Below are 57671 nucleotides of genomic sequence, written 5' to 3'. Positions count from 1 at the left end.
CGGGCGAGCTGGCCCTGTTCGGCGAGGAGTGGGGTAAGTGGCGCGGAATGCTTATCGAAGGCTGCACGGTCATGGTCAAGGCACAGTTTGTGCAGCGCTTCCGCAACAGCGACATGATGGAGATGCGAATAACCGACATACAGTATCTGCAGACCGTAAAGGACACACAGATAGAGAAGATAACCATATCGCTCGAGGCTGACAAGCTGGACGACACCACCGTGTCTGACCTTGTTACGATAATAAAAGACGCGCCGGGCACCACGCAGCTGTTCTTCCAGGTGCGCGAGACGAGCAACAGCAAGCCCTTTGTGCTGCGCAGCCGCAAGGAGAAGATAGACATCAGCAAGGAACTGATATCCTTTATTAAAGGATGCGAGGCGCTCGACTATAAAATAAACTGACAAATATAATTGCCCGCCACGATGTGTGACAATTGGCCGCAAAGGCTCTGTCAGAGAAAATATGGCATAATGTTTGTTGGCAAAACAGTAGAAGACAAAACCTAATTATTAACATAATAAATTACAAAAGAAAGATGGAAAAAATTACAACAGAGAACTTTGAGAGTCTGAAGAATGGCGCACTGCCTTTAGTAGTTGATTTCTGGGCTACATGGTGTGGTCCTTGCCGTGCCATCGCACCTATCGTTGAGGAGCTGGCTAACGAGTACGAAGGCAAGATCGTTGTTGGTAAATGCGACGTAGAGGAGAACGACGACATCGCCATGGAGTTTGGCATCCGCAACATTCCTACAATACTGTTCATCAAGAACGGTGAGGTTGTAGACAAGTTTGTAGGTGCAACAACAAAGGCAAAATTGCAGGAGAAGTTTGAGTCTCTGCTGTAATAACACGCCTGAAGATATTTTTTAGTGCGGAGCGGCTTTAATGTTATTAATGCCGCTCCGCATTTTTTGTATGTCATAGCATGGCTGCGTGCATGGCACGGGCTGGGGGCGGCGCTTTGTGATTTTGTGTTTTTCTGAAAAAAAACAACCGCGGCATGCAGTATTTTCGTCCTTTTTATATCATATATAAAGGGCACCTGCGGCGCCCGACACGTAGATATGGAAACAGAAGAACTTGTCAGAAGATGTAAGGATGGTGACAGAGGTGCCTTGGCGCTTCTGTATCAGACCTATTCCGGCAGGTTGTTCAGGCTTTGCGCAGATATCGTTAAAGACAAAGACGTAGCCCAGGACCTGCTCCACGACGGCTTCATCATAATATTCTCGTCGATAGGCTCGCTGCGCAGTCCTGCCCGCCTTGAGGCATGGATGAGCAGGGTGATGGCCAATCTTGCCGTGAAATATCTCAACGACAGAAAGAACCGGCCTGTGGCCGGAGCTGTGGCAGACGTGCCGGTTGAGACTGAAGAAGGGCAAGGCGGGTGCGACATTCCGTTTGATGAGCTTATGCGCATGATCGACATGCTGCCCGAGGGCTACCGCAACGTGTTCCGCCTGTCGGTGCTCGAAGGCCTGTCGCACGACGAGATAGCCCGTATGCTAGGCATCAGGCCGCGCACGTCGTCATCACAGTTGCTCAGGGCACGTGTCAGTTTGCAGAAGATGATAACTGCCTACAGAGCCCGCCTCGTTCTGCTTTTGGCTGCAGTGGCCGTTTCAGTAGTGACGTTATTGCTCCGGCAGCCGTTCAGACGGACAACCGGAGTTGACGTGGCGTCTGTCGGCACAGCCCGTCACGCAGCCGGTGGCAGCTGCGCAGACCCCGTGGCAGATATGCATGCCGCACCGTCGGCAGACGGAAATGTCGTGCGGAGGCTCCATGCCGAAGACTCTCTTGGCGCAGGGCTTTGTCTGTCTTGTCCTGCCGACACCTTGCGTGCTGATGCCCTTGCCGAAAGTGTTGACGCCCTGTGCCGCATTGCCGGCAGCGGATCGGCCGTAGCCGTTGAGCCGTCGCTTGTCATGGCAGATGTGGCTCCTGCCGACACTTCATGTGTTAATGTCACAACAAAGAGCCATGACGGCTGGCTGCTCGGATTCAGTTCGATGATGGAAAGGGCGTCGGACGTGATAATGCCGCGCATAATCGAGGTTATAGAACATGCTGTAGGCTCGGGCACGAGGGTGGAGATTGAAACCTGGGAGCAGCTCGTACATTATCTCACTTATGATGTCGGCGAGAGTCTTGATCCGATAGAGCGCGACGTTCTTCTGCGCATAGCGCTTATGAACAGCGGCAAGATTGTTACGCACAAGAACTATGAAAAGCCGCTGCAGCTGGGGCTCAACTTCAACCGGCGTCTGTCTGACAGATGGAGCCTTGACATGGGACTGCGCGTTACACGGCACACCACCAACATGCTTACAGGCAGTTCTGACACGACAAACATCAGCGAGCGTCAGCGCATATTTTATGTAGGCATGCCCGTAAATGCCACTTACACGTTTGTGCGGCGCGGCCGTATGTCTGCCTATCTGACTGCCGGCATGGCTATAGATGTCCCGTTCAGCGCAAAGTCAGACAAGCTTTACAACATCGACGGTAAGACTGAGTTCAGCAGGTCTGTTAGCCTTGGCTTCACCGGACTGCAGTGGTCTGTGGGTGCTGGCGTCGGCATGGCTTATGAGATTGCACCGCATCTCGAACTGTTCTTCAGTCCGCGTATAACGTGGTATATCCCTAACGGCAGCAAGGCCGAAACCCAGTGGACCGGCAAGCCCCTGCAGATATCCCTGCCTTTCGGTATCCGCATCAGTTACTAAGCGCTGTCGGCTTTGAATAAAAAGTTTTTTTTAAAAAACTCGTCACTCATCACATTTCTGCGTAACACGCTGACAAACAATGCATTATGGTGTGACGAGTTGAAATCTCAACTCGTCACATCCGTTACATCTAGTCATATGAATATGTCGTTGTCCTTATTCCGGTTGACTTCAGACTGGCAATTTCCTGATTAAAGTTGACTCTGATAAGACTTATTACTGCCGTCTGTTGACTTAAATACCCAAGTTTTCATCATATACAGCCCTGTAGGGACACACCCCAGGTGTGTCCAGCTAATGCATTACATAAAAATCCTCCACATGATATAATTAAATATAAATACCTGTTATATTGATAGTTACATTAAAACTTAAACGAATCCTTGGGACAGCGATGAATCCATATTATTCATCAAAATGATGTTACAGACTATAAAATTTTACATGTAATCGGGCTGCGGACGCACCTGGGGTACGTCCCTACGTTTACTATCAACAAGACTAATGACTTTAACTCCTGGCTCACCCCTGTGAGCGATAACTCCTTTAACTACTATAACTCCTAAAAAGAATCTACTTTAACTTCTAAATAATACTCCAAAAAGCCCCATGTGACGAGTTGAAATCTCAACTCGTCACACCATAAAGCCTTGATATTCATGAGATTAAGCGGCATTGTGACGAGTGATGAGTTTTTATTAAAAACTTTTTCCGTTATGCGGTGGGCGATGTAGACGGTATATTCAGGTGTGTTCTTTTAATGTAAAAGCATACCTTTCGCATTGTCGTTTGCCGCATATTGGAGCCTGAAAGGTGCCCTTTTGCATTGCGAAAGGCCGTCTTTTGCAGTGCTTTTAAATCCAAACTTGTTATTATGATTCGGCCGGATTGCCGTTTGTCTTTATAAAATCGGGAAATGCGTGCAGTATTTTCTGCCGTTAGCACTCATTATGATTAGAACAAAAAGACAGAAAATATGCAGGCAAGACATTTGGACAGGCGCCGCTACTTCATGGAAGAGGCGGCAACGACAGAAAAATATTTTATACCATATCTCAGCCGTTTTATAGCTACGAGTGGGGTTAGAGTGCTTGAGGTGGGATGCGGCGAGGGCGGCAATCTGCTGCCGTTTGCGCGCAGGGCGTGCCGTGTTACGGGTGTGGATATGTCGGAACTGAGAATCAGACAGGCGCAGACTTACTTCAGGGAAGAAGGGGCCGCGGCTGAGCTGGTGTGCTGCGACATACTTGACTACGACTGCCGTGGCCGCAGCTTCGACCTTATCATAATGCACGACGTGGTGGAGCATGTGCCCGACAAGGCCGCACTGCTGTCAAAGCTCAGCAGCATGCTGGCTCCGCATGGTGTGGTGTTCGTAGCCTTTCCGCCGTGGCAGATGCCTTTCGGCGGCCATCAGCAGATAGCCCGCAGCCGGTTGCTGTCGCGCATGCCGTTTGTCCATCTCCTGCCACGTGCCGTTTATGGGCACGTGCTCAGGCTCTTTGGCGAAGACGACTTCACCGTAGGCGAGCTGATGTCAATAAGGCAGACGCGCTGCACGGTAGAGGCTTTCGGCCGTATTGCTGTGCGGGCGGGATATGCCGTGGCCGACATGCGGCTGTGGATGATAAATCCTCATTATGAAACCAAGTTTGGCCTCAGGCCGCTGGTGCTGCCCTCGCCGCTGCGCATGCTGCCGTATGTCAGAAACTTTCTTTCCTCGTCGTGCTTCTATGTGCTGCGCCGCAGCTGACGCCGCTGCCGGCGTTAGGGGCTGGTTCAGAACGTGGTGCCTTTGAAAATGTTGCTCCGCTCAGGCTTCCACAACATTCCGCTCAGCGTCAGCTTGTTTGAGTTGAAGTTGGGCTGTATGCTGACGGTAGCCTTGTTGGCATCCTTCCATAGCGAAATGAACAGCTGCGCAGATATGCCTTTGCCCGATACGTTCAGCCTTACGTAGGTGTTGCCCTTCTTGTCGGAGCTTACCTTATAGCCCGTAACGATGCCCTCGAGCGTTATTCCGCCAAGGCCGTTGAAGCCCGACACCGGCACGTTGAACGCCACCTGCACGATGGCATTGCTGCCACTGACTGCCACAAAGTTGGTGCTTGCGGTTACGTGTGCCGTATATCCGCGCTTAAACTCCACTTTGTCGGCCTCTATCGTAAACGCTGTGTCGTTTATTGCCTGCACGGCTTCGGCGTTCAGGGCACTGTCTATGCGTGCCTCCATCAGTTTTCTCTCCTTCTTGCTGAGCTTCCTGTCCTGTGTCCCGTTTTGTGCCATGGCTGCATACGCTGCTGCCACGAACATTATGAATGTTATTATTGTTCTCATGACGTATAAGTTTTTTTAGTTTGTCTTTTATTATAATAATCCGTAAAACCACGAAAACGTGCATTGCGGCAGGTGAAAAATAACTAATAATGACGAACGGATATTATCCGGATGTATGTTTGTCTGTTACCGTCATTTCTTTGTGTCACAGTCAGTATTTCTTTCTGTTTCCATGCCGTAAATGCAGGCTGTAGCTTTTATTGTTTTCCAAATATACAGAATTATTTCAGAATAAAATGTTAGTTTTGTGTAGTTTTTTGGCCGTAGCTGCGTCTAACGGTTAAAAGTAACTTAATTATTCGGATAAGATAATGGAAACAACGGAGAAACAATTTGCGCAGATTGTGCGGGAAAACCGCAGCACGATATACACAGTGTGCTATATGTTCTCGAAAGATGCCGACGAGGTGAGCGACCTGTTTCAGGAGGTGCTCATCAACCTATGGAAGGGTTTTGCGGCCTTTGAGGGCAAGAGCGACATAAGGACATGGATCTATCGCGTGAGCCTTAACACGTGTATTTCGGTCGACCGTAAGAAGAAAAGGCACAAGACCGTGCCGCTGTCGATGAGCATCAACCTGTTTGAAGACAACGATGCCGACACGCGCCAGGTGCAGTTGCTGTATAAAAGAATTAACCGCCTCGGACCTTTCGACAAGGCTCTGGTGCTGCTTTGGCTCGAAAACTTGAGCTACGACGAGATTGGGGCGGTGATGGGTATATCGGCAAAGAATGTTTCGGTTAAGCTCGTAAGGATAAGAGAGTTGCTCAAAAAAATGTCAAACGATTAAAAAAAGGATTCTGTTATGGAGAATATTATAGACAACAACGGACTTGAGGAAATGAAGGCGCAGATGGCCATCCTGAAAAACAAGATAGAAGGGCAGACCATGCTTAACGAGCGCCTGATGAGGCGGGCAATGAACGACCGCATGTCGCTGGTAAGACGTATGGTGGTTTTGGATGTGGTTATGGTGATAGTGTGCATTGCAGCTATGTATGCTTTCATGGAACTGTTTGGCTTGTCGCTGCTGTTCTTTGTGGTGAGCGTTGTGCTGTTTAGCTGGTGCCTGGTGTCCTCTGCCTATATCAACAGGATAAAGGAGAGCGAACTGCTTGAGGGCGACTTGCTGAAAACAGGCGAAAAGCTGGTAAGGATGAAGCGTCAGCGTGTGCGTCTGATGATGATTAACCTTCCGCTTGGTTTGGCATGGGCTGCATGGTACGGCTATGAGATGATTAGTTTAGAGACAGCAAGGGGCGGCAGTCCGCGGAGCATGATTGTAGGTCTGTGTGTAGGCTTTGTCGTAGGAATAATCCTCGGACTGATGATGCTCCGCAAGATGCAGCAGGCTAACGACATAGTGATACGGCAGATTAAGGAGATGAAGGATTTATAGAAAATATTTTTGTGTGGTTGATAATATAACAGAATCCGGTGAAAGGCATTAATAATGTTTGCCTTTCACCGGATTTCGTTATGTTGCGAAATGCTTTATTCTGGTTGTTTTTTCAGAACTTAACCACGCGACTGCCGTCTTCCTGTTCCTCGATAGTTACCTTTGTGGCGTTTTCGGGCAGCAGGTCTTCTATCAGTTCGGGCCATTCTATGAAGCAGATGCTGTTGTTGTAGAAGTATTCTTCATATCCCATGTCATACACCTCTTCAATTTTCTTTATTCGGTAGAAGTCGAAGTGATAGATTGTGTCGCCGGTTGTCTCTGACGTGTATTCGTTGACGATGGCGAAGGTGGGCGACGTTATGACGTCTTCAACCCCCATACACTCGCATACGGCCTTGATGAATGTTGTCTTGCCGGCGCCCATCTTGCCGTAAAAGGCAAATACGTTGCTGCGTCCCATGTTGTCGACAAACTGTTTTGCCGCATGCTTGATGTTTTCAATGTTTTCAATTCTTATCTCCATATTGTTGGTGTTTTTACGTTTCGTTATATTGTCTTTTCACCTTGTTCCCTTGCTTATCTTCCTGTCCGGCTGCCTGGTTTATCGCTTGCGCGCCTTCAGGGTTATCAGCGGCACAATCATCTCTTCGAGGGAGATGCCGCCATGCTGGAACGTATCTTTATAGTAAGACACGTAGTAGTTGTAGTTGTTGGGATAGGCAAAGAACGAGTTGCCCGTGGCAAACACGTATGATGTGCTAAGGTTGGGGGCGGGCAGCTGTGCCTTGTGCGGCTCCTTTATTACGAACACTTCCTTTGCGTTGTAGTTGAGATTCTTGCCCAACTTGTATCTCAGGTTGGTGTTTGTGTTGCGGTCGCCTATGATTTTCACCGGCTTAGATGCCCTTATGCTGCCGTGGTCGGTGGTTATCACGACGGTGTAGTTGCTCTGCGACAGCAACTTAAACAGATCTGCCAATACCGAATGGCGAAACCAGCTTAGCGTTATGCTGCGGTAGGCCGACTCGTCGTTGGCAAGCTCGCGCACCATTTTCGACTCTGTGCGGGCGTGGCTCAGCATGTCGATAAAGTTGATTACCACCACGTTGAGGTCGTTTGCCTCAAGTTGGTTGAACTTCTGTAGAAACTTGTCGGCGCCTGCCGAGTCGTTTATTTTATGGTAAGAGAACGTGTCGCGGCGGCGGAACCTTTCTATCTGTGTTCTTATCAGCGGCTCTTCGTTGAGGTTCTTGCCTTCTTCTTCGTCTTCGTCGACCCACAGCTCGGGAAACATCTGCGCTATCTGCACGGGCATCAGTCCGCTGAATATCGCGTTGCGGGCATATTGTGTCGCGGTTGGCAGAATGCTCATATAGGTCTGTTCGTCGATGTCGAACATGTCGCCTATCTCCTGCGAGAGCATGCGCCACTGGTCGAGGCGGAAGTTGTCGATGACAATCATGAACACCTTTTCGCCGTTGTCGAGCATGGGGAATATCTTTTTCTTGAATATGTCCATGCTCATCAGCGGTCTGTCTTCGTTGTCGGCCTGAGTGTTCTTTGGCGCCTGTCTCATCTGGCTGAGCCTTAGCGTGCCGCGGCTTGCTGAAGATGCGCCTGCCTGTTGTGGCGCCACCCAGTTCATATAGTTGGCTTTTATATATTTTGCGAAGCCGTTGTTGGCCTCTTCTTTCTGCATGTTGAGCATTTCGGTCATGCTGCTGTCGGTGCTGCTGAGCTCCAGTTCCCAATGGACAAGGCGCTTATAGACGTTCATCCAGTCGTTGTATGTCTTGCAGTCGCTTATCTGCAGGGCTATGTCCTGGAAGCTTTGCTGATATCCGCTCTGTGTTATTTCGGTTACAATCTCCTTGCGGTGAATGTTCTTTTTGAGCGTAAGGAGTATCTGGCTCGGGTTGACCGGCTTTATCAGATAGTCGGCAATCTTTGAGCCTATGGCCTGGTCCATGATGTTTTCCTCCTCGCTCTTGGTTACCATAACCACCGGCGTGGCGGGCGATATTTCTTTGATGCTCTGCAGGGTCTCCAGTCCGCTCAGGCCGGGCATCATCTCGTCGAGCAGAATAAGGTCGAAAGTCTTCTGCCGGCACTGGTCTATGGCGTCGGTGCCGTTGGTGACTGTAACCACTTCGTAACCTTTCTTCTCGAGAAAAATGATATGTGCGCGTAGCAGTTCTATCTCGTCGTCAACCCAAAGTAATAATCCGTTGCTCATGTTACTCCTTTCTTTTTGTTATGCTGCCCTTGTCAGGCAGACTGTCGCAGTGTCCTTTTCATGACAGATGTTGCAGCAGTGTTGCGGCAGTTCGGGCATTGCATCAGAAACCGTCGAGGTCGTAATATTCGTCCTCAAGGTCGTATCCGTTCTGCTTGTTGTTGCTGTCGTTGCCGTTATTGTTGTTAGTGCTGTTGTTAGCATTGCTGTTTCCGGTGCCGGTGTCGTCGCCAAAGTCGAATATAAGCTCGTCGGTATCGTTGGCTGCCGGCTCCTCTTTCTGCGGAACGGCAGGCACAGGCTGCTTAGTCTGTTGCGGCTGTTCGGGCTGCTGTTGCGGCTCGACGTCGTCTGTCATAACGTCTGTCTGTGCGTTGCCTTGCTGTGTCTGGCTTCCGGCAGCGTTGCCGTTGGCATTCGTGTCGTAGACATCTGTGCTTATTTTAAATCCCTGTGAGTCTTGCGTAGCAGGCTGTTCAGTCTGCGGCTCAGGCTCAATCATGAAGCTGTTGTTGTCGGTCTGAGTAGTGCCCTGCTGCGCATTGCCGTTGTTTGTGGCATTGTTCTGCTGCATGTCGGGTATCACAATGCCGCCGTCGTCAGCGTTGCCGCCGGCTTTTTCTTCCTCAACAGGTATAGCTATCGTGTTGTCGTCCTGAGTGCCTGTTGCAGGCGTGTTCTCAGGTTCAACGGGGATGGATATTCCGCTGTCGGCCTCTCCTGTTGCAGGCTGATCATCGTTGATGTATAGACCTTCTTCTATTACGCCGCCGTTATACAGTCCGTCGGTCTCTCCGCCTTCGCCGTTGTCCGGCTTTTCAAACTCTATGGTAGAAGGCTCCGTGAGCAGTCTGACTGTGCTTATGCGCAGCGGAACGAAGTGCTGCTCGTAGAAATTGTCGTAGTCGTTGTAGCTGTATTGCGTTCCGAGCAGTTCGATGTTGCTGTCGCTGATGATTATGGCGCGCCCTTTCTGTGCAAGCTTCATCACCTGCTGGTTCTTGTAGAGCTGGCGTGCATACTGCAGAGCCTCGTCGTAGTTTCTGAATCCGCTCACCATCATGCGGTGCATGCCGTTGAGTTCATCGATGACGATATCGAAGTTGCGCACGATGAAGTTGGAGAAGTTGAAGCGCGCAAGCTCGAAGAGCAGCTTGTTCTCGTTGAGCGAGTCGGGCGAATAGACCATCATGAACGTGAAGTCGGTGTTGCGTTCGGCTATAAACTTACGCGCGGCGATGGAGTCGCTGTCGCTCAGCACCACCGAGCGGTGCTCCCACACGTCGCCGATGTCGAACTTTCCGCCACGCAGCTGTCGTCCGGCCTTCACTCCGTTGATAATCATTCCGGCCATGGGGCTTACGTCGCTTTGCGGATACTTGCTAACCACCTCCTGCATGTCTGTGAGGCAGCCGTTGCTGTCGCCGCTGTTGAGCTTGCTCAGTCCGCCGATGAATATAAACTTATCGCGGTTGGCTCCAAGCGGGAATCGTTTTGCCGACAGCGACGTGTTGGCGCTCACCTCCTCGTATTTGCCAGCCTTGAAGGCGTTGTATGTGGCAGCATAGAGCGAGTCTTCTATATGTTCGCCGAACTTGGCGTTCTCTTCAAAATAGGGGTCAGACAGCAGAATGGTCCACTGGCTCTTGGGGTAGCTCCGCTTCAGTTTGTCGAGGAATATGTTTGCTTGCGTCTTGTCCTGCCGTCGCGAGTAGAGCAGATAGAGATGATAGAAAGCCTCGTCCATGTTCTCAAAGTCGGGATAACTGTCTGTAAGACGCCGCAGGGTCTTCTCGCTCAGAGTCAGATTGTCGAGCTTGTCCTTGAATATTATGCCGGCATGGAATAGTCCGTCTTCAATGATCTTGTTGCTTTCGGCCACCTGCTCCTCCGTGAACGGTATCTGCTTGAGATAATATTCGCGCTTGTGCGGATTGTTCTGCGCGCTGTCCATCACGTTTTCGAGCGAGTCGGCAGCAGCCTCTGCCGCCGCGATGGAGTCTCTCATCTCGTCGGTCATTTCGGCAGGATTGTTGTCGAGTGACACGACAGTCTTGTTGACACGCTGCCAGTCGTCCACATTCTCACGCCGTCCCCACATCTTCTGGAACGTAGCCTTACCCTGGCTGACGGCCGTTGGGTTATAGAAGTACCATTTGCCCGACTTGTCGGTGGCGTTGTTGGTCATGTTGTTGGTGTTGTTCATGTTGCCCATTCCGCCCTGCTGCGCCATCTGCTGCTGTGCGTCAAGCTCAGCCTGTGCGTCGCGTTCTTCCTTCTCTTTCTTCTTCAGAGCCTCTATCACGCGGTCGATGGCCTCGTTTCTTTCTTTCTCAGGCATCTTTGCCAGAGCCTGGAGCGAGTCTTGCAGGTGTACGGCGTCGGTGTATGGCACGAGTTCGTCCAGCACCTTAGAGCGTTCCGACAGCTGTTCGTAGTCGTCGCGCTCCTTGTCGAGCAGTCCTATTGCCTCGCCATAGCATCTGCCTGCGTTGCTGTAGTCCTCCTTGTCCCAGTAAATGTCGCCGAGAGTAAGCAGCAGCACGCCTTTCTCAATGCCGTTGCGTGTCGACTTGGTGTTGCCCTTCTCGTAGGCGGCAATGGCGTTGGCGGTGTCTTTCTGCAGCATGTATATGTTGCCGATGGCATAATAAACCTGATCGAGATAGTCTTTGTTGTTGTCTGATGCCGCCATGCGCTTCAGGCGCCTTATCATCTTTTTCGACTGTGTGCCGGCCATAACCTCGCTCATTGCGATGCGGGCGTTGAACTCAAGCTCGTAAGGCGGGTTGAGCCTTATCACGCGCTTAAAAGCCTTGTAGGCGTTTTCCTTGTGTCCGAGTTCAGCCTCGAGCTGTCCCATCAGATACCACTGACGGGCGCGCTGCTTGCGCCTCATCTCGTGCTTTATCACCTTGCGCAGGTAGGGTATTGCCTCGGCATACCGTCCGGTGTGTATATAATAGTCGGCATAGGTGTAGTCCCATTCCTTCACGGCGCGCCAGTGGAGCGAGTCGCGCTTGATTTTTGTTATCACGTCTTCGGCATCATAAATCCAGCCTTCTTCGATATAGCATTTTGCGAGCCATGCCCTTGCTCGGCCGTAGATGGCGGGCTGGGTGGAGTAGAGACGGCTCATGTAGGCAAATGTAGACGCAGCCTCGTCGAACGAGCCTTTCATAAACTGAGAGCGTCCCATCAGCATCCACGCCTTCCACAAGAAGGGGTTATACTCCTTGCGGTTAAGCCACTCGATGTCTTTTTCCGTCTTCTTGCGGCTTTTGGTCCATTGAGGCCTTTTCTTTATGCTGTGCAGCTTTATCGCCTTCTGGCTTTTCTCTATAGCACGGTCGAAGTTGCTCTTGCCCAGCTCGCGGCTGTCCTTGTTGCCGACGGTGTAGAGCGGTATCATCTCGGTGAAGTTGTCCTTGTTGCCGTTCTCTTTCTCGAGCGAGCCGTCGATATATGCCAGCGTGCCGTTGTAGTAGGTGTTGTAGCGCGCGTTGAACGAATGCCACCAGCGGCTCTGCGCAGTGTTTTTCTCCGTAGAGCATCCGGCCGTAATGAGCAGTGCTATCAAGGCGGCTAAGGGAATTATATGTCTTGTCTTAATTGTCTTCATAACGTGGCGGCACAAGTGAGCATGCCATGTTTATATAACTTATCGGGAGCGATTTTATTGTCTGCCGCGGCAAAAGAGTCAGCCCTCCATCAGCATTATTGCCTCATCTTTTATCTGGTCGGGCATGCTGATGCCTCTCAGGATGAGACTTGCCGTCCAGTCTTTTACCTCGGAGGGGCGCATGGTGTAGAGCACTTCGGCAAACTGTGCCGCCTCTTCGTCGGTGTAGGAGTCTGACTTCCTGCCCTTGTAGGCGTCGAGCTCTTCGTCGTCGAAATATTCTATTTCCTTCACGGCCTGCTCCATAACGCAGTCGTGCATGCACGACGCACCTGCCTGTGCGCACGCTGACTCGTTTGCGCATGCAGTGCCGCCTTCAGGCTGTTCGGCTTTTGGCAGACGGCGGCGCACAGCCTTGAGCAGAATGAAGAGCAGCGCCATGGCTGCCAGGCAGATAACGAGCAGGCCCATATTAGGCTCCGGCCTCCTCGCCGATGGCGAATCCGGCCCTCGTAAGGTCGAGCCAGAAGTTAGGGTAGGACTTGCTGACCACCTGCGGGTCGTTTATTCTAAGTCCGGGGATTTTTATTGCGGCAGGCGCAAATGCCATTGCCATGCGGTGGTCTTCGTATGTATTGATGGCTGCGCCGGGTTCGGGCTCGCATCGCGTGCCGTCCCATCTCAGCTCGCCAGGACTGGTTTCCTCAATGACATATCCCAGCTTGCGCATCTCTGTCTTCAGCGCCTCTATGCGGTCGGTCTCCTTTATACGGAGCGATGAAAGCCCCGTGAAACAGAACGGCCTGTTCATCATGCAGCAGCAAACAACGAACGTCTGCACCATGTCGGGCTGGTTGATGAAGTCGTAGTCGAGCCTGTCTGAAGCCATGCTTATGCGTTTCAGCGTAACCGTGGTGGGCACTCCGGGCTCGCGTGTCTCAAAAATAGTCTTTATGCCGAGCATGCTGAAGAGATACTTTACGGCAGAGTCGCCTTGGCGCGAGCCGTCTGTAAGTCCGGTGAGCTTAATCTCTGACTCCTCGTTGCCGTTGATGGCGAGCATCTCATACCAGTAAGACGCTGCGCTCCAGTCGTTTTCTATGAAGTAGGGGCGTGGGCTGTAGGGCTTCGGCTCCACCTTTATCGTGTCGCTGCCCAGCCATTCTGCCTCTGCTCCGAAGTCGATCATTGTGCACAGTGTCAGGTCTATGTACGGACGGGAGATAATGTCGCCGGTAAGCTTCAGCTCAAGTCCTTTCTCCATTACCGGTGCAACCATCAGCAGCGCCGATATATATTGAGAGCTTACGTCGCCCGGAATTTCTATGCTTCCGCCCTCAAGCTTTTTGCCATTGATGCGCAGCGGAGGATATCCCTCGTTGCCTTCGTAGCTGATGTCTGCACCGAGATATCTCAGCGCCTCCACCAGTACCTTTATCGGCCGCTGCTTCATGCGCTCCGTGCCGGTCAGCAGGTGTGTGCCCGGTGTTACGGCCAGATATGCCGTCATGAAGCGCATGGCTGTTCCGGCAGCCTTTATGTCTATGGTGTCGGGCATGTCGCGCAGTGCGTCTAATATAACTTCAGTGTCGTCACAGTCCGACAGGTTGTCGGGCATTATGCCGTTCCCGGCCAGCGCGTTTATTATAAGTGCGCGGTTGCTTATGCTCTTCGAGGCCGGCAGGTCTATTGTGGCGTTGATTGTTTCAGGTGCGTTAAGAATATATTGCATTGTCAGAAAAATCTGTAATTTGTTGTTTTCTTGTTGCGTCATGGCAGAATTGGCATAGCCATGTCCGCCCTTGCGTCCACACGGACGTAAGGATATCAATGCAAAGGTAATGTATGTTGCACACAATACAAAATAAAAAGGAATAAAAAATCTTATTTTATATGCCGTTTCGCAGCAGTATTTGTGCCGTTTATGTTAAGGATTATTCAAAGTTGAATTTGTGTTAAATGTCGGACTTTATTGTTAAATCTTTACTTCATGAAATGCCGGTTTTTCATTTCTGATTGCCATTTGACCGGATTTTATGTAAAAAGTACGTGTTTTATGCAAATGTCTGTAAATCAGATGTTTATATCTTTTGTGCGGCTGCTGACTGTCTGAACCACTGCGTTTTGTGGCCTTTCGTTGTGCAAAAGGCCATGTTTTGCAGGCTGAAAGACCGTGTTTTATACTGCAAAAGGGCGAGTTCTGCTGTGCGGATGGTTGAGTTATGTCATGAAAATCAATGAAAAACGGCTGGTTGTTGCGGCAATATGGCATGTATTCTTGCTGTTTTATGCCGTTTCGTGGCGTGTTTTCGGTTATGTCTTTTGTAGAATGTCTGTTGAAGGTGTGTTAATGCAAGAGACTCAACCGTTAAACTTTGTTTCTTCTGAAGGCGTGCCGTCTCTGTTTTGGCATATTGTTTTGTAGCTGATGCCTGACAGCGTCTGTTGCTTGAAAGCATCGGCTTTTATCATTGGCTGAGATTATTTCATTATGTTGCTTGTTAGTGTATGCTGCCAGTGCATTCAGCTGTCCAATGACGCCTTCGGGCGCTTCAAAATGTGTGTATTTAATAAATATTTGCGTTGAAGGTGCAAAAAAACGCCTAAAAGTTTGCAGATGTCATAATAAGTGTGTACTTTTGCACCCGCAAATAAGGACGGGATGTAGCGCAGTTGGTTAGCGCACGCGTCTGGGGGGCGTGAGGTCGCTGGTTCGAGTCCAGTCATCCCGACATAAATTGGGCTAATATGTTGTCAAGGCAGCATGTTAGCCCAAATTTGTTTTATGCGGCAATGCATGGCCGGAGCGGCATGCGGGCATGTGCCTTTGCCGTCCTGTATATTGGAAGAAACGCAAAAGAGCGACACGCCGATAAGGCTGTCGCTCTTTTGAAACTTATTTATGATTCCGCGTTATTTCACCGAATTAATCCATGTAGCAATGTCATTGAGCACCTCAGGCGATATGGTTTCTTCTATGTTTGCATATTCGTTCACGCTTCCCGTCGTGCAGTGCTGAAACAGGTGGTTGAGTCCGTTGTATGTCTTCACCATGTTCTTCTTGTTCTTCGGCAGCAGTTTCTCTATGCTCCCGATGTTTGTCGAGGCAATAACCTGCGTGTCGCTGTTGCCGTTGATGGCCATCACGGGGCATTTCGCCTTGGCTATCGACGGGCGAGGGTCGAAGGCTATGAAGTAGTTAAGCCACGGATTGTTCATTTCTATAATCTTTGCCATGTTGTTTTTGGCAGGTTCGGGCAGACTTATTCCTGCCTTGCCGACAATCTCGTCCACCGTAGCCTTGGCGTCGCCGGTTGTCTTTTTGCTGATGATGAAGTCGTATACGCCTCTCAGTGCCTTTGCGTAGTCGCTGCACATTTTGTCGGTATATCCGCTCATCTTCAGCAGCACGAGGTTCTGTTCCATCAGTATGCTGTCGCCCCTTACGCCCGTTCCAGCCATGCTCACTATGAAGTCGGCCTTGCCTTCGGCAGCTGCCATGAAGGCTATGCTGCCTCCTTCGCTGTGTCCGAGCACTCCCGTCTTGCCGAAATTCTTTGTTCCGCGTACATATTCGATGGCTGCCAGTGCGTCTTTCATGAAGTTTTCTGTTGTTGCGTTAGCCGCGTCGCCCTTCGACTTGCCCATGCCGCGGTCGTCATATCGCAGCGATGCTATGCCGTTGCGTGCCAGAAAGTCGGCTATGACGAGGAAAGGCTTGTGCTCAAATATTTCCTCATTGCGGTCTTGCAGTCCGCTTCCGGTAACCATTACCACAACAGGCACCGTGCCCTTCTTCATCTTCTCGTATCCCGTGGGGTAGGTCAGCGTGCCGCTGAGCGTGGCGTTGTCTTCCGTGTTGCTGAATGTCACTTCCTCTGTCTTATACGGATAAGGCTCCTTTGGCGTCTGTGGCCTGTTGCGCTCCACCTTTCCTTGCTTCATTTCCAGCGGAAACGACATGCCGCTCTGGCTGAACGTGCCTTTCAGCATGCCGTCTTTCTCTTCGCCTTCAAAGGCGGCCATTATTGCCGGTATGCTTATTTTCACCTTTGTTCCTTCGCTTACGGCTATTTCGGCCGGTATGCCTTTCACGTTCTGGTCAGGACTGTCCATCGTGCACGACAGCTTGTTGTCCTTGTCTTTTTCTATGTTGAACACGATGTTCAGCGTGGCCTGTCCCACGTTCAGCTTGCCGGTCCAGCTGCCGTCAAGTTTCTGTGCTGCGGCGCTCAGCGTTGCCAGCAGCGCGACGATAAGGGTAAATATGGTCTTCATCATTTCTGTAATTTGTTGATTATAATATTTTTCATTATGTGTTTTTCCGTCCGTTCACGGTGCATGGATGCCTTAGTTGTGCAATGTCAGGCGCAACGGGCTTCGCAAAGTTAGCAAATTTTTGGTTAAAGTCAAAGTTTAGAAATATAAAATGCGTGCAGATAAAATAAAAATCCACGGCATTTTTTATCTCTGCCGTGGATTCCCTTAAATAGAAATTGAACCAAGTATTATGTCTTTTTGCTTTTTTATCGTGTTACGATAGCCTGAAGTATGGCCTTTCTCATTTGCTCCTCGTTGTTCGGGCTGTCGCAAATGGTGTAAGTCAGTTTGTCGTCTACGTAAACTCCCATCAGATAAAGGTCGATCATGTGCAGTTCTGATGCCTGGCTGTACTGATATCCTCCGAATGACGGACCGTAGAACTTGAGTGTTACCTTGTGAGTCTCACCGTTGTACTGGAGTGCCGGATATGTTATGTCATACGGATAAGTGAGATAATAAGCCACGTTGCCGCTTACGTTAGACAGGATGAACTTAGCCTTGAGAGACTGCATGTTAGCGTTTTCAATGGCCTGCTTCAGGGCGTCGTTTTCCTTAATCTCCTTAGCAAGTATTCTTCCGGGGATGCCGTTGATAACCAGAGTAGAGTCGCCTTTGTAGAAACTTGCGGTGATGCCGGTTATAGAGTCAACCTTGTTTTCGTTGTTCTTGTCTGTTATTGTATCGTTGAAGAAGTAGATTTTGTTCTGAGTCTGCCATGTCGAGCCGCCGTAATAGTTGCCGCTCATCTGTTGCAGCCATGTCTTGTATGTCTCGGGATCGATGCCTCCGTCGTCGTCAGTGCCAAGACATGATGTAAGTGAAACTGCCATTGTGCAGCACATAAGTAATGCGAACAATCTTGATAAATTTTTCATTTCAGTTAATTTTTGTTTTTTAATATTTATGATTTTTTACTTCATAAATAACACAGCGATGCAAACCTTGCATCGCCTGTTGTTAAAAAAGTTTAAGATAATGCTCTCTGCGATTATTTCTTGGCTATTTATATATGTTTTCCCTCGCTATGCAGGAGATTCATAAATTCCTCTCTTGTCTTGGCCTGGTTGAATGCGCCTGAGAAGTCGCTTGTGGTTGTTATGGCGTTCTGCTTCTCAACGCCTCTCATCTGCATGCACATGTGCTTAGCCTCTACAACCACCATCACGCCCAGCGGCTTCAGCGTTTCCTGTATGCAGTCTTTTATCTGCAGCGTCATTCTCTCCTGCACCTGCAGCCTGTGGCTGAATATGTCTACCACACGGGCTATCTTGCTCAGGCCGGTGATGTATCCGTTGGGGATGTATGCCACGTGCACTTTGCCGTAGAACGGCAGCATGTGGTGCTCACAGAGCGAGAAGAAGTCGATGTCCTTCACGATAACCATCTGGTTGTATTTCTCTTCAAACAGGGCGTCAAGCAGCACCTTGTGGGCATCTTGCGTATAGCCTCTGGTGAGTATCTGCATGGCCTTTGCCACGCGCATGGGTGTTTTCAGCAGACCTTCGCGCGAAGGATCTTCGCCAAGAAGCTCTAGAATACTTTTGTAATGTGATGCCAGGTCGTCGAGACCTTCACGGAATTCTGTTTCAGGATTCATTATCTTATATGTGTTTTTTTATAATAAATGGTTTGCCGGCATAATCTGTTTTCATGCCGTGCTGATTATGTTGTCTTTCAGTTATGCCGCATATCTGATGTCGGCGTGGCCCGGTGTCAATATCCTACAGTGATTTTTCCTTTCACTATGCATGCCTGTCTGTAGCCCATGCTCTTTATCTCTTTCAGCACGCTGTTTGCCTCGTCGTAGGTTCTGAAGTTGCCTACGCGGCATATCCATCGCGGAGAATAGAAGTGGACGTAAACCGGAAGGTCCGGAAATCTCATCTTTATTGCACTTCCGATGCTCTCAGCCTTCTGGCGGTCGGCCCTTGAGTTGCCTCCCGAATAAGCCTGAACGCGGTAGCCTGTGATTCTTCTGCTGTTGCGCATCACTTTCTTGGCCGTGTTCACTGCAGGTGCGTCTGTCGACGGGCTTGTGCTTCCTGATGCATAGTGCTGTTCCTTTAGAGGTTCTTCAACGGTATCTCTCTTTTCCTGAGCCTTATGTTGCGATTGTTTGTGCTCTGTAGCGGCTGTAGCGTTGTTGCTTTTTTCGTTGGTGGCCGTTGTCGGAGCCGACTTAATCAGCTTGGCGTTGTTTACCAATTCGTCGATGTCTTTGCTCTGACTCACGGTCACGGTTCCCTGTCCGGCCTTGTCTGTTCTTAGGTCATTGAGGAATGATTGCGCCTCAGTGTTGAGGCTGAAGCCCAATGTCAGTGATAATAAAACGGCGAATTGTTTCATTCTTTTTTCGGATTATGAGTTTTATAAGGTTAAATAAGTAAACGGGATTTGGCCGCGGCAGGTCGTTAATGCCTTGCCCTTGGCCATCCCGTTTAATGTTTCAGATTATTTCCATGCGTCGATGATACCCATGAAGTCAGCAGCCTTCAGTGAGGCGCCGCCGATGAGTCCGCCGTCGATGTCAGGTTTAGCGAACAGCTCAGGAGCGTTGCTTGCCTTGCAGCTTCCGCCGTAGAGGATAGATGTTTCTTCAGCAACTTCGTTACCATACTTCTCTGCTACGATGCTGCGGATGTAAGCGTGGATCTCTTCAGCCTGCTCAGCTGTGGCTGTCTTGCCTGTGCCGATAGCCCAGATAGGCTCGTATGCTATAACGATGTTCTTGAACTCTTCAGCTGTGAGGTTGAATACGCTGCCTTCGAGCTCAGCCTTAACAACTTCGTTCTGCTTGCCTGCTTCTCTCTCCTCGAGGCTCTCGCCGATGCAGAAGATTACTTTCAGGCCGTTCTTCAGTGCGAGCAGCACCTTCTCTTTCAGTATTTCAGGAGTTTCTCCGTAGTATCCGCGGCGCTCTGAGTGGCCGAGAATAACATACTGAGCACCGGTGCTCTTTACCATTTCAGCAGAAACTTCGCCTGTGTAAGCGCCCTTCTCTTTGTCTGCGCAGTTTTCAGCGCCGAGAGCTATCACGTCCTGATTGAGGAACTGTGCTATGCTTGCCAGGTGGATGAACGGTGTGCAGATGATTACGCCGCAGTTTGGCTTGTTGCTGTTAAGAGTCTCGTTAAGTTCTTTTGCCAGGGCGATACCGTCCTGCAAGTTCATGTTCATTTTCCAGTTACCTGCTACAATTTTCTTTCTCATTTTTCTTTCTTTTAAAAAGTTGATATATTCTGTTTGAATGTTCTTTCTCTTTTAGCCACTGCGTGAACTTCCATGTGCGGTCGGCAAAGGTAAGTAACAGCAGCGGAAGTATGTACCACAGCAGTATTTTTGATATCTTGCCCGTCACGGAGTCTTCGGGCAAGTGTCCGTATTCTGTCGTCTCCAGCTTGCCCGTCTGATAGCTTAGCTGCGGCAGGTCGTTGTGGCTCCATTTGCCTATCACCACTCCGTCTTTCAGCAGCAGCAGTCCGGGGTTGCTTCTTATCACGGTCTTCAGCGTGGTCTCGTCGGTGAGATAGAACGGATATTCGGCTCCCGTTATATCGCGCCAGTGCTGTATGCCCTCGTCGGTGCTTGCCGTCAGTCCGTAGAACGGATAGCCGTGGCTCTGGCAGTATTCGTATATCTGGTCGATCTCGCCGAAGTTAGAGTCGTCGGCATATTCGAGATGTGGCGATATAAGCAGGAATGTGTAGCCGCGGGGGGTGGGCACGCGGGGGGGAANNNNGCCGCGGCGGCTGAGCACGCTGTCGGTAAGGTCTTCGCTTCCGTCGGTGGTCTGTATGAAGAAGTCGTGTATAGGCGGCACATATCCCTCGGATATCTGCACGGTCTTGCTGTCGATGAAGGTCCATGTAGAGTCGGGATAGTTCTCGAGCGTAAACTCCTTGCGCTGTCCGTTCTTCTCAAGTATGAACGTTGTCTCAAACTCCGGACCCTTTGCCCCCTCGGGTATCTCCATGCCTTTCTTTATGTCGGCGCCTATGTGATAGGGGCGGAAGTCGAACTGCGGCAGGGTGTAGAGGCTCCTGGTGCTCGAGAACAGGATGAAGATAATGGTGTAGGTTATCACTATCCACTGGTTGGTGCGGCTGATGAAGCGGGGCATCATCAGCGGCTTTACGCACAGCACGATGGCTGCCGCCAGCAGAACAACGTTCTTATAGAAAGTCTCCCAGTTGGTAAGGATGACGGCGTCGCCGAAACATCCGCAGTCTTTTATCGGGTTGGCAACGGCGAGCCACAGCGTCAGCGGAGTCATTATGGCCATGAACAGCAGCACGAGCCTCGACATGAGGCGGCGGTGTATGGCAAAAAGAATGAACACGCCGAGGCAGAACTCAAGTCCGCCAAGCAGCACCGATGCGCCAAGCGTGAGATAGTCGGGCACATACTGGCTCAGCTGCACCACGTTGAGATAGTCCTGCAGCTTGTATTGTGTGCCTAATGGGTCTATAGCCTTGACATATCCCGAAAAGATAAACGTCAGCGATATTACAAGGCGGCAGACGTTGACCAATATTCCCGTTATGGCTTTTCTTGCGTGCATCGTCAATGTTTAAGAAAGTTTTATCAGCCCGAACACGGCATAGTTGATTATGTCCATGTAGTTGGCGTCTATTCCTTCAGACACCAGGGTGGCCCCGTGTATGTCTTCTATTTCCTTTACGCGTTGTATCTTTGTGAGTATAAAGTCGGTATAGCTGCTCACTCTCATAGAGCGCCACGCCTCGTCGTAGTCGTGATTTTTCCTTATCATCAGCTGCAGTGCCTCGTCGGCCTTCTTGTCGTATATGGACAGTGCTTCGTCGGCAGATATGTCGGGCGTGTCGGCAAAGCCCATCTCGAGCTGTATCAGACCAACTATACCATAGTTGATGAGCGCTATGAACTCAGGGCGTATGCCTTCGCCCACGAGCGACTCTTTCTTTATCTCGAGGCTGCGTATGCGCTTGGCCTTGATAAACAGCTGGTCGGTGAGCGACGAGGGGCGCAGTATGCGCCACGACGGGCCGTAGTCGTGAAGTTTCTTGGCAAACAGTGCGCGGCATTCTGCCATGGCGCTCCTGAATTGTTCTTCTGTTTTCTGATTGTCTTTTGACATATTTTCTGAATAATCGGGTGCAAAGTTACTAATTTTACACGATATACGGCCAATATAAAATATTAATTAATAAAAAAGGTGAGCCGGCGGCGTCATTCTTTCATTCTTTTGTTTATGTATTTTATCTTGGCACATTCCACGTCGAACACCGTTTTCAGCGAGTCGCGCTTAACCCTTGTCAGCGTCAGGTTTCTCAGCTGTTCTGCCGTGGCCATGCCCTTGCTCTTCAGGTCTTCCACGGTTTTCTTCATCTGCTCATACTCGCTTTCTATCTTCTGCAGCGCTCTGTCCGTGTTCTCCACGTTCAGCTGTGCGCGCTTAAGCTCTATCTCCTGATACAGGCGCAGTGCGGCTTTGCGCTCGTCTATCGCCTCGGGGCATTTCTTTCGTAGCGAGTCGATCGTGGCGAGAGCCTCCTTATACTGTCCCTTGCCGAATTGCTCGCGTGCGTTGTCGAGCAGCCCTTCGGCCTCTTTCTTCATGTCGTTGCCTGTGCATCCTGCCATTGCCGCCATCATGGCTATGGCTGCGCAGAGCGTTGTTATCTTGTTTGTTTTCATTTTCTGTTTTGTATTATCGGGTGCAAATATAGTGCAAGTCGGGCGAAATGCAAAATAAATGCCCGTTAAACGGCTTATTATTTGATGTTTACGTGCTATGGCCGGGGCATAGTGTTGTATGATATATTTATTTTCTTAGGCTTATTGCCGGCCGTATGTTTTGTGGCGTTTGTGTATTGTCTTTTATAGCCGTAGACAATCATAAAAAGTTTTTTATAAAAACTCGTCACTCGTCACAATGCCGTTTAATAGGCTGACTGACAGACGGTTAAAGTGTGATGAGTTGGACTCTTAACTCGTCACATGGGGCTTTTGGGCTGGATTTTTTAGGAGTTAAAGCAGATTCTTTTTGGGAGTTGGAGTAGTTAAAGGAGTTATCGCTCACAGGGGTGAGCAAGGAGTTAAAGTCATTAGTCTTGTTGATAGTAAACGTAGGGACGTACCCCAGGTGCGTCCGCAGCCCGATTACGTGTAAATTTTATAGCCGGCAATATCATCTTGATGAATAATGCGGATTTATTGCTGTCCCAAGGATTTACCGATGTTCTAATGTAACTATTTGTATAACAGATATTTATTCTTGATTATATGTTGCGGAGGATTTTTTCGATAATGCGTAATTTGGACACACCTAGGGTGTGTCCCTACAGGGGTGTGTATGGTAAAAATGTGCGTATTTACGTCAACCGACGGCAGTAATAAGATGAGCCGAAGTCAATCTAAATCATGAATTTGGCTGTTTGAAGTTAACCTGAATCAGGAAACATCAACATTTTTTTGCTGCAGATGACGGATGTGATGAGTTGAAAATTTAACTCGTCACACCATAACATGTTGCCTGTCAGCAGGTTAAACCCAAATGTGATGAGTGACGAGTTTTTTTAAAAAACTTTTTGCGTTGATGACAACAGACTGCGACTTTACAACAACCATATCCTTTTTATAATATCAGATGACACATATTGTATTGTAAAAGCATACCTTTTACGTTGCGAAAGGCCACCTTTTGCGTTCTGATATGCCACCTTTCGTGTTGCAAAAAGGCATCTTTCGTGTTGCTGTATGCGGTCTGGTGAATAGCTAAAATCCTCTTTTTGTGATAAACTCTCGTATAGGTCCTTCTGTGGCAGTTGTAACCTTTTTTACATGTTGATGATGTGCACTTTTATATTGTTCCTTGTTGTCCTTGTGTTGTATGGTCGTTGCTGTTATGAATAATAAAGAGCATGAAAACGGCTGTTGTGTCATTGTTTTTTTGTAATTTTGCAGCCGCTTAGAAATTTTTTGATTATGAAGTTACTGACAAACGCCGAATTGGCAAGCCTGCTTGATAAAGATATATTCCATAAGATTTCTTCTGCCGCCGATTCGCTTAACCTCGAATGTTATGTTGTCGGCGGATATGTCCGCGACCTGTTTCTTGAAAGACCGTCGAACGATATCGACGTGGTTGTGGTGGGCAGCGGCATACAGCTTGCCGACGCACTGAAAAAGGAACTTGGGCGCAAGGCAAAGCTGTCGGTGTTCCGCAATTTCGGTACGGCACAGGTGAAATACTGCGACCTTGAGGTGGAGTTTGTCGGCGCAAGAAAGGAAAGCTATACGCACGACTCGCGCAAGCCGGTGGTTGAAGACGGCACGCTGGAGGACGACCAGAACAGGCGCGACTTTACGATAAACGCTCTTGCCGTGTGTCTTAACGGACCGCGCTTCGGCGAGCTTGTAGACCCATTCGACGGAATTGCCGACATGGAAGACGGCATAATACGCACGCCGCTCGACCCCGATATAACTTTCTCTGACGACCCGCTGCGCATGTTGCGCTGCATAAGGTTTGCCACTCAGCTTAACTTCTTTATCGAAGAGGAGACGTTCGACGCCCTTGAGCGCAACGCCGACCGCATAGGCATAATCAGCGGAGAGCGCATTGCCGAGGAGCTCGACAAGATAATGATGACCAAGACGCCGAGCAAGGGCTTCGTTGACCTGCAGCGCTGCGGTCTGCTTCAGCGCATACTGCCCGAGCTGGCTGCCATGGATATGGTGGAGACAAGGCAGGGAAGGGCGCACAAAAACAACTTTTATCACACGCTTGAGGTGCTCGACAACGTGTGCAAGCACTCTGACAACCTGTGGCTGAGATGGGCTGCGCTGATGCACGACATAGGCAAGCCGAAGACCAAGCGATGGGACCAGAAGATAGGATGGACCTTCCATAACCATAATTATATAGGCGCAAAGATGGTGCCGGAGATATTCAGACGACTGAAACTGCCGCTCGACAGCAAGATGAAGTATGTGCAGAAGCTCGTAAACCTGCATATGCGGCCAATCGTCATTGCCGACGACGTGGTTACGGACAGTGCCGTAAGGCGACTGCTTAACGATGCCGGCGACGACATTGACGACCTGATGATGCTGTGCGAGGCCGACATAACGAGCAAGAACGAGGTGCGCAAGCGCCATTTCCTCGAGAATTTCCGCATTGTGCGCTCTAAGCTCCACGACCTTAAGGAAAAGGACTACAAGCGTCTGCTGCAGCCCTGCATCGACGGAACAGAGATAATGGAGATGTTCAACCTTAAGCCTTCGCGTGAGGTTGGCGAGCTGAAGAAGGTGCTGAAGGATGCCGTGCTTGACAACAAGGTGCCCAACGAGCGCGAACCGCTGATGCAGCTGCTTATGGAGAAGGCACGTGAGATGGGACTTTGTCAGGATAAGGCTTGACAAAGGCGCTGCCGTTTCCGGTAGACCGGCATTGCGCTTTGCCATGCAATGCCGGTGCTGAAGGTATCGGCTGAATGTAAATCTTTTTTATTTTTCGCAGACGTTTGGCGCCTCTACATCGCCAACGCCCGCGGCGCAAAGGTATTTCTGACAGAAAACAGCCTAAAAACGATGATTTTGTTAAGTGTCTGACGGGCAGCATTTTAATGTTTTATGCAGCATGAGTTTTCTTTTCCAAAAATGCAAAATGTGGCATCTTGCAGTGTAAAACCTATCCTTTTAGAGGTCAAAATGTCGCCTTTTGCGTTCTAATTTCACCCGTTTGTGTCTCCAAAACAGGCTGATTTTATATACGAAATCGCACTTGGTGTGAATTAATCTTAAATTATTGATCCTGAGAAGTTGTGTATTTTAACATATTTTTGTTATCTGTTTTCTGTTTCGTCAAAAACAAATGTCCTGATTTTTTACCGCTTTCTGTGCCGCGTGCCGGCAGCGCATTTTGTCCGAATAGCGCGATAATTATGTGGAAAGCGTTGCCATGCGCTGCGTTGCATGTATGGTTCGTTTTGTAATTATTTTTCGTTTTCAGACCTTGTGCGCCGCATTGCGTGCATAGCTTTAAATTTTGACGCGCACACTCCTCAAAATGTTTTTGTTAATGCTACTTACAGTGAATTAGAGTTAAAACACAATAATTATCATTTAACCTTAATGTAATATTCAATAATAATATGTACATTTGCATCTCGAAAACTACCGGTGTGAAAATAGTTTTCAAAATATGATATAAGCAAATTAGAAATAATAGTATAAAAATTTTAGGAAAATAGGTATGAAAAGAAACAAATTTTTATTGCTTGCATTTGCTGTTGCCGCAATGTTAACATCGTGCGGGGGCAAGCAGGGAGGAAAAATGGGCGACAATGAGTTCGCTGTGAGGACAATAGAGACGCAGACCGCGAATCTCCAGTCTTCTTATCCTGCATCTATCAAGGGCGTCCAGGACGTGGAGATCCGCCCGAAAATTTCAGGATTCATAACAAAACTTTGCGTAAGAGAGGGACAGACCGTTAAGCGCGGTCAGCTGCTGTTCGTGATTGATAACGTAACTTACGCCGCAGCTGTGCGCCAGGCTAAGGCTGCCGTTAACTCAGCCAAGGCTCAGCTCAACACAGCAACTCTTACATACGAGAATAGCCAGAAGTTGTTTAAGAACAACGTAATCGGTTCTTACGAACTGCAGTCTGCCAAGAACAGCTACGAGTCTGCTAAGGCAGCTCTTGCACAGGCTCAGGCCAACTATGTATCTGCAAAGCAGAATCTCGACTTCTGCTATGTTACAAGTCCGGCCAACGGTGTAGTAGGCGACCTGCCTTATAAAGTCGGTGCGCTTGTAAGCTCTTCTAATGCAGAGCCGCTTACAACAGTGTCTGACATTAACTCAATGCAGGTTTACTTCTCAATGACTGAGAAAGACCTCCTCGACATGACAAAGACAGCCGGCGGACTCCACGCTGCAATAAAGGATTATCCTCCTGTTAAGCTGCAGCTTGCCGACGGTACAGTATACGGACATGACGGACGTGTGGCTGCTGTCAGCGGAGTAATCGACCAGAGCACAGGTTCTGTATCTATTCGTGCCGACTTCCCCAACCCTGAGCATCTGCTCAAGAGCGGCGGTTCAGGAAGCATCGTCGTGCCTCATGCAAGCTCTTCTGCCATCGTTGTTCCACAGGAAGCTGTTGTACAGGTTCAGGACAGATACTTCGTTTATATCGTAGGAAAAGACAATAAGGTTAAGTATAGCGCCGTTACCGTAAACCCCAACAACGACGGTAAGAACTATATTATCGAAAGTGGTCTGAAGGCCGGCGACAAGATCGTTGTTAAGGGTGTTACCACCTTGAAGGACGGTATGCAGATAACACCGATAACAGAGGCTCAATATCAGGAGAAACTGAAGAAGACAAGCGAGATGGGTTCGCATCAGAACGACCTGAACAAACTGAAAGAAGACCTTACAAAGTAAATCAGGTCGCCGGGCTCTGCGGCGTATGCAGGCGTCAGAGTGAATGCTTATGACGCCACTTGCCCTCAGCCTTACAACCTCATAAACAAAAGTAAAACAGAAAAAACATGAGATTAGATAACTTTATAAAACGCCCGGTGCTGTCTACGGTTATCTCAATATTGACAGTCATCCTGGGTCTTATCGGATTGGTGTCGTTGCCTATAGAGCAATACCCTGACGTTGCGCCGCCTACGGTGCGTGTGAGCGCAAACTATACGGGTGCCAATGCCCAGACCGTGCTCAACTCGGTTATCGTGCCGCTTGAAGAGCAGATCAACGGTGTGGAAGGCATGACATATATGACATCAACGGCTTCGAACGAAGGTTCGGCCAACATTACGGTGTTCTTCAATCAGGGTATGAACGCCGACATGTGTCAGGTAAACGTGCAGAACCGTGTGTCTCAGGCATCAGCCCTGCTGCCGGCCGAAGTAACAAAGGCTGGTGTGACGGTTGAAAAACGACAGACCTCAACCGTGCTCCTTATGGCCATCAAGGGAGATGCTAGCAGATACGACGAGAAGTTCTTGCAGAACTATGCCGACATCAACATCATCCCTGCCATTAAGCGTGTAAGCGGTGTAGGTGGATGTGAAGTTATGGGTGCCAAGACCTATTCAATGCGTATTTGGCTCGACCCCGTCAAGATGAAGAACTACGGCCTTATGCCGTCTGACATACAGAATGTGTTGGCTGAGCAGAATATTGAGGCCGCACCAGGTAAGTTTGGTGAGCAGAGCGACAACCAGTATGAATACACAATACGTTATAAGGGACGTCTGCAGACTGCTACTGAATTTGAAAATATGATAATCTCGAGCGATGAAAACGGTAATACCATCCGTGTAAAGGATGTTGCACGAGTTGAGCTCGGAGGACTTTATTACAGTGTTACATCAAAGGTTAACGGTCAGCCGGCCGTCATGATGATGGTTACACAGACTGCGGGTTCGAATGCTACGCAGATTGTTAAGGATATCAAGAAAGTTATCGATGAGCAGAGAACTCTGCTGCCTCCGGGCGTTGAAATCGACTATATGCAGGACGTTACAGAGTTCCTCTACGCGTCTATGGGCGACCTCGTTCATACGCTGTTTGAGGCATTCGTGCTCGTGTTCATCGTGGTTTACATCTTCTTGCAGGACTTCCGCTCAACACTTATCCCGCTTATTGCGGTGCCTGTGTCACTGGTCGGTACGTTCTTCTTCCTGTATGTGTTCGGCTTCTCTCTCAACCTGCTTACGCTGTCTGCGTTAGTGCTTGCCATCGCGATTGTGGTCGACGACGCCATAGTGGTCGTCGAGGCCGTCCATGCTAAGCTCGACCTTGGATACAAGTCGGCACGCCAGGCCTCTATCGACGCGATGAACGAAATCTCAGGAGCCATTATTTCTATTACGCTTGTGATGTCGGCCGTGTTTATTCCTGTGTCGTTCATCGGCGGAACTTCAGGTACGTTCTACAATGAGTTCGGTATAACGATGGCTATCTCAATCGTTATTTCGGCTATCAACGCTCTTACGCTTTCACCGGCATTGTGTGCGATATTGCTGAAACCGAAGAACGAAGACGGCACTGTGCGCAAGATGTCAATGATTGACCGCTTCCACACTGCATTCAATGGCGCATACGGTAAGGTGCAGGACAAGTACACCAAGTGTGTCCGCAAGATTGTTGAAAAACCGTTTATCGCAATAATTGCTGTGCTCGTAGGTGTGGCTGCTCTGGTAGTTACTGCTATGAACACCAAGACAGGTCTTGTGCCTGACGAGGATACAGGTACAGTATTCTGTACAATATCAACGCCTCCTGGAACCAGTCTTGAGAAGACCAACCTCGTTATGGACCAGGTTGACTCGATGCTTGCAACTAACCCGGCTATTGAGAACCGTCTGCGTATTACAGGTTATAACTTTATTTCAGGTCAGGGTTCAAACCAGGGTACTTTCGTTATTAAGCTGAAGTCGTTTGAGGACCGTGACAAGGAAGAAGGATTCATGAAGTATTTCGACGTACACAGCATGGGTTCTAAGATGGTGCTCGGAATGATTTACAAGCAGACTGCTTCAATCAAGGGTGCACAGATTCTGGCCTTCCAGCCGCCTATGGTGCAGGGATTCTCTGCAACCAACGGTTTGACATTCTCTATGCTCGACCGTACCGGTGGTGACGTGAACGCATTCTTTAACATCACTCAGAAGTTCCTTGCAGAGCTTAATCAGCGTCCTGAGATCGGTACTGCCATGACTTCATACAACTCTCAGTATCCGCAGTATATGATTGATGTTAATGTTGCAAAATGTAAGCAGAGTGGCATCGACCCGAACACAGTGCTTACTGCAATGCAAGGATACTACGGAGGTATGTATTCTTCAAACTTCAACTCTTACGGTAAGCTTTATCGTGTAATGATCCAGGCAGACCCGAAGATGCGTGAGGACATCAAGAGTATGAACAATGTATATGTAAGAACTGCAAAGGGTATGGCTCCTATCAACGAGTTCGTAACAATGACCAAGGTTTACGGACCGCAGCTGATAGCCCGCTTCAACCTCTTTACATCTATTGACATCAACGCCACAGCAGCAGACGGCTACTCTTCAGGTGACGCTATCCGTGCCATTGACGAAGTGGCTAAGCAGACACTGCCAACAGGATTTGGTTACGAGTTCTCTGGTCTGACACGTTCAGAGCAGGAGTCTAGCAGCTCTACGATGATTATCTTCGCACTCTGTTTGACATTCGTTTACCTTATCTTGAGTGCACAGTATGAGAGCTATCTCGTTCCGCTGTCAGTAATTCTTTCTATTCCGTTCGGTATTGCCGGAGCGTTCGTCTTCACAGACCTGTTCGGAAAGAACAACGACATCTACATGCAGATCGCGTTGATTATGCTTATCGGACTTTTGGCCAAGAACGCCATCCTTATCGTGCAGTTCGCCCTTGAGCGCCGCCGCACCGGTATGGCATTGTCGTGGGCATCAGTTCTCGGTGCAAGCGCCCGTCTGCGTCCTATCTTGATGACCTCGTTGGCTATGATTATCGGTCTTGCTCCGTTGCTCATCCCGATTGGTGTAGGATACAACGGAAACATGACCCTTGGTGCAGCCGCTATCGGAGGTATGCTTATCGGTATGGTCTGCCAGCTTCTGGTTGTGCCTGCTCTGTTCTATATCTTCCAATATCTGCAGGAGAAGATCAGACCGCTCGAGTTTGAAGACGAGGTTACTTCTGTCGATACAGAGTTGTTACAGTACACACGTCCTGTTGAAATGCTGAAAAATGATGATAAAAATGAAAAAGAATAATATATTGATAATGATTTCTGCGGCTGCTCTTTTAAGCAGCTGCGGAATCTACAACAAGTATGAGCGCCCGGAAGTGAACACCACGGGACTTGTACGCGATGTAGCTTCTGCCACAGACACTCTGGCTGTAACAGACACCACAAGCTTCGGCAACCTGCCTTGGCGCAGCGTGTTCACTGATCCGCAGTTGCAGTCTATCATAGAGAAAGGTCTTGCCAATAACACCGACATGCTCAACGCCGCGTTGAATGTCAAGATGGTTGAGGCTCAGCTCACTGCTGCAAAGCTGGCTTTTGTGCCTTCGTTCACATTCTCACCGCAGGGAACCATCAGCTCGTGGGACGGAAGCAAGGCCACAAAGACCTACTCGCTGCCCATCAACGCAAGCTGGAGCATCGACCTGTTCGGCAATCTGCTCAACCAGAAGCGCAGCGCACAGATGGCACTGCTCGCCACAAAAGACTATCAGCTCGTCGTTAAGACAAATCTCATTGCTAACATAGCAAACATGTATTACACGCTGATGATGCTCGACAAGCAGCTTGAGATTGTCGACAACATGACCGGCCTTACAAAGGATACATGGGACATGATGAAGCTGCAGAAGGAGCTTGGCAACACTAAGGAGACAAGCGTGCAGAGTGCTGAGGCCAACTACTATTCAGTGCTTGCACAGGCTGCCGACCTGAAGCGCCAGATACGCGAGACCGAGAACTCGCTCTCGCTGCTGATAGGCCAGCAGGCGCAGACCATCGGTCGCGGCAAGCTCGACAACCAGTCGCTTCCTTCTGAGTTCAGCACGGGCATAGGCATACAGATGCTCAACAACCGTCCTGACGTGCATTATGCCGAGATGACTCTCGCACAGTGCTTCTACGACGTGCAGACAGCCCGCTCTAAGTTTTATCCTAACATAACTATAAGCGCCTCAGGAGCATTCACCAACAGCTCAGGTGCCGGCATCGTCAATCCCGGCAAGTGGCTGCTCAGCGCAGTCGGCAGTCTTGTTCAGCCGATATTCATGAACGGTCAGCTCGTGGCAGGTCTGAAGGTTGCCAAGGCTCAGCAGGAGCAGGCATACAACACATGGCAGAATGCCGTTCTGTCTGCCGGCAGCGAGGTAAGCAACGCCCTGGTGCTGTATAATTCTTCAGATGAGAAGAGCAAGCTGGAGCAGAAGCAGATAGAGAGCCTTACCAAGAACGTTGAATACACCAAAGACCTCTTTGCTATGGGCAACAGCACATACCTCGAGGTTATCAGCGCCCAGCAGTCACTGCTTAACGCGGAGCTGGCTAAGGTACAGGACGACTTCTATAAGATGCAGGCCGTTGTAAATCTTTATTACGCACTCGGCGGCGGCAGAGATTAAGTTTCTTAAGTCATTGCCGGCGCTGTGCCGATGCTGACAGCACGATGACATTGCGCCGGGATGATGACGGTTATAACATAAATTAGAATTGATAATATGATTAGTCCTAAAGCAGAAATAGATCCTAAAGCAAAAATCGGAAAGAATGTTACTATCTATCCGTTTGCTTATATAGAAGGCGATGTTGAGATCGGTGACGACTGCGTCATTTATCCTTACGTCAGCATAATGAACGGTACCCGCCTGGGACGCGGCAACAAGGTGTTCCAGAACACTGTGCTTGGAGCTGTTCCTCAAGACTTCAACTATAAGGGTGACCCTTCTCATCTTATTATCGGAAACGGCAACATCATACGCGAGAATGTCGTTATCAACCGTGCGACGTTCAGCGACGGCAAGACCGTGATAGGCAACAACAACTTCCTTATGGAAGGCGTTCACGTGTCTCACGACACAAAGATTGGCAACGGCTGCGTGTTCGGATATGGTACGAAGATTGCCGGCGACTGCGTCATAGAGGATGCTGTGATATTCTCTTCTGGCGTTATAGCCAATCCGGGAGCACGTGTGGGCAAGGCGTCTATGGTGCAGAGCGGATGCCGCTTCAGCAAGGATGTTCCTCCGTATATCGTGGCAAGCGATAATCCGGTGAAGTATGGTGGCGTCAATACCACTATCCTTAACAACCATGGCGTTTCAGAGAATGTGCAGAGCCATATCGCCAATGCATACCGTCTGGTGTTCCATGGTCAGACCAGTGTGTTTGATGCTGTATTGCAGATTAAGGAACAGGTACCTGATGGCGAAGAGATACGCCACATTATTGAGTTCATTAACGGAACAAAATTGGGTATAATCAGTAAATTATAATGATTTCTAAGTTTATATCATTTTAGGTTTATCATTCGTGGGACTGACCGTGAGGTTCGTCCCACTTTCTTTTTATCCCGAATCCTCAAGACAGATTTGGGTTTAAGCAGAATATATGCGGAGATGGATGATTTCTTTGCCCTGCTGCCGGTGGCGACAACATATCAGGCATATAGGCGAAAGGGCACATATTGCATTGCGAAAGACGGCAAAATGGAGACTAAAACACGGCCTATCGCACCATGAAAGGTATGCTTTTATGCAGGATGATGACAATAAAAAGTTTTTCTTAAAAACTCATCACTCGTCACAATGCCACATAAGTCCTTGACAGACAAATGTTTATAGCGTGACGAGTTGTAGTTTCAACTCGTCACATCCAGACTGAAGATGCCATTTTAGCCGAACTTAACATGGAGAATACCTGCTTGAAGTCAACCAAAATCAGGAAAAAATAATATTTTGTCCTTTATTGAGCATGATGTGATGAGTTGAAACTGCAACTCATCACGCCGTAACATCTTGTTTGTCAGTGTGTTATGGTCGTATGTGACGAGTGATGAGTTTTTTATGAAAATATTTATATAGCAAATTCCTTTTACCCTTTCTGATTTCGGTTGACTTCAAACAGACCTTTCACTGATTAAAGTTGACTCCGTTTAGATTTATGGCAGTTATTGTCTTGCTTGTTTTCTGTCTGTATGGCAAAAAGCCGTTATCGGCAGACATAGATGTTAAGTTCGGGGCATTTAGATGTATGCGTAGGGCGAGCAGGCAGATGCCGAAAGCCTGTATTATTTAATGCCGTAAGGCCTTTGTCAGAAACTTATCGCAGTGAAACAGGAGGCGGTGTATATAAAAAGCGCACTCCCTGTTGCTGTTATGTCAGGCAACAGGGAGTGCGTATTTTATGTTTCTTGTGCAAAAGATTATTTTCTCATAAATTCCTTTATGCTTTCCTCAGGAATACCGAAGTTAAAGTTGTCGGTAGTACCCAGCTTGGCAAAGTTTACGGCCACCAGATTGCCGTATTCGTCAATCACGGGGCTGCCGCTTGAGCCCTGCAGCGTAGGTATGCTGTAGAGCAGGCGCTGGCCGTCAGACAGCTGCGTAACCTTGCCGCTCGTCATCTGCACCTTTATGCCCTGCTTGGTGTTGGCAAGCACAAGTCCGGCGTTATATCCTATCATATACAGCTGCTGGTCTATCTTCAGCTTGTCGTCGTCGCTGCTTGAGAAGAGGGTTGCCAGCTTGTCGGTGAACGACCGCTCAGAGTCGTCGCCTTTCAGTTTAAATATATATGTATTTTCAGGCGTCTTCTTGTTCTTTAGCTGTATCAGCGCGAGGTCGATGTTCTCTTTGTCGGATGTACGTACCACCACGCACGGATTCTTTATTATGAAGTCGCTTTCGCTGGTTACGTATGTGTTGTTGTAGGCAATGCCCAGTTCCGATATAGTCCTTATCTTAATGCCCTCCGGGTCAATGTTGTCGTCGATGCCTTCGCGCGACTGCTTCAGTGCCGTAAACTGCTCGCTCAGTTCAGCCTGTTGCGCGTTTATCTGTGCCAGCCTTTCCTGGTCGGTGTGTATAAATCCGTAGAAGTCGAAGTAAGAGCAGCTGCTCTTCTGGCTCTCCAGCTGGTCATACTGCTGCGACAGTTCCGCCATCTGCTCAGTGAAAAACTGCTTCAGCGTCTTCATGAATCTTATCATGCTGCGGCGTGCCGTCACGGCGTCGATGTCGGGCTGTGCCACGTGGCGGTTGGTCATCAGCGTGCCCTCCTTGTCGATGAAGAATGCCGTACCCGTTATCATGTTGCGGTCTTTCTTGGCTTCCTCAGCGTCGGCCGTCAGTCCGGTTATGTCGCCGTCTTCGTCAAGGCCCTTGAAGTAAAGCGAGTTGCCGTTAGGAAGCTGCACCTCATAGTAAAACTCGTTTAACACCACTACCACACCCGAAGATGTCTCCTTGAACAGCTCTTCGGCAGATTTCTTGTTGCTGCATCCTGCAAATAATATCAGGATAAGGCTTAGCGTGAATAATTTTTTCATAATAAAGGCGTTTTCTTTTTCAACTTGTTTTGCCGCCTTTTGCAGCGGGCAGGAACGTATTTAAATGTTTTTTATGGTGAGCAAAGTTAACAAAAATGTCAGTATTTTAAAAATTATTATCAATAAAATTGTGCTACATGCCAAAACTTGTCCGGCTTAGCCATGTCAGTGTTTATCGTTGGTTTACACAAATGCTTTGTCTGCTTGGTTTTCCGCCAATATCATGCTTCCGCCAGAGCATCTGCCTTATTCATATTCCTTTATAACCAGATGCCTCGGCAGCGTTATCACCTTTAGCCGCTTGAACCACACTCTTGCCGAATTGTTGAAGTAGCGCGTTACGTGGCTGCTTATCATGTAGTATTTTAGTGCATATTCGTCCATGTGTTCGGCAAATGCAGCCTTTATTCTTGAGCATTTCTCGTTTATGGCGTTGTCCGTGGGATTCACCAGCCTGCTCACAGTCTCGTTTATCTTTTCTATGTCCAGGCTGCCGTTGGTCGTGGCCTTATACAGGCGCGTTATTTCCTCGCTGTGGTCGACGAGGTCTTTAAACTCAACACCTTCGGGATGATTAAGGAAGAACAGATAGAGAGCCTTGTGCACGGGCGTCATTATAACCTCTTTGCCGTAGTCTGTCAGTATGAAGTGGTAGTCGCTTGTAATTCTCAGCCGGCTCAGGCTCGTTTTGGCTGCCTCTATGCGCAGTTCTTCCAGCACAGGCACCGATATGGCACGCAGAAGCAGGTCTGTGCGTCCCATGCGTTGCAGTTCCATTACCATTTTCTTCACCTCATTAGCAATAGCCTGCGCTTTGTCGTTGTTTGTTTCCATGTCATTCACACTGCAAAAATACTTTAATATTTTTATTGTGTAATAATTTTTTTCGGCATTTTTATCTCTGCAAGCCTTGCGCTCTGCGGCGCCTTATATAAAAGATGATTATCTTTGCTGTCGCAAAACACAAGGCATATGGAAGAAAGAAAGTTTGGTACGATAGATTTTGGCGAACCTGTAGACCTGTCGCAGAACATCATCAAGGTTGTCGGCGTGGGCGGCGGTGGCTGCAATGCCGTTCAGAACATGTATGAAGAAGGCATCGACGGCATAAGCTTTGCCGTGTGCAACACCGACAGTCAGCCGCTTGCAAGGTCGGCCGTTCCCGTTAAGCTGCTTCTCGGCAAGCGCGGTCTCGGCGTAGGCGGAGTGCCCGAAAAGGGACGCGAGGAGGCCGAGTCGAGCCTTGAACAGATAAAGAGCCTGTTTGCAGACGAGACAGAGATGGTGTTCGTAACGGCCGGAATGGGCGGCGGCACCGGCACGGGTGCAGCCCCGGTGGTGGCCGGCGTGGCGCGCTCCATGGGTCTTCTTACGATAGGCGTGGTTACCATTCCTTTCTTTTTCGAGAAAGAGAAAAAGATAATAAAGGCCCTTAAGGGCGTTGAGGAGATGCGCAAGAATGTTGATGCGCTGCTCATAGTGAACAACGAAAGCCTGTGCGACGTTTATGCCGACTCGAAGATTCCGGTGAAGGAGGCATTCAAGTATGCCGACAACGTGCTGTGCAATGCCGTTAAGAGCATAGCCGAACTGATAACCGTTGAAGGCAACATAAACCTCGACTTCTGCGATGTGGAGTCGACAATGAAGAACGGTGGCGAAGCCATCATGGCCATCGGGCGCGCCGGCGGCGAGCGCAGGGTGGAGAAAGCCATATTCAATGCGCTCGACTCACCTCTGCTTTACGGCAACGATGTGAGCAAGGCAAAGCGCATACTGCTGAATATATACACCAGCGAGGAGCATCCCCTGCTTGTCAATGAGCTTGAGGAGATTGATGCATTTATGGATAAGCTTTGGCATAACCTTGACGTAATATGGGGCGTTTCAGACGACAATTCGCTGGGTGAAGATGCCAAGATTGCCATCCTTGCAACGGGCATGGACGACGAAAGCTGTGATTTCTGCCGCACGGAGACAGAGCGCCAGTATTCAGATGATGAGCATTATCATGAGCTAATAAAGAAACTGTATAAGCCTAAGAACAGCAAAATGCGCAGACCGTATCATGTGCCGGTTGCTGATGTTGCTGAGGCTGATTCGCCGTCAGATGCCATTCAGCCTGATAATGGAGCAGGGACGGATAGCGAGAATACGGATATGCCGGGCACGATACAGCTTGAAGTAAAGCCATGTGATGAAGAAGCCGTAAAGCCTGCTGCCCAGCCTGTTGTTGAGCAGGTTGAAGAAATGGTGCATGTTGGCAGTGCAGAGCCGGTCGTAGAGCATAATGACAACGAACAGCAGATAACGGCAATAGACTTAAAAGGTGTTGAGCCCGGTATTGATACGCCACAGCGAAGGACCGTGAAGGGCATTGTTGACAAAATAGCAGGAATCATTAACAACATCCTGAAAGAGTAGTCTGCCTGCAAATAATATAATATTGATGCATTGCTAAATTGTAAATGCCGCCAGACAAGGCTTGAATTAAGGGCCTGTCTGGCGGCATTTATGCTATTTTTATGCTGTATATGATTTTCCGTAGAGCTGATCTGGCTGCATCCTTCTGCTTTCTGCCGTCATGCTTTTTTGCCGTTGGCTCTTCTTCATTCACACTTTTGCCTCGTTGTCTGCCGTCATGCCTTGGCCATTCGCTTTTTGAGCCTTTTATACACAATCACCACTGCCGGCACAAGGAACAGGTCGGCGGCTATCCATGCCGTAGGGTCGCCGTAGCATACGCCAAGAAACAAGAATGCCGGAACCAGCCACAGACTCACGCCGCAGCGGGCTATCATCTCCATTACGCCCGAAAGCATTGACAGATTAGAGAAGCCTAAGCCTTGCAGACTGTAGCGGAATATTGTGAGAATACCGAGAACGGGGAAGAAATAGCTTGATATTCGCATGTACATTGCTGCGTTTGATATAATTTCGCTTTCGGTAGATTTTACGAACATCAGCATCATCTCGTCGGCAAAAAGCCCGATGACAATGAGGGTAAACACAAAATAAACGAGCATGATCTTTACTGCCGAAGTCATTCCGAGTTTTATTCTCTCCAGCTTGCGTGCGCCTATGTTCTGTCCGCAATATGTGGCCATGGCCACTCCGATATTCTCAAACACGCACGTGAACAGATACTTCACGCGCATTGCCGCCGTAAACGAAGCCACGTAGACCGTGCCGAGAGCATTGTTGGCACTTTGCAGCATTATGGTGCCGATGGCTGTGATGGAGAACTGAAGCCCCATGGGTATGCCGTTGTTGAGCAGCTTTCCCACCATCTTGTCGTTGTATGCGCGCTCGCGTCCCTGCGGAATGAGTATGCGCATGCGCTTCTTTATGTATAGCGCGCACAGTGCCGAGGCAAATATTTGCGACAGCATGGTGGCGATGCCTGCGCCCTCAACGCCCATGCCGAAGGCGATGATGAGCAGGAAGTCGAGCAGGATGTTGACCACCGAAGAGACTATCAGAAAGTAGAATGGCTGCTTGGAGTCGCCAAGGGCACGGATGAATCCCGACAGGATGTTATACGCTATGGTGAACGGTATGGCCAGAAAGTTGAGCATTAGGAACAGCCATGCGTCGTGGAATATGTCGGCCGGCGTGTTGACTATCTTCAGTATGCGCTCGCAGAATATGCATGTTATCACGGTTATCACAACGGCTATCACAGCCGCTATGCGCAGGGCATTGCTCACGTAGGCACGCATCTTTGAGTAGTCTTTGGCCCCGAACTCCTGTGCCACTGGTATGGCGAAGCCTGCGCACGAGCCGTTGCAGAAGCCCATTATCAGAAACATTATTGAAGAAGACGCACCTACGGCAGCCAGGGCGTTTACGCCTATAAACTGGCCTACGATGGCTGCGTCGATGATGAGATACATCTGTTGCAGTATGTAGCCGCAAATCAGCGGCACCGCAAAGTGTATGATGTCGCGCGTGGGCGAGCCCACGGTCATGTCGTTAATGTTAGCCATAATTCTGTTATCCTTTTTTCGGGGTGCAAAATTATGCAAAAATAAGGAACTGCCGATTACTTTTCGGGTTAAAGTAGTTAAAAGGCTTGTTCCATCATTATAAAAGGCAAGTGTATGGTTTTGCCTTAACGGTGTTTCAGATATATTTGTTTTAAATAATCAGGCGACATTCCGGCCTGAATGAAAGCAGCGGAATGTCGTCTGGTATAGGTGTTGTAGACTGTTCGTTAATAAGACGCCGTACAGTTTATAGCTGTTTGATAAAACAAGTTAGGCGTATAATTTAAAGCACGTCGAGAGGAGACCTTTTCATCACGAGCGGATAGCGTTCAGGATGTTTCAGGCAGTCTATTTCGAGGTCGACATCCAGTTCCGGCCATTCTATTGCGTTTTTTCCTGCCATTCTGACGTTGAGCGCGCTGCTTATTCGTGCATTGCGAAGCCATGGAACGCGATTGTACGACACAAAGTAGTCGTTGCCCAAGACGGACAGCATCATCCCCTGAGAGTTAATCATCAAGACGCTTACCGATGTGTTCTTCAAATTGTCGTTTAAATTCGTTTCCATATTTCAATACAATTTTAGTGATATTTTTTATTTCTTTGTCGCTGAACCCATAGTTGTTTGCCAGCGTTATGTTGGGTTCCAGCCAAAATTAGCTTCGTTTTCGGCTTTTATTACATGGACATGCTTCCGTTCTTCCTCGTTGGAATATATCTTGAAGACAAATCCATTTTCCTCTTTAAACTTTGGACTCATACGCCATTTCTTTGTTTACTAAGTAAAGAATATTTTGCGTAAATGCAAGATAATCAGAAACTTTTGCCCATAAACTTATCATGCTTTTCTGCATCATATCCTTTTGTGTTATATGCGAGGCGTTGTATGCCTGTGTCTTGTCCCTTCGTTAATAAGACGCCGTGCAGCTTATTCCTGCCTCAATAACCCTGTCGCGTATGGCGTCGAGAGTTTCGTGAGATGCTTTCAGCAGGTCGTGGTCTGGTGTCTCGCGGTCGATGGTGTATATCATAACCTGCTGCGGCTTGATATCTTTCAATGCCTCGAGCCACGGACCAACATATTTTTCTCCCGTGTTGTCGACGTCTTCGCTGCCGGTCTTGCCGCGCATGAACATCGTCTGAACAATCACGTGACCGTTGAACGACTTCATGGTCTCAATGATTTTCTTTACGTCGTAGGTCTTGTTGACGGGACGGTCCACCTTATTAATATAGTCAGGGTCAACAGTGTCGAGCTTCAGGATGTTGTTGTCCACCTTCAGCAGTGCTGTGTGCACTTCCGGTCTGTCTGCCATTGTGGTGTTGCTCAGCACCGACACTTTGGCCTTGGGGCAATATTTGTCGCGCAGCTCTATGGTGTCGTCTATTATTCCGGCGAAGTGCGGATGCGCCGTAGGCTCGCCGTTGCCTGCAAACGTAAGCACGTCGGGCAGCTGTCCTTCGGCCTTCATCTCTTTGAGTTTTGCCTCAAGCTTCTCTGCAACCTCCTCGCGTGTGGGGCGGCGCAGCTTAGGACGATGGTCGGCATTAAAGCCGCATTCACAATAAATACAGTCAAATGTGCAGACCTTACCGTCTGCCGGCATAAGGTTTATGCCTAGCGAAATGCCGAGACGGCGGCTGTGAACCGGGCCGAATATCGGCGATGGATATATTACTGTGCTCATATATGCAAAGATAGTGTAACCTTTGGTAATAACAAAATAAAAAGCCGTTAAGTCAGCTTTTATTTTTCTTTTGTCAATATCCTGCCACATTTGCCGTGCCTTTCTTGGCATCTGTTGCTGTGTAAAGTGGCTATGCCGCGTTGCTGAAGAAATAGTTATATTATCTTCCGGTGCAGGGCGTCTGCCGGCATGCAGCCGTTGTTGCGGACAGCGCGTTGCAGAAACTGTATGCTGTATATGCAGAAATAAATCTTGCATATGTCTCTTTGAAAGCACTGTTGCAGTTTTATATGTCAATATGATATTTAAGAAATGTACGTTTTGCGGCTCGTTCTAGAATGGCAAATAGCCTCCTGCCATGCAGAAACAGGCATATTAAAGTATGAAATCAAGTCTTTTACATTGCAAAACATGGCCTTTTGCATTTCAGAAAGCATTGTTTGGCAATACGAAATGCATAGGATTACATGCCGAAATACGGCCTTTTATGCTGCGAATGTAGTATATTTCTTCTTTTATAGGCGTGTGTTCGCTGCACACTTTGCCAAAATAAGCTCTTAACCAGCTGATTGCCAAGCTATAGTCTTTGCACACTTCTGCCTGCGATATTTGCGCCCAGAGATAAATAATTTTAGAATTCCGCAGTGTGGAAGCCTTTGTGCAAATCAGAAAGGAAGCCTAATGAGGCAAATGCTTCTCAAAATGTCATGTCGTATAGCCCTGCATACGGCTATATAATAGCCCTAATGCTGTTAATAGTCGTTAAACTGTTGTGAGTGAGAATATTTTTTTGTTACTTTGCACCAAATTAGGTGTGTTATAGCCACAAAATAATGGGTAAAAAAAGAAACAAGACCCGCGTCCGCCACGGACTGCAGGGCATAACTTTATGTATAAGCACCGCGTTGGTGCTGATTTTGTTAGGAATGGTAGTGTTCTCCGTTTTCACGGCGCACAATCTTTCAGCGTATGTGAAAGAAAACCTCACAGTTACGATGATGCTTGGCGAGGATATAACTAATCCGGAGGCACGGCAGTTGTGCAACGACTTGAAGAAACGCCCTTACATAAGTCATCTGACATATATAAGCAAGGAGCAGGCCCTGAAGGAACAGACCGAGGCCATGGGCACGGACCCGAGCGAGTTCTTGGGCACCAATCCGTTTGTCGCTTCGATAGAGCTGCAGCTCAAGGCGCAGTATGCCAACAGCGACTCGCTCAAATGGATATCGAAAGACCTGAAGCGCGACTCTAAGGTTACTGACATAACTTATCCGCAGGACCTCATGGACAGCGTGAACACCAACTTGCAGAAAATCAACCTGGTGTTGCTCGTGCTGGCCGTGCTGCTCACGTGCGTGTCGTTCTCGCTTATCAACAACACCGTAAAGCTTGGCGTATATGCGCGCCGCTTTACTATTCATACCATGAAGCTCGTAGGAGCCTCATGGGGATTCATCCGCAGACCTTTCCTCTGTAATGCCATCGGCATAGGACTTCTGGCAGCAGTCATAGCCAACCTCGTGCTTGGCGGAGGCATATATGCCTTGTATACATATGAGCCCGGAGTGCTCACTGTTATCACATGGCAGGTGATGGCCGTTACGGGAGGTTCGGTATTCGTGTTCGGCATCGTCATCACGCTGCTGTGCGCATTCGTGTCGGTCAACAAATTCCTCAGGATGAAGGCCGGCGACCTATATAAAATATAAAGTGAATGCTGTTTTTCAGAGGCTGCTTCACGTGGCTTCAGTTGACGGAAAGTTTGTTACACAACAAAAATATAAAACTATAAAATGGACAGAAAGAATTTAGCTTTTGACCGCATGAACTTCATTCTCCTTGCTGTGGGAATGGTAGTTGTCATCATCGGTTTTATCCTTATGAGCGGCGGTGGTACCGACGACAACACGTTTAATCCGGAAATATTCAGCGCAATGCGCATCAAGGTTGCCCCGGTGATATGCTTCATAGGCTTTGTGTCGATGGTATATGCCATAATGCGCAAGCCGAAGGATAACGGAACTGAAAACGAGATTGAATTGGACAACGAAGAGCAAAAACTATAATAAATGGATCTTTTACAGACTATAATTATTGCAATCGTCGAGGGACTCACTGAGTTTCTGCCTGTGTCTTCAACCGGACACATGATTATCGCTCAGGGACTTCTTGGAGTGGAGAGCACTCCTTTTGTAAAGGCGTTCACTGTTATCATACAGTTTGGAGCCATCTTGTCTGTGATATGTCTTTACTGGCGCCGCTTCTTCTATCCCGAGGCGGTTCAGACCGGAACGTCTTACTGGAAGGCCATGTATGACTTTTATGCCCGTCTTGTTGTCGGCGTGCTGCCGGCAGTCGTGCTGGGCTTGGCTTTCAACGACTTCATAGAGTCAAATCTTGGCAACGTTACGCTCGTAGCCGTCATGCTTATAGTTGGAGGTGTGTTCATGCTGTTCTGCGATAAGCTTTTCGGCAACGGTTCAGAGGACACCAAACTTACATATCGCCGTGCATTCATAATAGGCCTTATCCAGTGCATATCAATGATTCCGGGCGTGTCGCGTTCAATGTCGACTATAGTCGGCGGTATGTCGCAGAAGCTGACTCGCAAGGCTGCGGCTGAGTTTTCGTTCTTCCTCGCCGTTCCGACAATGTTCGGAGCCACGTGTCTCGAAACCTACAAGCTGATAAGTCATGGCGATGGTTCGCTCCTTGCAACCGGAAATAATCTTGAGATGCTTATCGTAGGTTCTGTGGTGGCGTTCATCGTAGCCATTCTTGCGATAAAGTTCTTTATTAATTATGTAACAAAATATGGTTTCGCAGCTTTCGGCTGGTATCGTATAGTAGTAGGAATCATAATATTAATCTGCATGCTTTGTGGCGTTGACATGAAGATGGCAGACTGAGAAGTGTATGAATTTTACCGAAGGAGAGATAGTATGCATCAACAAACCCTATCGCATGTCGAGCTTCGGCGCGCTTGCGAGGGTTCGTTATCTTATATCACAGCGTCTTGGAGTAAAGCGCGTAAAGACCGGTCATGCCGGTACGCTCGACCCGCTGGCCACAGGAGTCCTGATACTCTGCACGGGCCGTGCCACCAAGCGCATTGACGAATTGCAGGCCCATACAAAGGAATATACGGCCACGCTGCAGCTGGGTGCAACCACGGCAAGCTATGACATGGAGCATCCCGTAGACGCAACTTATCCCACTGAGCACATTACGCGCGAGCTGATAGAGGCCACGCTGCCCAAGTTTGTGGGCGAGATACAGCAGGTGCCGCCGGCTTATTCAGCCTGCAAGGTCAACGGCGACCGCGCATACAAGCTTATGCGCAAGGGCCGCGACGTGGAGCTTAAGCCGAAGACTCTGCGCATCGACGAGATAGAACTGCTCTGGTTCGACCCCGAAAAGATGCAGATGAGCATCAGGGTGGTGTGCGGCAAGGGCACATACATAAGGGCGCTGGCGCGCGACATAGGCGAGGCACTTAATAGCGGAGCCTATCTGACGGCACTATGCCGTACGCGTGTGGGCGACATACGCATAGAAGACTGCATAAAGCTCGACGACGTTCCGGCGTGGCTTGAGCAGCAAACAATAGAAGATAAATTAACCGAGAATATTTAAGATATGAAACTGTCACAATTTAAGTTTAAGCTCCCTGAAGAGCTGATAGCCCTTAATCCGCCATATCACCGTGACGAGTGCAGGCTTATGGTGGTGCACCGGGTGTCTCAGAAAATAGAGATGTACAAGAAAGACGAGAATGGTGAGCCGTTGAAAGACAAGGACGGCAACCCCGAATATCTCGACTTCCGCAATGTTCTTGACTATTTTGATGAGGGCGACGCGTTCATATTCAACGATACAAAAGTTTTTCCCGCACGTCTGTACGGCACAAAAGAGAAGACCGACGCTAAGATAGAGGTGTTCCTTCTGCGTGAACTTAACGAGGAGATGCGCTTGTGGGACGTTCTGGTTGAGCCGGCCCGCAAGATACGTATCGGCAACAAACTGTTCTTTGACGAGAGCGGAAGCATGGTGGCCGAGGTTATCGACAACACTACAAGCCGCGGACGCACGCTGCGTTTCCTTTACGACTGTCCTCACGATGAGTTCAAGCACGACCTCTACGCACTCGGAGAGGCTCCGCTGCCGCATTATATCGTAGACCGCCGTCCGGCAACACCTGAAGACATAGACGACTTCCAGTGTATCTTTGCCAAGAACGAGGGCGCTGTTACGGCTCCTGCCTCTGGTCTGCATTTCAGCCGTGAGATGATGAAGCGTATGGAGATTAAAGGTATCGACTTCGCATTTATCACTCTCCACTGCGCTTTGGGCAACTTCCACGACATCGAGGTTGAAGACCTCACCAAGCATAAGATGGACTCAGAGCAGATGTTTATTAGTGCGGAGGCATGCAAGACGGTTAACAATGCCAAGCTTGCAGGACATCATGTTTGCGCCGTAGGCACAAGCGTGATCAAGGCCACTGAGACGGCTGTGGGTACAGACAAGATGCTGAAAGAATATGAAGGATGGACTAACAAGTTTATCTTCCCGCCTTATGAGTTTGGCGTAGCCGACTCTATGATAGCCAACTTCTATCATCCGATGTCAACGCTGCTTATGTCAACTGCTGCTTTCGGTGGTTATGACGTCGTGATGGAGGCCTACAACCTGGCCGTGAAGAACGGATATAAGTTCGGATGCTACGGTGACGCAATGCTCATCGTAAACGACTGATAAATAAGAAGTAAGGATTAAGAAGTGAGAGGTCTTGCCGCAAAGGCATCTTTTCTTGTTTCTTAATTCTTACTTTCCAATTCTAAACTTTTTATTTCTTAATCCTTAATTCTTGCTTCCTAATTGCATACGGTTTATTTTTCTCTTGGCACAAATTTAGGCGACCGCAAACATAACGTAAGGCGTGCCGTTGATCTTATCGGTGAACACATTGGTAGGGTAGAGCGTGTTTCGTCTCTTTACGAAACCGAGCCGTGGGGCTTTTCTTCAGACAATATGTTTGTCAATGCAGCTGTATGCGTGTCTACTCAGCTGAGTCCGCGTGCCGTATTGGAAGCTACGCAGGCCATAGAGCGTGACATGGGGCGCACTGTAAAGTCGGTAAACGGCCAGTATCACGACCGCATAATAGACATCGACATTCTGCTGTATGATGATATAAAGGTGGATGAACCTGATTTAAAGATACCGCATCCGCTTATGCATGAGCGCGACTTTGTTATGAAGCCGCTGCGCGAGATTCTCGGATGAGCAGGCAGAGCCGGGTCATCATACAAACACACATTATTATAATAACCGCATTCAGGCAGCCATAATTTGGTTGTCTGTGTTTTTATGTGCAGGTACGCGCCTGAATGGGCACCGGCATGTAACTTGCAGCCTTATAGCACAGAAATGCTATTAACAGCTATGTCAACGCCGTGGCTGTATGTATACGGGAGGTTGGCACGTTATAAAAAGCTAAGTCCCGAAACCGTTTAGTAACAGTTTCGGGACTTCGTGTTTCTTTTAAGCTTTGTTTGCGCTTTCTTAAATTAGCGGCGCAGACCAAGAGCTTTAACTATTGCACGGTAGCGGTTGATGTCGCGGTCGTACAGATAGTCGAGCAATGCACGGCGCTTACCTACCAAGATAGTCAGTGATCTTGCAGTAGCGTGATCCTTGTGGTTCTTCTTCAGGTGCTCTGTCAGGTGTGAAATACGATAAGAGAACAGAGCTATCTGGCTCTCTGCAGAACCTGTGTCAGCGTTAGACTTTCCGTACTTGCCGAAGATCTCTTGTTTTTTAGCTTGATCTAAATACATTGAATTTTTTTGTTTTAAATGTTTTGTGATTACATCTTTCTGATGCAGCGCGCCGCTGTGAGGGCGTGAACATCATCAAATGCATCGGATTCTCCGAAATCGGGTGCAAAATTACAAATAAAAAGTTATATATAAAATTTTTTCAATGCTATTTTTGTTAAAGATGCACGGGTTTGATGTTTTTTATAATTTTAGATGCAGCATATTGGCCTAAATGATAAATATTTTTTACCTTTGCATATGTTTGTTATGACGGCTAATTGATATTTCTTGTATAAAATTTAAGCTATGATTAAGGATATATTGATAATGGTTTTATTGTTCTCATTCAGCTTGCTCTCTAATGCTCAAAATAAAGCGATTGATGAACTTGCCAGCCAAAAGAGCCTGATGAGCTATAATTTAGGATTGTGTAATGCTGACGGATTCTCCAAATATATAGCTGATACTTATAAAATAGATACAATTGCAGACATTGATATAGTCTTGATGGGTATTGAGGATGAACAGGACAATTATAATCTTGTTGATAACCGCGCATATAAAATTGGGCGTAGTCTGAAACCTATGATAAAGGAAAAGATGAAACAGGCAAGAAATATGTTTGACTTTTTTAGTCCTCTTATACCGGAAAATATTATAGATGAAGAGTCGTATATAATGGGCTTCTGTGACGGCGTAATATCTGGAAACAAAGGAAATGTGCCATTTGAGAAAGCATGTAATAAATATCTTGGATGGGTTGAAAAGATAAAGACCTTATACTATGAAGCGCTTTATAGAAAGAATAAGGACTATAGTGATGCTTTTATGGAGAACAACAAATATAGTTCAGACGTAATAGTCTTGCCCTGCGGCGTTCAGTATAAAGTGTTAGAAGTGGGGCATGGAGACAAGCCAACCATGAATTCTACTGTAAACGTTGAATACAAAATGTGGGATGTGGTTAAAGATATACTACATGACGAAGGAGTGCACGAGTTTAAATGTTCCAGCGTAATAATTGGTCTGGGGCAGGCCCTTGTCAATATGCCGGAAGGCTCTGTCTGGGAGGTATACATACCTTATAATTTGGCTTATGGAGCTTATCGTGGTGGAAAACTTGAGCCTTTTATGGCATTAGTTTTTCAAATTAAGCTGAATAAAATAGTAGAAAAATAAAGATTGTTTCATGTCATTTGTCTTGCAGCTGTATTTTAGCTGTCTAATATTCTTTGTATAAATGTGTGTTTTTGCCCATGTTATGCATATTATTTGGATATTAATGTTTTACATTCATGTAAAAAACAATTGCTAATAAAATATGTTACGAAAAAAATGTGTAACTTTGCACCTGACTTTTAAGGTATTAGTATGCAAGATATCAGAAACATAGCTATTATTGCCCACGTAGACCATGGTAAGACCACACTTGTGGACAAAATGATGTTGGCCGGTAACTTGTTCCGTGACGGGCAAGACTTGAGCGGCCAGGTGCTCGACAGCAACGACTTGGAGCGTGAGCGAGGTATAACCATTCTTTCTAAGAACGTTTCGATAAACTGGAAAGGAACCAAGATAAATATTATAGACACTCCGGGACACTCTGACTTCGGAGGTGAGGTGGAGCGTGTGCTCAACATGGCAGACGGATGTCTGCTGCTCGTTGACGCTTTCGAAGGCCCTATGCCTCAGACGCGCTTCGTGCTGCAGAAGGCTCTTCAGATAGGACTGAAGCCTATCGTTGTTGTCAACAAGGTTGACAAGCCCAACTGCCGCCCTGAAGAGGTTTATGAAATGGTGTTCGACCTTATGTTCTCTCTTAACGCCACCGAAGACCAGCTCGACTTCCCCGTTGTTTACGGAAGTGCGAAGAACGGCTGGATGGGTGAGGACTATAAGAATCCTACAACAGACATCACATATCTTCTTGATAAAATCGTAGAGGTTATCCCTGCGCCTAAGGCTCTTGAGGGCACGCCGCAGCTGCTTATAACCAGTCTCGACTATTCAAGCTATACAGGCCGTATTGCCGTGGGACGTGTTCACCGCGGAACTCTCACTGAGGGAATGAACGTGACGATAGCTCATCGCGACGGCTCTCAGGAGAAGACAAAGATTAAGGAGCTTCACACCTTTGAGGGTATGGGCCACGTGCGCACCGACAAGGTGAGCAGCGGTGACATCTGTGCCATCATAGGATTGGAGAAGTTTGAAATCGGCGATACAATATGCGACTTTGAAAATCCGGAGCCGCTGCCGCCTATAGCCATCGACGAGCCTACAATGAGCATGCTCTTCACCATCAACGATTCGCCGTTCTTCGGCAAGGAGGGCAAGTTTGTTACCAGCCGCCACATCAACGACCGTCTGCAGAAGGAACTCGAGAAGAACCTTGCGCTGCGTGTAGCTCCTTTCGAGGACTCAACGGATAAGTGGATTGTAAGCGGACGTGGTGTGCTGCATCTGTCAGTGCTTATCGAGACCATGCGCCGTGAGGGCTACGAGCTCCAGGTTGGTCAGCCGCAGGTAATTTATAAGGAAATCGACGGCGTTAAGTGTGAGCCTATCGAGGAACTTACTATCAACGTGCCTGAAGAATTCTCAAGCAAGATGATAGATATGGTTACACGCCGCAAGGGCGAGATGACATCAATGGAGAGTCAGGCCGACCGCGTGAACATTGAGTTCGACATACCGTCGAGAGGCATCATCGGTCTGCGCACCAACGTGCTCACCGCAAGCCAGGGCGAGGCCATCATGGCACACCGCTTCAAGGAGTATCAGCCTTATAAGGGCGACATCTCACGCCGTATTAACGGTTCGATGATAGCCATGGAGACAGGTACTGCCTATGCTTATTCTATCGACAAACTGCAAGACCGCGGCAAGTTCTTCATCGATCCGGGTGAGGAAGTGTATGCCGGCGAGGTTGTGGGCGAGCATGTTCACGACAACGACCTTGTGGTAAACGTGACAAAGGCAAAGCAGCTTACCAACACACGTGCCAGCGGATCAGACGACAAGGCACGCATCATCCCGCGCACAGTGCTTTCACTTGAGGAAGCTTTGGAGTACATCAAGGAAGATGAGTTTATAGAGGTTACGCCTAAGAGCATGCGTATGCGCAAGATTATTCTTGACCACAACGACCGCAAGCGTGCCAACAAGCAGTAAATAAGCTTTACTATATCAACATAAAGAGTCAGGAATTAAGGAAAGCGTGTCCTTCTCTGTATTACGGGCAGGTTTCCTTTATTCTTGACTTTTAATTTTTAAATTAGACGTTTACTATGAAGAAGACATTGTTCAGTTTCTTTTTGCTGATGTCAGCATTATGTGTCAGCGCGCAGATTAAGATTGTCGACATGACCGACTCCAGTACGGTGCATGCCGCAAGTGTGTTTATTTCGGGCAACCGCTGCGTGGGCGTTAGCGGAGCCGACGGCCTTTTGCCTCTGCCAAAGGGATATAAGGGCAAGGTTACGGTTAATCATATCAATTATTATGAAAAGGAGTTTCTTGCAGATACTGTCAGCAGCGGCGTTGTTATGCTGAAGCCACGTGCATACGCAATACCTGAAGTTGAGGCTAAGGTTGGCGAGCCTGATTATCTTGTGATATCTGCCTATTGCAGAGCATATATATTTACCGATTCTGTGCCGACTTCTTTTCGTGAGGGACTTTATGACTATTATTTGCCTATCGGCAGCGGAATGGTGAGATGCAAGACGCGTTCGGAGAAAAAAGTGCATGCATGGGATGACAAATATATCTTTCCACGTTCGTTTTTTAGCTGGAACTATATGCTGCTTGATCGTTTGTCAAAATCAGACATTGTTATAGATGCTGCATATGACAAAATTATATCTCGCGGGAGGGACGGTATTGTCTCAGGACTGAAAAATGATACAGTGAATAAGACGTTTACTGCATATTGCGACAGTGCGTATAGCGGAGCGGACAGCCTTACAGTGAAATTCTTTGGATATAAGTTTCGCTTTATTGGCTGTAAAAAAGGTGAGGTGTACAGCACAAAGTATGGTCAGCCCAAGCTCAGCAGTCTTTTGAGGCGTTATTATTATTTGAACTCAAAAGTCAAAACACCGGGAAATAATCCAATGACACCTATTGATATGTATGAGGAGCTTTATGTCACCGGCGTGAGATATGCCACCAAGGCAGAGAGGAAGGCTGCCATGAAGGACAAAACTGCCGAGCCGCTTGTTGTTCCGGCTGATGTTCCGCCGCTCAGCAAGCCGCTTGAAGAGGCCGTAAGTCAGATGAAACCGTAAAAAGTTTTCTTAAAAACTCGTCACTCGTCACAACGCTGTATAACTTTCTGTATTGCAGTATGTTACGGTGTGACGAGTTGCAACTGCAACTCGTCACACCATGCTTAATTGAGGACAAAATATTATTTTTCCTGATTTAGGTAGACTTCAAGCAAGTGTTTTACTGGTTAAGTTCGGCTAAAATGGCATCTTCTGCCAGACTGTGACGAGTTGAACCGCCAACTCGTCACGCTATAAACAATTGCCTGTCAGGGTTTTATGCAGGAATGTGACGAGTGATGAGTTTTTTGATATAACTTTTTATACTATCACTCTTCATTGCGAAACATGTCTTTTCTGCCTGCAATATGCCGTGTTTTGCTTTCCAATATACCATATATTATAAGGTGAAAGGATACAAGTTTTATTTTATGCAAGATTTTGCATAAACCTGAATATTTATGTAAAATGTAATGACATGAAACATCATGTTTCAGCTCTTTTGCCAGATTCGCTTGCCTCTTATTTTGGTGTTCTGAAAGTAATGGTATGTGTTCCGTATGTTTTTTAGCAAAAATAAACATATTAAGCAGTTTTGGCAACAAAGGTCAAAGTGTGCTTAAATCATTTAGTAATCTTTATAGCCGAAAATGTGTCTAAAGTTGTTGCCGATGTATTTATTTGAGAGAAAATAATGCAGACGCTTTAGTTTTTGTAATATAATGTAATGCAGGATATGTGTGATTATACAGACTGTGCATTGAAAAACATTTACAAAAGATGTAGTATGTATGAATTTAACATTGAAATTTGGGGAAATTTCTTTGATTTTTGCATTGCCCGTAGAAAATAATTCATACATTTGTATTTGGAAGCTCTGTAAGAGCCGCCACAGGTTCTTACATTTTTATTAATTAAATATTCATTTCTATGAAAAAAACGTTTATTCCGATGTTTCTTGCGTTAGCCTACGGAGGGCTCACAGCAGATGCGCAGACCACCAGTCTTGTGGTCAATCCCGCATCGCAGGCCTCTGAGAGCAAGTCATACTTGCTGACGGATATCGCAAAGATAACATTTGGCGACCATGGCATGGAGATTAATGGTACGTCAGGAACGAAAGAGACAATCTCCTTTAGCGACATTATGAGCTTGAAATTCACTTCTGAAGGCACCGGCATTGAAGGTCTGCCTGCCGCAGAAGATTCTTCTCTTGTGCCTTATTACCGTGGAGGAATGCTCGGTGCCGACGGATTGCAGGGCGGTCAGGCTGCCCGCGTAAGAGTATGCGATCTGAGCGGCAGGGTTATCATAGCAAAGGAGAACTGGGACGGAACTCCTATCAGCACAAGCGCCCTTACAAAAGGTGTATATCTGTTCAGCGTAAATAAAAAAACAATTAAATTCATGAAATGATGAAAAAACTTTTTACTACAATCATATTGGCCATCGTGGCTGTAATGGGCTATGCCCAGACAAATCCTAACCGTATGTTAGTGACCGACAAGACAGGCAGCACTAAAGGTTATCTCGTAGAGCGTATCGACAGCGTTTCGTTTGTTTCGCTTGAGGGCCGCGTTGCAGCCGACGTAGAGTATAAGGGCTTTTACAGCGGAGCCACCGGCGACACCGTTGCTTTGTCTGTTACACGCACGCCTCAGTGTGTAGGTTTCAAGATTGCGTGTCTGTCTAAGGTTCGTGCCGACAGGCTTACGACAGAGGAAGCTATCGCAAACTATCTTGACGGTAGTGACAGTGAAATATTGTTCCAGGACTTCGTAGACGGCAGACTGCACGGATTCGACTTTGCTTTCAAACCAAATGCTGAGTATGCTATCATCACTGTAGGATACGACCAGTATCAGATTCCTTGCGGAGCAACAAGAACAAACTTCACCACACCGAAGAAAGACCTTGTTGGCGACTGCTCTATCAATTATACCATTGACGAGGTTACTACAAGCGACATAACAGTAACATTCAAGCCAGGATCAGGCGTTGCCGGTTATGCTGCAATATTGTTCCCCGCAGGCACTGCTGAGGAGAACTTCGAGATGATGGGCCCGATGTTCGGATTTGAAACTTTAGGCGACTATGTTAAGGGATTTGGCTTTAACAACACAGGTGAGGCTACTAACACATGGGAAAGAAATAATCCGGGAACAGACTATGAGGTCTATGTTCAGGCATGGGACGTAAACGGTACTTTTGCTGATATGGTAATAATACCGGTTACAACAAAGAAACTTGGCGGTGAAGGCTTGGCACAGATGGAAATCACTGTCGGTAACTTTGGCGGTGACGCTCAGTCTGGTTATTATCAGGTGGTTACATATACTCCTAACGATCAGACCTCTATGCACCGTGATATTATAATGGATAAGGCTGTTTATGATAAGGAGTGGAATGACGATAAGGTTATCGAACTTCTGAAGACCGACTATCCGATGGATCCTGACTGGAACCAGTTTGGTGTAGACGAGGCTTATTGGACTGTTGACCCGAACACTTCTTACATTGCCTTCTCTATTGCCCAGAATATCAATGAAGAATGGGGACCTCTTGCAAAGAAAGAGTTTACAACTCCTGAGGCACCTGCATCACAGAAGAAGCAGTCGGCTCCTGTAATGAAGCGCAAGATGGTCAAGAACGTTATTTCTGGCAGCAACTCTGTTCCTATGATGAAGCTTACAAAGGCTATGAAGGCTTCTAAGGGTAAGATGACAATGACCGGAAAATAATTAGACAACAAGAGCAATGCCTGTAAGTAAGCCTGTTTGCCGGGCTATGTCATGCAGGCAGTGCCAATAAATAAATCTGCAAGATATGGCGTCTGTTGTGATGCCTTATCTTGCAGATTTGTTTTGTATGTATGCAGTTTATATCGAGTCTGATGCCGTTGGCGTATGACACATTTTCGATTACAGCGGAGCGCCGGAGGTGTTGCGGTCAATAGCCGGCTATGATGTTTGCTCGTCATATAGAGCCATGCGTGACATAAGGCTTTGCCGGGCATATTGTTCCCGAAATATTTTCACGCTTTTGCATTATATCATTTCCTGCACAACATCACGTCTGCGTTTTTCCCGTGGCGGAATTATTGTCCGCCGGAAGCGTTGCCTCCTCCTCCGCCTTTCACGTCGTCGTTGCTTATCGAGCGGGCTGCCTTCTTCACGCTTGCCTTCAGTTCGCCTATGCGGTAGCTCAGGCTTATGCCGAAGCGCTGGTTGTCGTATTTTGAAACAGACTTCTGTATAAAGTCTGTGCTCGATGTTGTGTTCTTATACTCCATATATTTTTTCAGAAAGTTGCTGGCAAAGGCCGATATCGTGAGCCGCTTGTTCAGGAACGACTTGTTGATGTTTATGCCGTAGCTTGTATAGCTCGTGCCGCGTCCCTGCAGCGTGATGCCCGGTGTCATCGTGAACACGTTGAGGCTTATGCGCCATTCTTTTGGCAGCGACTGCTGTATGCCTCCTGACAGATACATGTTCCAGCCTCTGTTGCTGAGGTCTTTGCCGTCGGAGAAGTATTGCCACTGGCCGTTCATGTTGGCATATATCCTGGTGTTCTTTGTCGCGTTCCAGTTTACGTATGCACTCAAGGCTGCCGACCGTGTCTTGCCGATGTTCTCGTAAGTGGAGTAGAGCACGTCCTTGCCTGTTGGGTTCTGCAGTCCGGCTATGCTGTTGTCGTTCACCATTGTCGTCAGCCTTTCTATGCTGTTGTTGGTGAACGAGTAGCGCATGGAGAGGTTAAGGCTCAGCTTTGACGTAAAGTTGCTGTAGCCTATATTGAACGAGTGGCTCTTCTCACTTTCCAGGTTAGGATTGCCCTGGCTGAGGTTTGACGGGTCGGTGTTGTTCAGGTAAGGGTTCAGATACCATATTCCGGGGCGGTAGATGCGCATGCTGTAGCCCAGTTTTAGATTGGACATATCCGTAAGCCTGTATCCTATCGTGGCCGAAGGCACAAGGTCGTTGAAGTGCTTTCTGAAGTCATCGCCCTGTCCGAGCAGATATTTCACGTCCTGTATGGTGTGTTCATATCTTGCTCCGAGCCGTCCCGACCATTTCTTCACTTTTATCTTGTATCCCAGATAAGCCGCTATGATGTCGTTCTCATGTTTATAGTGAGAGCTTTGCTCCGTGTCGTAGACATATTCGCCGCCGTCTTCGGCAGGCTTTATGTAGCGGTCGTTTTCCGAGCTGTTGTTTCTTATTATGTATTTCATTCCGCCTTCCACGGTGTGCATCTTGCCTATAGGTGTGGTGTAGTCGACCTGAAACGTGTGTTCGGTCGACCGCTCACTGTTGTCGCTGTATTGGTTTTCGAGCCTGCTGATATAGTCTTCCCACCCGTTGTCGGCACTTATTTCGTCGTAGTCAGTATAGTAGTCGCTCGCATCAGGGTTGGTGTTTATTTTGTATGACAGCGTCAGCATGCGGTCTTTCACCTTGAAGAGTCTCTGATAGTCGATGCCGCCGTCTATTGATTTCCATGAAGAGTTGCTCCTTCCCATGGCTGAGTAGCCGTATAGAGGGTGCCCGTCCAGCGGACTTGTTCCTGTCATTTCCGACATGCTGTTGCCCTTGTTGCCTCCGCCCCATAGGCCCAGCGACATGGTGACAAGCCTTAGCGAGTCTATTTCGTAGCTTGCCTCGATGCTTCCCGACTGAAAGTTGCCGTGGCTCTTGTTTTCAGAGCTCGATGCCATATTCGACGCGTCGGCGCTTATGTTATCTTCTGTAACCGTGCGCGAGCTTTCGCTGTAGCCAGTCCTGTTGCCGTCGTAGTTGTAGTTATAGCGTGCGCTCACTGTCAGCTTGCCCGACTTTATCGTGCCGAACAGGCCTCCGCCGGCTCCACGGTTGCTCACGTTGCCGTTCAGGGTGAGCGTGTATCCCTCTATGCCTCCGCCTATGGTTACGATGTTTAGTATGCCGCCAACGCCTTCGGCGTCATATTTAGGTCCCGGGTCGGTTATCACCTCTATTTTCTTTATGCTGTTGGCCGGCATGCTCTTCAGCACCTCTTTCGGATTCTTGGTCATCATGTTGTTGGGCCGTCCGTTCACATATACCTTGAACGAGCTGCTTCCGTTTACGGTTACGTTGTCTTCGCCGTCTACTGTCACCAGCGGCACCTTGCGCAGCATTTCTATTATCGAGTTCGACTTTGAGTCGGGATCTGATTCTATGTCGTATTCAATTTTGTCAATGTCGGCCTTCACAAGCGGCTTCTGCATCACAATCTCAACGCCCTCCAGTTCGTTCTTGGCGTCAGTGATGTAGAGCGTGCCCAGGTCTATAGCCTTTTTGCCTTCTGTTACGCTGAAGTTTCTTGTTATGGCTTTGCGCCCTATGGAGCTTATGGTTATGACGAAGCTGCCCTTTCCGCTCATCGTCTCGCTGAAGCGGCCGTCTTTGTCGGTTACGGCCATCTTTACGGCCTTGCCGGGCTTTTCTTTTCTGGTTATGCTTATCGTGGCGTATGGTTCGCCCTCGCGGCTTATCGAGTCAACCACCGTTCCGCTGACCGTGAACTTTTGGTCTGCAACTTGTCCCATTGCTGCCGGCATGGCTGCAACGAGAGATAATAAAAGAAGCAAAAGTGTTTTCATAACAGGTGTTCATTTTTTCTTTCTGCAAAGAAACTAATAAATTTAGTTACGCACAAGCGCTACGTGTTAATAAAACCAAATTTGGAGTATTTAAGCCGTAAATCTCTCGTCTTGACAGCTAAATGCCGGCAAATCGTTGTTTAGTGCCTTATGCCTTTATTGATGTGTGCTTTTCCCTGCATCCGTGCTCTCCGCATCGGTTTGCGGAAGGCGCTGATTGGCTATATGCATCAAGCCCCCGGCCTATGTAAAGGTCAGGGGCTTGTTGTATGCGGTGTGGCTTGCTGCCATATGCTTTGCTGCATAATGCGCCTTGCTGCGCAGTGACGGTCAGGTCGTGGAGTCTTCGACTGCTGTCAGTGCCAGTATCCGTGTGGCGGTTCGTCCTTTTTAGGCGGTTTCGGGTGCTTATGCTTTTTCTTCTTTGGCGGTTTCGGCGGCTTGTGGTTGACGTGCTTGGGATGCGGCCCGTGCGGAGGGCGTGTCGTTACGCACGATGTCGTGCCTAAGCCGATGAACAGTGCGATTGTAGCGATTATTATTGTCTTTCTCATGGTAAAAGTTTTTGTTTCTTAATAATAAGACGTTGCAGCATGGCTGTTGGTTTAATGCCGGAGGCAGAAAAACTGTCAAATATTTGTGCTTTGTAGTCATGTAGCCATTACTTTATGGCATCATGGATATAAACAAAACTCCGGCAGACAGCGGCGGAGCAGAGCCATGTGCTGCTCTCTGCCAGTTGTCTGCCGGAGTCAGGCGTTATGCAGTCTGCATGTCAGGTAGAATGTTGCTGTGTGCATTGTCCTGCCTGCGTAGCCTGCTGCTCTATGTCCTCTTTATGCGCCCGGCTGCGGCCTTTGTTAGCCATGAGCCAGAGCCGGGTGTCGCTTCTGTCATTTCTTTATCCTGTATACTCTGAAGGTCATTGGGGCAATCTCGTCCTCAATCACTGTGCATTTTTTGCCTGCCTTACATGTAAGCGTGCCCGTCTTTGATACAATCTTTTCGGGCTCCTCTAAAGTGTTTTCGGCATCCATGTCGGTGCAGGTCAGTGTGGTTGTCTGTGCCGTCCTTTCGCCCTTCATGCCTTTAAGGTTGACGCTCACGGGCTGTGTGGTCTTGCCAGTGTTCACAACTTTTACAATCACCGAGCCGTCACCGTTGTCTGCTGCTGCGCTGGCATACAGTCCGGCCTGCCCCTGCTGTCCTGCCACAGGCTTACCGTTCATGGTCAGCTTTAGCACGTTGGTGCCCTTGTTGCAGGCATACATCTGCTGTACGTAGTAGCTTACCGACTTGAACATGCGTGCGTTGTCGAACCATATCAGGTCGGGGCGCCACTGCCATGCGTCAACGCGTGCAAAGAGCGGAGCGTAGGTGGCCATGAGCACCACGTCGGCGTTGCGCTCCAGTCCTGTCATGAAGGCTGCCTCATATAGTGATGTCTCATAATGGTTCCATTTCTTTCCGTCGCCGTGGCAGGCATATTCGCCGGCAAACACCTTCGGGCCTTTGCGGCTGTAGCTGTCGTATCTC

Annotated in this window: 46 protein-coding genes, 1 tRNA gene and 1 pseudogene (1 of these 48 cut by a window edge); 25 read left to right on the top strand and 23 right to left on the bottom strand. The window is 48.3% G+C overall.

What is annotated here, in order from left to right:
- The 4 genes from dnaE to QVO66_RS08900 all read left to right on the top strand — a co-directional run.
- Nucleotides 1–404, top strand: the final stretch of a protein-coding gene (gene dnaE, locus QVO66_RS08915; protein WP_021855130.1) for a DNA polymerase III subunit alpha. The gene continues 3304 nt to the left of window position 1, outside the view; the window shows 404 of its 3708 coding nt (coding positions 3305–3708); its start codon lies beyond the left edge, outside the window; its stop codon occupies nt 402–404.
- Between the two features lie 134 nt (nt 405–538).
- Entirely contained in the window at nt 539–850 is a 312-nt protein-coding gene (gene trxA / locus QVO66_RS08910) for a thioredoxin (protein ID WP_021855129.1), read from the top strand.
- A 219-nt stretch (nt 851–1069) separates the two neighbouring features.
- Nucleotides 1070–2734 (top strand): sigma-70 family RNA polymerase sigma factor, encoded by a 1665-nt coding sequence (locus QVO66_RS08905; protein WP_021855128.1) that lies wholly within the window; start codon nt 1070–1072, stop codon nt 2732–2734.
- Between the two features lie 976 nt (nt 2735–3710).
- Nucleotides 3711–4487, top strand: coding sequence for a class I SAM-dependent methyltransferase (locus QVO66_RS08900; protein WP_021855127.1), 777 nt, complete (start codon nt 3711–3713; stop codon nt 4485–4487).
- A gap of 26 nt (nt 4488–4513) precedes the next feature.
- Here QVO66_RS08900 and QVO66_RS08895 read toward each other — a convergent pair whose 3' ends face one another.
- Entirely contained in the window at nt 4514–5071 is a 558-nt protein-coding gene (locus QVO66_RS08895; protein ID WP_021855126.1) for a DUF4251 domain-containing protein, read from the bottom strand.
- 311 nt (nt 5072–5382) lie between these two features.
- Here QVO66_RS08895 and QVO66_RS08890 point away from each other — a divergent pair, with 311 nt between their 5' ends.
- Both QVO66_RS08890 and QVO66_RS08885 read left to right on the top strand, forming a co-directional pair.
- On the top strand, nt 5383–5862 hold the full coding sequence (locus tag QVO66_RS08890) for an RNA polymerase sigma factor (RefSeq protein WP_021855125.1): 480 nt from the start codon (nt 5383–5385) through the stop codon (nt 5860–5862).
- Nucleotides 5863–5877: 15 nt separating this feature from the next.
- Entirely contained in the window at nt 5878–6471 is a 594-nt protein-coding gene (locus tag QVO66_RS08885) for a hypothetical protein (RefSeq protein WP_021855124.1), read from the top strand.
- A gap of 112 nt (nt 6472–6583) precedes the next feature.
- Here the strand turns inward: QVO66_RS08885 and tsaE are convergent, their stop codons facing one another.
- From tsaE to QVO66_RS08860, 5 genes are all read right to left on the bottom strand, one after another.
- Entirely contained in the window at nt 6584–6997 is a 414-nt protein-coding gene (gene tsaE / locus QVO66_RS08880; protein ID WP_021855123.1) for a tRNA (adenosine(37)-N6)-threonylcarbamoyltransferase complex ATPase subunit type 1 TsaE, read from the bottom strand.
- 78 nt (nt 6998–7075) lie between these two features.
- Nucleotides 7076–8710 carry a bifunctional response regulator/alkaline phosphatase family protein gene (locus QVO66_RS08875; RefSeq protein WP_021855122.1) on the bottom strand — a complete coding sequence of 545 codons (1635 nt, stop codon included), beginning with the start codon at nt 8708–8710 and terminating at the stop codon, nt 7076–7078.
- Between the two features lie 103 nt (nt 8711–8813).
- Nucleotides 8814–12332 carry a type IX secretion system periplasmic lipoprotein PorW/SprE gene (porW, locus tag QVO66_RS08870; protein ID WP_021855121.1) on the bottom strand — a complete coding sequence of 1173 codons (3519 nt, stop codon included), beginning with the start codon at nt 12330–12332 and terminating at the stop codon, nt 8814–8816.
- Between the two features lie 78 nt (nt 12333–12410).
- Nucleotides 12411–12803: a hypothetical protein gene (locus tag QVO66_RS08865; protein ID WP_021855120.1), complete on the bottom strand. Its 393-nt coding sequence runs from the start codon at nt 12801–12803 to the stop codon at nt 12411–12413.
- A gap of 1 nt (nt 12804) precedes the next feature.
- Nucleotides 12805–14064, bottom strand: a complete 1260-nt coding sequence (locus tag QVO66_RS08860; protein WP_021855119.1) for a 3-phosphoshikimate 1-carboxyvinyltransferase — start codon at nt 14062–14064, stop codon at nt 12805–12807.
- Between the two features lie 495 nt (nt 14065–14559).
- Between QVO66_RS08860 and QVO66_RS08855 the strand changes: the two genes are divergently transcribed.
- Nucleotides 14560–14757: a hypothetical protein gene (locus QVO66_RS08855; RefSeq protein ID WP_288172769.1), complete on the top strand. Its 198-nt coding sequence runs from the start codon at nt 14560–14562 to the stop codon at nt 14755–14757.
- Between the two features lie 233 nt (nt 14758–14990).
- Nucleotides 14991–15064, top strand: a tRNA-Pro gene (locus QVO66_RS08850).
- Nucleotides 15065–15245: 181 nt separating this feature from the next.
- On the opposite strand, the gene QVO66_RS08845 is transcribed toward QVO66_RS08850, so the two are convergent.
- From QVO66_RS08845 to QVO66_RS08815, 7 genes and pseudogenes are all read right to left on the bottom strand, one after another.
- Entirely contained in the window at nt 15246–16613 is a 1368-nt protein-coding gene (locus QVO66_RS08845; protein ID WP_288172768.1) for an alpha/beta hydrolase family protein, read from the bottom strand.
- Between the two features lie 245 nt (nt 16614–16858).
- Entirely contained in the window at nt 16859–17530 is a 672-nt protein-coding gene (locus tag QVO66_RS08840) for a DUF4840 domain-containing protein (RefSeq protein WP_021855115.1), read from the bottom strand.
- A gap of 128 nt (nt 17531–17658) precedes the next feature.
- A complete protein-coding gene (folE, locus tag QVO66_RS08835) occupies nt 17659–18252 on the bottom strand; it encodes a GTP cyclohydrolase I FolE (protein ID WP_021855114.1) in 594 nt (197 codons plus the stop codon).
- Nucleotides 18253–18368: 116 nt separating this feature from the next.
- Nucleotides 18369–19001 (bottom strand): SPOR domain-containing protein, encoded by a 633-nt coding sequence (locus tag QVO66_RS08830; protein ID WP_021855113.1) that lies wholly within the window; start codon nt 18999–19001, stop codon nt 18369–18371.
- 105 nt (nt 19002–19106) lie between these two features.
- Nucleotides 19107–21216, bottom strand: a pseudogene (locus QVO66_RS08825) (BT_3928 family protein).
- Nucleotides 21217–21225: 9 nt separating this feature from the next.
- Nucleotides 21226–21771 (bottom strand): DUF1599 domain-containing protein, encoded by a 546-nt coding sequence (locus QVO66_RS08820; protein WP_288172767.1) that lies wholly within the window; start codon nt 21769–21771, stop codon nt 21226–21228.
- Between the two features lie 92 nt (nt 21772–21863).
- Nucleotides 21864–22331 (bottom strand): hypothetical protein, encoded by a 468-nt coding sequence (locus tag QVO66_RS08815; protein ID WP_021855109.1) that lies wholly within the window; start codon nt 22329–22331, stop codon nt 21864–21866.
- Nucleotides 22332–23621: 1290 nt separating this feature from the next.
- On the opposite strand from QVO66_RS08815, the gene QVO66_RS08810 reads away from it, so the two are divergent.
- From QVO66_RS08810 to lpxA, 5 genes are all read left to right on the top strand, one after another.
- Nucleotides 23622–25058: a CCA tRNA nucleotidyltransferase gene (locus QVO66_RS08810; protein ID WP_021855107.1), complete on the top strand. Its 1437-nt coding sequence runs from the start codon at nt 23622–23624 to the stop codon at nt 25056–25058.
- Nucleotides 25059–25893: 835 nt separating this feature from the next.
- A complete protein-coding gene (locus QVO66_RS08805; RefSeq protein ID WP_021855106.1) occupies nt 25894–27090 on the top strand; it encodes an efflux RND transporter periplasmic adaptor subunit in 1197 nt (398 codons plus the stop codon).
- A gap of 107 nt (nt 27091–27197) precedes the next feature.
- A complete protein-coding gene (locus tag QVO66_RS08800) occupies nt 27198–30440 on the top strand; it encodes an efflux RND transporter permease subunit (RefSeq protein WP_021855105.1) in 3243 nt (1080 codons plus the stop codon).
- Nucleotides 30427–31812, top strand: a complete 1386-nt coding sequence (locus tag QVO66_RS08795) for an efflux transporter outer membrane subunit (RefSeq protein ID WP_021855104.1) — start codon at nt 30427–30429, stop codon at nt 31810–31812. Before QVO66_RS08800 ends, QVO66_RS08795 begins: the two co-directional genes overlap by 14 nt.
- Before the next feature lie 87 nt (nt 31813–31899).
- Nucleotides 31900–32682, top strand: a complete 783-nt coding sequence (lpxA, locus tag QVO66_RS08790) for an acyl-ACP--UDP-N-acetylglucosamine O-acyltransferase (protein WP_288172771.1) — start codon at nt 31900–31902, stop codon at nt 32680–32682.
- A 929-nt stretch (nt 32683–33611) separates the two neighbouring features.
- On the opposite strand, the gene QVO66_RS08785 is transcribed toward lpxA, so the two are convergent.
- Complete coding sequence (locus QVO66_RS08785; RefSeq protein WP_021855102.1) at nt 33612–34736, bottom strand: S1 family peptidase; 1125 nt, start codon at nt 34734–34736, stop codon at nt 33612–33614.
- 246 nt (nt 34737–34982) lie between these two features.
- Complete coding sequence (locus QVO66_RS08780; protein ID WP_021855101.1) at nt 34983–35570, bottom strand: hypothetical protein; 588 nt, start codon at nt 35568–35570, stop codon at nt 34983–34985.
- 138 nt (nt 35571–35708) lie between these two features.
- Here QVO66_RS08780 and ftsZ point away from each other — a divergent pair, with 138 nt between their 5' ends.
- Entirely contained in the window at nt 35709–37160 is a 1452-nt protein-coding gene (gene ftsZ / locus QVO66_RS08775; protein ID WP_021855100.1) for a cell division protein FtsZ, read from the top strand.
- 215 nt (nt 37161–37375) lie between these two features.
- Here ftsZ and QVO66_RS08770 read toward each other — a convergent pair whose 3' ends face one another.
- The 4 genes from QVO66_RS08770 to QVO66_RS08755 form a co-directional block, all read right to left on the bottom strand.
- The gene (locus QVO66_RS08770; RefSeq protein WP_021855099.1) at nt 37376–38725 is read right to left on the bottom strand and encodes an MATE family efflux transporter; all 1350 of its coding nucleotides are present in this window, start codon (nt 38723–38725) and stop codon (nt 37376–37378) included.
- Nucleotides 38726–39008: 283 nt separating this feature from the next.
- Nucleotides 39009–39293 (bottom strand): DUF2442 domain-containing protein, encoded by a 285-nt coding sequence (locus tag QVO66_RS08765; RefSeq protein ID WP_021855098.1) that lies wholly within the window; start codon nt 39291–39293, stop codon nt 39009–39011.
- Nucleotides 39294–39359: 66 nt separating this feature from the next.
- Nucleotides 39360–39485, bottom strand: a complete 126-nt coding sequence (locus QVO66_RS08760) for a DUF4160 domain-containing protein (protein WP_021855097.1) — start codon at nt 39483–39485, stop codon at nt 39360–39362.
- Between the two features lie 148 nt (nt 39486–39633).
- A complete protein-coding gene (locus tag QVO66_RS08755) occupies nt 39634–40413 on the bottom strand; it encodes a radical SAM protein (RefSeq protein WP_288172766.1) in 780 nt (259 codons plus the stop codon).
- Between the two features lie 833 nt (nt 40414–41246).
- Here QVO66_RS08755 and QVO66_RS08750 point away from each other — a divergent pair.
- The 6 genes from QVO66_RS08750 (at nt 41247) to folK (ending at nt 45705) form a co-directional block, all read left to right on the top strand.
- The gene (locus QVO66_RS08750; RefSeq protein ID WP_021855094.1) at nt 41247–42125 is read left to right on the top strand and encodes a cell division protein FtsX; all 879 of its coding nucleotides are present in this window, start codon (nt 41247–41249) and stop codon (nt 42123–42125) included.
- Nucleotides 42126–42209: 84 nt separating this feature from the next.
- Complete coding sequence (locus tag QVO66_RS08745) at nt 42210–42482, top strand: DUF3098 domain-containing protein (RefSeq protein ID WP_021855093.1); 273 nt, start codon at nt 42210–42212, stop codon at nt 42480–42482.
- A gap of 3 nt (nt 42483–42485) precedes the next feature.
- Entirely contained in the window at nt 42486–43325 is an 840-nt protein-coding gene (locus QVO66_RS08740) for an undecaprenyl-diphosphate phosphatase (RefSeq protein ID WP_021855092.1), read from the top strand.
- A 7-nt stretch (nt 43326–43332) separates the two neighbouring features.
- Entirely contained in the window at nt 43333–44052 is a 720-nt protein-coding gene (gene truB / locus QVO66_RS08735; protein ID WP_021855091.1) for a tRNA pseudouridine(55) synthase TruB, read from the top strand.
- Between the two features lie 3 nt (nt 44053–44055).
- Nucleotides 44056–45174: a tRNA preQ1(34) S-adenosylmethionine ribosyltransferase-isomerase QueA gene (gene queA / locus QVO66_RS08730; RefSeq protein WP_021855090.1), complete on the top strand. Its 1119-nt coding sequence runs from the start codon at nt 44056–44058 to the stop codon at nt 45172–45174.
- A gap of 123 nt (nt 45175–45297) precedes the next feature.
- Nucleotides 45298–45705, top strand: coding sequence for a 2-amino-4-hydroxy-6-hydroxymethyldihydropteridine diphosphokinase (gene folK, locus QVO66_RS08725; RefSeq protein ID WP_021855089.1), 408 nt, complete (start codon nt 45298–45300; stop codon nt 45703–45705).
- Between the two features lie 284 nt (nt 45706–45989).
- Here folK and rpsO read toward each other — a convergent pair whose 3' ends face one another.
- Entirely contained in the window at nt 45990–46259 is a 270-nt protein-coding gene (rpsO, locus tag QVO66_RS08720) for a 30S ribosomal protein S15 (RefSeq protein ID WP_021855088.1), read from the bottom strand.
- Nucleotides 46260–46547: 288 nt separating this feature from the next.
- On the opposite strand from rpsO, the gene QVO66_RS08715 reads away from it, so the two are divergent.
- The 5 genes from QVO66_RS08715 (at nt 46548) to QVO66_RS08695 (ending at nt 53253) form a co-directional block, all read left to right on the top strand.
- Complete coding sequence (locus QVO66_RS08715) at nt 46548–47420, top strand: FKBP-type peptidyl-prolyl cis-trans isomerase (RefSeq protein ID WP_021855087.1); 873 nt, start codon at nt 46548–46550, stop codon at nt 47418–47420.
- Between the two features lie 192 nt (nt 47421–47612).
- Entirely contained in the window at nt 47613–49415 is a 1803-nt protein-coding gene (gene typA / locus QVO66_RS08710; protein ID WP_021855086.1) for a translational GTPase TypA, read from the top strand.
- Nucleotides 49416–49531: 116 nt separating this feature from the next.
- Nucleotides 49532–50533: a hypothetical protein gene (locus QVO66_RS08705; RefSeq protein WP_021855085.1), complete on the top strand. Its 1002-nt coding sequence runs from the start codon at nt 49532–49534 to the stop codon at nt 50531–50533.
- 909 nt (nt 50534–51442) lie between these two features.
- On the top strand, nt 51443–51928 hold the full coding sequence (locus QVO66_RS08700; RefSeq protein WP_125105531.1) for a T9SS type A sorting domain-containing protein: 486 nt from the start codon (nt 51443–51445) through the stop codon (nt 51926–51928).
- Nucleotides 51925–53253 (top strand): hypothetical protein, encoded by a 1329-nt coding sequence (locus QVO66_RS08695; RefSeq protein WP_288172765.1) that lies wholly within the window; start codon nt 51925–51927, stop codon nt 53251–53253. The genes QVO66_RS08700 and QVO66_RS08695 overlap by 4 nt, the downstream gene beginning before the upstream one ends.
- A 356-nt stretch (nt 53254–53609) precedes the next feature.
- On the opposite strand, the gene QVO66_RS08690 is transcribed toward QVO66_RS08695, so the two are convergent.
- The 3 genes from QVO66_RS08690 to QVO66_RS08680 all read right to left on the bottom strand — a co-directional run.
- Nucleotides 53610–56135 carry an outer membrane beta-barrel family protein gene (locus QVO66_RS08690; RefSeq protein WP_021855082.1) on the bottom strand — a complete coding sequence of 842 codons (2526 nt, stop codon included), beginning with the start codon at nt 56133–56135 and terminating at the stop codon, nt 53610–53612.
- Between the two features lie 408 nt (nt 56136–56543).
- Entirely contained in the window at nt 56544–56789 is a 246-nt protein-coding gene (locus QVO66_RS08685) for a hypothetical protein (protein WP_288172764.1), read from the bottom strand.
- A gap of 239 nt (nt 56790–57028) precedes the next feature.
- Nucleotides 57029–57671, bottom strand: a 643-nt coding sequence (locus tag QVO66_RS08680) for an alpha-L-arabinofuranosidase A (RefSeq protein ID WP_288172763.1), incomplete at its 5' end; no start/stop codon positions are given.

This window comes from Prevotella sp. CAG:255, from assembly GCF_000431195.1.
Lineage (GTDB): Bacteria > Bacteroidota > Bacteroidia > Bacteroidales > Bacteroidaceae > Prevotella > Prevotella rara.
The sequence above is the reverse complement of the archived record's forward strand: the minus strand, read 5'-3'. Positions and strand labels throughout refer to the sequence as shown.

What these genes read in the sequence shown, in the direction of transcription:
- trxA (WP_021855129.1), top strand. Translation starts at nt 539, where the DNA reads ATGGAAAAAATTACAACAGAGAACTTTGAGAGTCTGAAGAATGGCGCA.
- QVO66_RS08905 (WP_021855128.1), top strand. Translation starts at nt 1,070, where the DNA reads ATGGAAACAGAAGAACTTGTCAGAAGATGTAAGGATGGTGACAGAGGT.
- QVO66_RS08900 (WP_021855127.1), top strand. Translation starts at nt 3,711, where the DNA reads ATGCAGGCAAGACATTTGGACAGGCGCCGCTACTTCATGGAAGAGGCG.
- QVO66_RS08895 (WP_021855126.1), bottom strand. Translation starts at nt 5,071, where the DNA reads ATGAGAACAATAATAACATTCATAATGTTCGTGGCAGCAGCGTATGCA.
- QVO66_RS08890 (WP_021855125.1), top strand. Translation starts at nt 5,383, where the DNA reads ATGGAAACAACGGAGAAACAATTTGCGCAGATTGTGCGGGAAAACCGC.
- QVO66_RS08885 (WP_021855124.1), top strand. Translation starts at nt 5,878, where the DNA reads ATGGAGAATATTATAGACAACAACGGACTTGAGGAAATGAAGGCGCAG.
- tsaE (WP_021855123.1), bottom strand. Translation starts at nt 6,997, where the DNA reads ATGGAGATAAGAATTGAAAACATTGAAAACATCAAGCATGCGGCAAAA.
- QVO66_RS08875 (WP_021855122.1), bottom strand. Translation starts at nt 8,710, where the DNA reads ATGAGCAACGGATTATTACTTTGGGTTGACGACGAGATAGAACTGCTA.
- porW (WP_021855121.1), bottom strand. Translation starts at nt 12,332, where the DNA reads ATGAAGACAATTAAGACAAGACATATAATTCCCTTAGCCGCCTTGATA.
- QVO66_RS08865 (WP_021855120.1), bottom strand. Translation starts at nt 12,803, where the DNA reads ATGGGCCTGCTCGTTATCTGCCTGGCAGCCATGGCGCTGCTCTTCATT.
- QVO66_RS08860 (WP_021855119.1), bottom strand. Translation starts at nt 14,064, where the DNA reads ATGCAATATATTCTTAACGCACCTGAAACAATCAACGCCACAATAGAC.
- QVO66_RS08855 (WP_288172769.1), top strand. Translation starts at nt 14,560, where the DNA reads ATGAAAATCAATGAAAAACGGCTGGTTGTTGCGGCAATATGGCATGTA.
- QVO66_RS08845 (WP_288172768.1), bottom strand. Translation starts at nt 16,613, where the DNA reads ATGATGAAGACCATATTTACCCTTATCGTCGCGCTGCTGGCAACGCTG.
- QVO66_RS08840 (WP_021855115.1), bottom strand. Translation starts at nt 17,530, where the DNA reads ATGAAAAATTTATCAAGATTGTTCGCATTACTTATGTGCTGCACAATG.
- folE (WP_021855114.1), bottom strand. Translation starts at nt 18,252, where the DNA reads ATGAATCCTGAAACAGAATTCCGTGAAGGTCTCGACGACCTGGCATCA.
- QVO66_RS08830 (WP_021855113.1), bottom strand. Translation starts at nt 19,001, where the DNA reads ATGAAACAATTCGCCGTTTTATTATCACTGACATTGGGCTTCAGCCTC.
- QVO66_RS08820 (WP_288172767.1), bottom strand. Translation starts at nt 21,771, where the DNA reads ATGTCAAAAGACAATCAGAAAACAGAAGAACAATTCAGGAGCGCCATG.
- QVO66_RS08815 (WP_021855109.1), bottom strand. Translation starts at nt 22,331, where the DNA reads ATGAAAACAAACAAGATAACAACGCTCTGCGCAGCCATAGCCATGATG.
- QVO66_RS08810 (WP_021855107.1), top strand. Translation starts at nt 23,622, where the DNA reads ATGAAGTTACTGACAAACGCCGAATTGGCAAGCCTGCTTGATAAAGAT.
- QVO66_RS08805 (WP_021855106.1), top strand. Translation starts at nt 25,894, where the DNA reads ATGAAAAGAAACAAATTTTTATTGCTTGCATTTGCTGTTGCCGCAATG.
- QVO66_RS08800 (WP_021855105.1), top strand. Translation starts at nt 27,198, where the DNA reads ATGAGATTAGATAACTTTATAAAACGCCCGGTGCTGTCTACGGTTATC.
- QVO66_RS08795 (WP_021855104.1), top strand. Translation starts at nt 30,427, where the DNA reads ATGAAAAAGAATAATATATTGATAATGATTTCTGCGGCTGCTCTTTTA.
- QVO66_RS08785 (WP_021855102.1), bottom strand. Translation starts at nt 34,736, where the DNA reads ATGAAAAAATTATTCACGCTAAGCCTTATCCTGATATTATTTGCAGGA.
- QVO66_RS08780 (WP_021855101.1), bottom strand. Translation starts at nt 35,570, where the DNA reads ATGGAAACAAACAACGACAAAGCGCAGGCTATTGCTAATGAGGTGAAG.
- ftsZ (WP_021855100.1), top strand. Translation starts at nt 35,709, where the DNA reads ATGGAAGAAAGAAAGTTTGGTACGATAGATTTTGGCGAACCTGTAGAC.
- QVO66_RS08770 (WP_021855099.1), bottom strand. Translation starts at nt 38,725, where the DNA reads ATGGCTAACATTAACGACATGACCGTGGGCTCGCCCACGCGCGACATC.
- QVO66_RS08765 (WP_021855098.1), bottom strand. Translation starts at nt 39,293, where the DNA reads ATGGAAACGAATTTAAACGACAATTTGAAGAACACATCGGTAAGCGTC.
- QVO66_RS08760 (WP_021855097.1), bottom strand. Translation starts at nt 39,485, where the DNA reads ATGAGTCCAAAGTTTAAAGAGGAAAATGGATTTGTCTTCAAGATATAT.
- QVO66_RS08755 (WP_288172766.1), bottom strand. Translation starts at nt 40,413, where the DNA reads ATGAGCACAGTAATATATCCATCGCCGATATTCGGCCCGGTTCACAGC.
- QVO66_RS08750 (WP_021855094.1), top strand. Translation starts at nt 41,247, where the DNA reads ATGGGTAAAAAAAGAAACAAGACCCGCGTCCGCCACGGACTGCAGGGC.
- QVO66_RS08745 (WP_021855093.1), top strand. Translation starts at nt 42,210, where the DNA reads ATGGACAGAAAGAATTTAGCTTTTGACCGCATGAACTTCATTCTCCTT.
- QVO66_RS08740 (WP_021855092.1), top strand. Translation starts at nt 42,486, where the DNA reads ATGGATCTTTTACAGACTATAATTATTGCAATCGTCGAGGGACTCACT.
- truB (WP_021855091.1), top strand. Translation starts at nt 43,333, where the DNA reads ATGAATTTTACCGAAGGAGAGATAGTATGCATCAACAAACCCTATCGC.
- queA (WP_021855090.1), top strand. Translation starts at nt 44,056, where the DNA reads ATGAAACTGTCACAATTTAAGTTTAAGCTCCCTGAAGAGCTGATAGCC.
- rpsO (WP_021855088.1), bottom strand. Translation starts at nt 46,259, where the DNA reads ATGTATTTAGATCAAGCTAAAAAACAAGAGATCTTCGGCAAGTACGGA.
- QVO66_RS08715 (WP_021855087.1), top strand. Translation starts at nt 46,548, where the DNA reads ATGATTAAGGATATATTGATAATGGTTTTATTGTTCTCATTCAGCTTG.
- typA (WP_021855086.1), top strand. Translation starts at nt 47,613, where the DNA reads ATGCAAGATATCAGAAACATAGCTATTATTGCCCACGTAGACCATGGT.
- QVO66_RS08705 (WP_021855085.1), top strand. Translation starts at nt 49,532, where the DNA reads ATGAAGAAGACATTGTTCAGTTTCTTTTTGCTGATGTCAGCATTATGT.
- QVO66_RS08700 (WP_125105531.1), top strand. Translation starts at nt 51,443, where the DNA reads ATGAAAAAAACGTTTATTCCGATGTTTCTTGCGTTAGCCTACGGAGGG.
- QVO66_RS08695 (WP_288172765.1), top strand. Translation starts at nt 51,925, where the DNA reads ATGATGAAAAAACTTTTTACTACAATCATATTGGCCATCGTGGCTGTA.
- QVO66_RS08690 (WP_021855082.1), bottom strand. Translation starts at nt 56,135, where the DNA reads ATGAAAACACTTTTGCTTCTTTTATTATCTCTCGTTGCAGCCATGCCG.
- QVO66_RS08685 (WP_288172764.1), bottom strand. Translation starts at nt 56,789, where the DNA reads ATGACTACAAAGCACAAATATTTGACAGTTTTTCTGCCTCCGGCATTA.